This is a genomic window from Deltaproteobacteria bacterium, from assembly GCA_026388545.1.
In the GTDB taxonomy this organism is placed as follows: domain Bacteria; phylum Desulfobacterota; class Syntrophia; order Syntrophales; family UBA2185; genus JAPLJS01.
On sequence record JAPLJS010000075.1, the window covers coordinates 1 to 57,671 of the forward strand.

The following is a 57,671-nucleotide window of genomic DNA, read 5'->3' on the forward strand; positions in this document are numbered from 1 at the left end:
GGGTAATAGCCTTTTTCAAATACTTCAACTCTTCCTTGAAATAAATCGTGTATAAAACGGTAATGCCTTTATTATGCGATACTTCAGCCTCACGTTTGCTCTTGAATAAACGGACATGGACGCATCCTTCCCCGGCTTCGAGGCCCGGATACGCATAACCTTCAAAATATCCTCCACTCTCCAGGGTGATTGCATCCGGAAGCTCTCCGAAGTTCCAGGATGTAAGTCTCGTTTTTTCCCACAGCAGTCGCGCTTTGTTGAAGGCATTTGATTCCGCTTCAGCGATAATATCTTTCTGGAGAAGGCCGATATCCCTGCTTGATGCCAGTTCCTGTCCCTTGGAATCGATAACGGCAAAGCGGATCTTCAAATAATTGTCGAGACTATCTAAATGCCATAATGAGGCCGGTATATCCACACCGAACCTTTCATGGATAAAGTTCCCAAGGGCGGAGACGAGAGGTACGTTTCTATCATTCATTTCTGCCATGATGATGTCGCAGATTTGCGAAAAAGGCTGAAGCTTTTTCTTGTATTCCTTTGGCAGACCTTTCAAATGTGCAGTAATTTTCTCCCGGATGATACCGGGGATAAGCCAGTCTGCAGAGTTTGCAGGGATTGCGGAAATCATGTGAAGGGGAACCTTGAGGGTTACGCCATCTTCAGGGTGTCCCGGCTCATAATGATAACTGCAGGAAAAACGTTTCTCATCGAGGATGACCTCATCAGGATAAAGGGCGAGATCGTCGTGTTCCATGGTGTTAATCATTATATCCTCTTCCTTCATCCGAAGAAAGTCATCACTTCCCTTTTGCATGATCAGTTTTTGAAGGGTTCTTACGTCATAGATTCCCGGGAGTTTTTCATGGTAAAAACATGCGAGTTCGTGTTCACCTGCGAGGAGGTTGCGCCTTCTTATTTTATCCTCTATATTTTCAATCCGCTCAATTACATCCAGATTGTGAATCAGAAAGGGGAAGGGTTTCTTCACGTCTCCTTCCACGAGGGCGTTGCGGATGAATATTTCAGAGGCTTCATCAGGTTTGATCCGGCCGTACGAAACAGACCTCCTCTGAACAATTACCAGCCCGAAAAGACTAACCTGCTCGTAGGCTACCACTTCACCTCGATCCCGGCTCCAGTGCGGCTCGGAATATGTTGAACGGCACAGGTGCCCTCCCAGTTCCTCCAGCCATTCACTTTTGATAGTGGCCGCCATTCGGGCAAAAAGACGGGATGTCTCAATCATCTCAGCGGCCACAATCCAGTTTCCGCCTTTTTTAAAGAGACCGGAACCGGGAAAGATCATCACTTCTTTCCCTTTTGCGGCAGTATAAATGTTCTTTTCCTTTTTTATCGCTATGTTGGAAAGATACCCGGAGAGGACCGATTTGTGGATGCCTTCGTAGAGGGTTTTATCATCTATATCCTTGCTTATTTTTATATTCAACCCCTGCTCATCCAGAATCGATGTGAGCTGGTCATAAACGTCAATCCATTCCCTCATCCTTCTGAATGAAAGAAAATGATCCCTGCAGAATTTTTTCATCCGGTTCTTGCTTTTCGCGGTGCGCATCAAGCCGTGGTACTGGTTCCAGATGCGAAGAAGGGTCATGAAATCGGAAGAGGGGTCGGCAAAACCGGCGTGAATTTTATCGGCCTCGGCCGCATGTTCAGAAGGCCGTTCTCTCGGGTCCTGAGTGCTCAGTGCGGAGGCAATGATCAGAATTTCCCCCACACATCTTTCCTTTTCCGCCTCAATGATCATGCGTGAGATTCGGGGATCAATGGGAAGGCGCGCCATCATCCTTCCTTTTTCCGTCAGTGAATACTGCTGATCATCGCCCATGCCTGTGTCCTTATTCCGCGATTCAAGCGCCCCAAGCTCCTTGAGGATTTCAATACCGTCCCTGATGTTCTTTGGATTCGGAGGATCAATGAAAGGGAATGCTGATATCTCTCCCAGATTGAGGGAAAGCATTCTCAGGATGACATCAGCCAGGTTTGATCTGAGAATTTCAGGTTCGGTAAACAGGGGCCGGTCTTCATAGTCGGCTTTATCGAACAGACGGATACAAATCCCTTTCTGCACCCGGCCGCATCGTCCCTTCCTCTGGTCCGAGCTGCTCTTCGAAATGGTCCTGATGGGCAGGCTAGTCGTCCGGGAACGGGGATTATATTGGGAGATGCGTGCCAGACCTGTATCAATCACGTACCTGATACCGGGAATGGTGATGGATGTTTCCGCAACGTTTGTCGCTATCACAATCTTCCTATTGGGTGTTGGCTGAAAGACACGGCGCTGTTCCATCCAGGGAAGGCGGGCAAACAACGGAAGAACGGTAGCTTCATAATCAAGCTTTGCCTCAATGAGTTCGCACGTTTCCCGGATATCCTGTTCCGTGGGCATGAATATAAGAATATCCCCGCCATATCTTTCTGACATGAGCTTTTCCACGGCGATGACCGCCGCATCGACATAGCTGATCTCTCCTGATTCCTCCAGTTGATGATCGAGGGGCTTGTAGCGCACTTCCACGGGGTACATACGGCCGGAAACTTCAATGATCGGGGAGTGAAAGGCGCGGGAGAACTTTTCCGTGTCGATTGTTGCCGATGTGATGATGACTTTGAGATCCCTTCTTTTCCGAAGGAGAGTCCTTAGGATACCCAGGACAAAATCGATATTCAGACTTCTTTCATGGGCTTCATCAACGATGATGGTATCATACCTGCTGAGGTATGGGTCATTCTGAGCTTCGTTCAGGAGAATCCCGTCCGTCATTATCTTGATGTAGTTGTTTCGTCCAGACCTGTCTTCAAAGCGTATTTGATAACCCACGGAACGACCGATCTCTTCTCCAAGTTCATCGGCGATCCGATGGGCCACGGTTATGGCGGCAACCCTTCTTGGCTGTGTGCAGCCGATGAAACCGTAAATCCCCCTGCCGGCTTCGAGACACATCTTGGGTATCTGTGTCGTTTTTCCCGATCCCGTTTCACCGGTTATGACGACCACCCGGTGTCTCTTTATGGCCTGTATGATGTCATCTTTTTTTGCAGTAATCGGGAGAGCTTCCGGGTAGGTGATCCTGGGAAGATTGGCAAGCCGTGCGGCCTTTATTACATCACTATCTCTCAGTGTCTTCTGTTTTAAAATTCGCTTATCGATCATATGTAATGATTATTTCATGAATCTAATTATAATGTCAATAAGAGTGACATAGTGACTTCTCTAAACGGCGGCATGATAAAGAGCTAACGAAGCGGGCGTTTCCATACCAGGTATTCGCGGGGCAAGGGTTAGGAGAAGGGCAGGGCGTTACTTTTTTCTTCAGTCATTATACTCTACGTTTACATCCTTCACAAAAAGTTATATACTAAACCATAATCACGAAATGCCGCCTGAGCCTGCCCTCGAATGTATTTTTCGGAGTGGGAATGAAAGGGAGGTGCAGGAATGACAAGGGGTACGAAAAAGCGTCTGGGTTCCGCTCTCTGCCATTATGAGGATTTGCACCGCGGGTATGGCTTCACGCAATGCAAGCTTTGACGAATAACACCCGCCGAAATTGAAGAAAGGGGGTTCTTCAAATGCCGCTCGCCACATTTTATTTCCAGCTTCATCAGCCATTCAGGCTTCATCCTGATCGGAAAAAATTTCTCTGGGATGAAAGTAACATTCAGATATTTTTAAAAGTGGCGGAGAAATGCTACCTGCCTGCTTTACGTATGTTTACCGAACTTCTTTCAAACTACCGCGATTTTAAAGTCACCCTCAGTATGTCGGGCACATTTCTGGAACAGGCCGAGCTCTACCAGCCGGATGTGATCACAGCAATACAGGAAATGATCGATGCGGGGAGGGAAAACCAGCAGGTCGAGTTTCTCGATGAAACCTATTATCATTCTCTCACCAGTCTGTTTGCAGATCCCCAGAAACAGGAGTTTCGAGATCAGGTAACGCTGCACAGAGAAAAGATGCATAAGCTGTTTGGTATTCTGCCTATGTCATTTAGAAACACAGAACTTATGTATAACAACCAGATCGCGGAAGTTGTTGCCGATATGGGTTATGTATCAATTCTCTGTGAAAAAAGAGACGACATGTTTATGAAGCGAAACCGTCCCATTTCCCCGAATGCCGTATTTCGGTCTAAAGGGAGTAATCTGATTGTAATCCCTAGAAACAGGGAATTAAGTGATGATATCGCATTCAGATTTCCTCATGATCCTGTTTCCCCTGACAAATATGCATCACACATCGCAAAAATTGATGGTGAGGCTGTTTTGTTGGGCTATGACTTCGAGCACATAGGCGAACATATCTGGGAGGATAAGGGGATATTCGAGTTCTGGAAGGGATTACCGGAAGCGCTGTCAAAACATCCAAACATTGTAGTGGTAAATCCCTCAGAAATTGCTGAACGATTCAAAGATGCCGATTGCCCGGCTATAGATATTCACGATTTGTCGACATCTTCTTGGGCCGATAAAGAGAAAGATACTTACGGCTGGCTGGGAAATACAACCCAATATGATCTCTTTAAAGACATAGAAAACATGGAACGGGATGTAAAGAGAGCAGGAGGTGAACTCCTTATGAGATGGCGGCATTTGACCACATCGGATCATGTGTATTTCCTCCATGAGAGGATCGGTGAAGATCACGCCGTCCATTTCTATTTTAACCCGTATGGCGGCTCCATAGCGCGGCCGGCTCAAATACTGACCCGGAAGATCGATGACCTCCAATTGCTTATAAAACGATTCCACATCTTAAAGCATGGGGGCAAAACAGCTGTTTTAATGATCACACCGGAAACAGGAAGGTTGCCGGAGGACATGGGAGGCCTGTCAAAGTATATCACCGGAAAAAGCGGTGGGCAGGGAGAGGTAATTTCTGCCTTGTGTGAGGGGCTTTCGGAAAGGGGAATTGATGTTCACCTGGTGACGTTGAACCTGAAGAAGCGATTTCAGCGCGAACTGCAGTTGGATGATTATCAATGGAGGGAAATCAGGTACAAGATTGATCCGGAAAAGATTCACCTCGTAAGTTCAGCCGTTTTTGCAGATAACCTCAGTGCATATGCCGGTGATCCGCTCATGACCGCTGCGGAATTTCAAAAGGAAATCGTCAATAATATCATCAAAGAAGTGAGGGCAAAGCATGAGGGTAGGATAATCATCCACAGTCACGACTGGATGGCGGGAGGCGCGATAACCGCCTATGCAAAAGCAACGGGAATACCTGTTTTGCATACCGTCCATAATGTATTCACAGAACATCTGCCGGTTGATCTCCTGAGAGGAATCAATCTGATAAACATGGCTGAATTCATCTTTTTGTCCGAATATGAAGGGAAGCAGGCAATAGACTGTCAGGCCACAGCCATAAAGAATGCGACTATGATCAATTTTGTCGGGAAGAGGTTTTTAGAGGAGATTGTCGATGATTACTTCTTAGACAGACCTATTGTGCCCCCAAGTGTTCGCCAGGAAGTTAAGGCAAAATATTATCAGGATTCTGCAAGGGCAATAATCAATGCACCTTCTCATATGATGTATCCTGAAATGTGTGACTACTGTGTCAGGAAATTTGGTCCTGATGATCCGGTTCTTGAAGCGAAAAGAGATAATCTCCTTGAATTTCAGAAAAAGACGGGACTTCGGATTGATCCGGATGCGATACTGTTTTTCTGGCCTTCACGGCTTGACCCGGTACAAAAAGGAGTTGAACTTCTTGAACACATTGCCCATCATTTCGTAACGGTGCACAGTGATGCACAGATTGCAATCATCGGCGATGGTGTCGGGAATGATCGCAGGCATGTTGAGATTTTGGGGAGAATCGCCTGCGCATCAAAAGGCAGAATAACCTATCAGCCGTTTAGTGAAAGTCTTTCCATGCTGGGTTATGCCGCTGCACATGATGTCTTCGGTGCTTCACTGTATGAACCGTGTGGGCAGATCGACCAGATAGGAAACATATTCGGGGCGACGGCTACCAATCGCGACACGGGCGGGTATCATGACAAGATCAGGGAACTCTACCTCAAAAGAGACGGTTCACCCCAGGATGTCGGCAACGGTTTTCTCTTCAGAGATTATGATACAGGCGGTTTATGGTTCGGTTTGAATAAGAGTATTGCCTTTCACAGGAGATCCCCGAAAGTAAGAGAGAAACAAATTAAACGGATTATGAAGGAAGCGAGAGAAAAATATGATCTGGGGAATATGATTGCCGAGTATATCAGAATCTATGAAAGACTGAACGGGGGCAGACCGCTTATTTAGCAATAACATCAATGTCATTGACTTAAGAATATTATCTCTTTTAAGTCCCCCTTTGTAAAGGGGGATTCAGGGGGATTTTAATTGCATTCCATAAAATCTCCCCCAACCCCTCTTTAGAAAAGAGGGGGGTCAAAGTGCTTAAGTCAATGACATTGATCACGTTCCATAATACGAGTATTATGCTCGTATTTTACTATTAATAATTTAGCATTATTTTTTTAAAGAATATCCGGCCTCTAAAATACTCTTTTTGTAAAAAATCATGAAATCGTCGAAATTCTTTACAGATTTAATTGTATTTCTATAACAAATTAAAATTCTTATGGTATCAACAAAAAAACACAAGTTTACCGCTTCATTTAATACCGAAAACGTCGGAATTCTTTACAAGTACAATTCCCCCGGAGCCACCCCATACTGAAATACCTTATATATATCAGATACATGTAATATTGGTACATAATTTGCTTATTTTTAACCGCAAATAATTACGGTGAAGGGTGAATCTTAATATAACCTCAATTTCAATACACAGTAAGTCTATCAATGAAGAATACCTGGTTGAGAGAAAAATCTGAAGAAATTCGACACGTTTATCGGGGAATGGATATGACGCCAGCTGATAAAGGATTGGACTGCTTTGTCAAAAGAGTCCAGGAAGATATGACGAAAAATAAAATAAGCGAGGCTGAAGGAAACTGGCTTATCGTAATGACCACGGTCGTTATCAGCATGCTTACGTCACAATAAAAAAATAAGTATATCTTAACTCTTGAGAAGTAGTATTTTATTTAAGTGTACGTTGAAATAAGTCATATTAGTGGCATAGATGCCTTGGCCCTATCTCTTCTCATCTAATATTTTCCTTGCTGCTGCCCTTACTCCTGCCGGTAAGAAGATCCATTCATATTCTAAAACATGTTTCTGTAATTTCTCGGCAGCATCTTTCAGATTCAGTGTTCCCTTGTGCAGCTCTAGTATTATTTCATTGGGAATCTTCACCGGAGCCCTCATGACGATTGGACCTTGATCAATAGGAAAGCCAACTTCATGAATTGTGACGTATGTTTCAAAATCGTCTTCAGGCTTCTTCAACTGACGGTATATAATATCCATGGCATCTGACAAAACGCGTTCATGAACTTTAATGCCATACATGTGCCTTCCACCATATTTGCATGTGTCTGCCGGATGAACGTTGATGATAAAAACTCCTTCTATGGGATATATTTCCCAAACGCACCCCGCTAAAACAAGTAACTGAATATTGTGTTCTTTTGAATATTGATTCAGCCGCCAGTTAAAATCGGAAACTTCCTGCTTGCTCTTACATTCGATCACTTCACTCTTAATTTTCTGATTTACTGCTTTCCCAAGGCAGCCGGCGTCAACTTTGGTGCTTATCAGTCGAAGATCCGCAATTTCAGGCATAAAGCCTATAGTATAAGCAAACATAACGGCATTTGCGTCTGTGCCACTGCCGGAGGCTATGATTCCTCCGTTAATACCTCCAGTTTCCATAACGGTCACTCCTATCGTCTTTATCAGTGGTCATAACGCACACTGAATCATTAGCCGGTTCTGCGCAGGACTAACGCGGTCCGGGTCGGTAGATAGATAGTTGCTCGATGCCGTGTTCCCCCGTCGGGAGGCGTTTCAGGCCTGGTGAAATAAACCTGACCGGGTTGAATGCGTGAAGCCCCTCCGAATTCCTCCGCATCGCTATCAAGGATCAGGTGATATTCTCCGGGGGGCAGGTCGACAGGATAGTCTGAGAAAGAGTGTGTTGGATTGAAGCTGAAAATAAATACCAGACCGGCGCGCTCGAAGCCGAGTAGCTGGTTTTCCTGGTGTTCCAGAAGGAGCCGTGGTCCCGGTGCATCAAGAAGAGCAAATTCAATGCTGATGCGCATCATTGCCTTATCGAATTCGGCAAGAAATCGGTAGATCAGTTTCGTGTCATCGCGCAGGTTCCACTGGCGGCGTGCATATTGATATGACCAGTTATTCCCTTCACGAGGAAAATCGATCCAATCCGGGTGCCCGAACTCGTTTCCCATGAAATTAAGGTACCCGTTACCGGCAGTCGCCAGAGTAATAAGGCGGATAAGCTTATGCAGCGCAATGCCCCGTTCTACCTTCACATTGGATTCAAAAACATTCATGTAATAGTACATATCTGCATCAATAAGACGGAAGATCAAAGTCTTATCACCGACGAGGGCCTGGTCATGGGACTCCGCATAACCAATAGTTTTTTCGTCCGCCCTACGGTTGGTAAGTTCGTAATACAGGTACCCCAAGGGCCATTGCTCGTCGGGCTTTTCCTTGATAAGTTTGATCCAGTAGTCGGGTACACCCATGGCGAGCCGGTAATCGAAACCGTAGCCGCCTTCCTCTATCGGCAAAGCCAGCCCCGGCATGCCGCTTACATCTTCAGCAATGGTAATGGCGTCGGGCCGTATTGAGTGGATGACTTTATTGGCAAGCGCAAGGTAAGCGGCCGCATCTTCATCAACATTGTCTCCGAAGTAGTCATCGTATGAAGTGAATATCCTCTCCAGACCGTGGTCGAGGTAGAGCATGCTCGTGACGCCGTCGAAGCGGAAACCGTCAAAGTGATACTCATCAAGCCAATAACGGCAATTGGAAAGAAGAAAATGGAGAACCTCCGGCTTACTGTAATCAAAGCAGCGGGAGTCCCACGCCCAGTGAAAACCCCGGGAGCCGTCATGGAAGTACTGATAAAAAGTCCCGTCAAAACGGCTGATCCCTTCCTGTTCGTTTCGGGCCGCATGGGAGTGTACGATATCCATAATCACCGCAATACCTGCTTCGTGTGCGGCATCTATCAGCTCCTTAAGTTCTTCGGGCGTACCAAAGCGAGAGGAGGCGGCAAAGAAGCTGGAGACGTGGTATCCGAATGATCCGTAGTAAGGATGTTCCTGGATGGCCATGAACTGTAGAGTATTGTAACCTGCGTCAACCACGCGGGGAAGAATTTTTATCCTGAACTCGCTGAATGTCCCGATTTTTTCCTCGCACTGTGCCATTCCGACGTGCGCTTCATATATCCTTGCTGCTTCAGATAGTCTTTGATAGCATGGTTTTCGCCACTGGTAGGCGTTGCGCGGATTCCACACCTGGGCGGCGAAGAGTTTTGTATTGGGATCCTGTACTACACGGCGGGTGTAGGCGGGAATACGTTCCCCCCAACCGCCATGCCATTGAACAAAGAGTTTGTAAAGCTGGCCATGTTCAAGCCTGGCGAATGGCAGACGCAACTCCCAGTTTCCACTTTCACTGATTCGCTGGAGGGAGAACTCAGGCTCTTTACGCCATCCGTTATAATCTCCAATCAGAAAAATGGCTGTGGCATTCGGCGCCCATTCGCGAAACACATATTCATTGTCTTTGCGATGGAGACCGAAGTACTCGTGCCCGGAAGCAAAATCTGCAAGCGATATGCGGCCACCGGTAAGTCGCTGCTCCACATCCTGAAATTTCCTGTGCCTGCGCCGAATTACCGACGCATAGGGCTTAAGGAGAGGATCCCTAAAAAGTAGCGCAGGTTCTAAGGAACGAGACAATTTATCCTTTCCGTTTTTCGATTGGTGGTGATTTCTTTTTAGCGGCATTACCTAAAGCACCCTTTCCTCAATGAATGTTTCATTACATTCATCGCCTCCATCCGAGATCCAGATTCATATCCTTCGGTGCTTCTATTCTTACGGTCGTGAATAGAGACTTCTTTTGTCCTGCCATTATCTCAAGGTTCCAGATCAACGATGACGGGGTTTTTTCTGACGGATCGGGTTCGTGTTTTAACGACACTGTGATTCTTTCATCACGGGGCTGGGGATTTGGCTCTTCAAGAAGTACCCTGACGGGGGAGGTTCTGGAATTCTGAACATCAATGCGCCAATCCCATGAGTACGTTTGCTTGTCCTGTAAAAAGTTTTTTTCACCCGATTTCTTCGAGAGTAACTGCGTGCTTGATGTAATAAGGGGATCAGTACCAAAGAAGATGGACGCCTCCTGTCCGGCCAGCGCAAAATCCCGCTTTCCTAAAATTGCGCCGTCAATCATGAATAACGCGCTACCGGATGGGATTTCTTTCGGTTCTGTAAACTTGACGGAAGCCCTGACAAATACCTGGTTGCTCTGGCTCGGTCTTGCGAGAAAGATGAATTCAGAAGGCCATATCTCTTCATCAAGTTTTACCTTCTGTTTCGATCCCGCAGGAATATTTTTTTTGCCAATCTGCCAAAGTGAATACGTGCTCTGTCTGATCTGCCGTGGCACAGGGGGTGCTTCTTCAGCCGCTGCGAGAACTTCGGCACGGTCTTCGGCTGCTTCTGCTTTCATGGCCCTTTTGCGCACCCCTTCTAAGCGGTACACAGGTCGCGGCTTGATAATCCAAGGCGGTATATCAGCCGGAGCGGTAGATGTCGGCGGTTTCAGGGTAGCTAAATTGATACTCACATTATTCCAGTCCTGACCTGAACTCTGCCAGATTTCCGCTTCCCATGTAAAGAGTATCTGCTTATCTTGAGGCTTTGCTTCAAGACGATACAGGGGCTGCCATCCGCAACCGGCTAAGGAGTACGTATAGGTGAGCGTTTCTTCAGCGTACCGTGACCCCGAAAGAAGAAGGGTTACCTCCCAGGCGGTTTCCTTCTTTCCCGCAGCGCGATCGAGATCATCCTGTAAATTTGTAATCTGTTTGTCCAGCATTTCGAGTTCAGATTCCTGCGAAAGTTTATCCTGATAGGCTTTCTTGATATTTTTGCCGATAGCAGCGGCCATGTTGTGGGCATCCGGGATCGTCTTTACCTTCGCCTTGGTTTGTAACTGCCAGAACTGAATCTGCGCGTCAAGGGAACGAATCAACGCTTGCAGTTTTTTTCTTTCATTTTTGCGCTGTTCCAACTGTTTTCGAAGGTTCGATATTTTTATATCATCCTGGCGGATAACCTGCCGCCAGGCCTGATCATCGATTCTCATTTTCGAATCATGTGGTAAGCGGGTCACGAGAGAATTCGGATCAGCCTGTCCCGGAAGAATGAAGACAGCTTTCTTTATATCTTTTCCTTCAGTTTGAAGTTTTACTTTCGCTACTTCAAGAACCTGCGCGGATTCAGGAAAGAAAGTAACCTCGCGCGGAGCTGACCAGGAGTTTGCCGGAGTGAGGCAGATAAAGAATGCAAAGACTGACACCCATTTCTTTGTAAATATTTTCATGTCCGGCATCTGCTAACCTCCAGAAACAGTATTAATGATCTGCAATAGTTTGAGAAATCTTTTTTACTTCGTACATGATTGAAGGTAAATCGACATGCAAGAGTTCTCTTTCATGCATTATAATTCTACCTCCAATAATGCTCGTTTTGACATCAGAACCGGAAGCCGAATAGACAAGCTGTGAATAACAGTTATACATCGGCGTAAGATGCGGTTTCTTGATATCGACGATAATTATATCTGCAAACTTCCCTGGCTCAATGGAGCCGATCCTGTTTTCTAAACCCAAGACCTTCGCTCCGTTCACCGTGGCCATTTTTAAAACCGTTTTCGCATCCATCACTGTCGGATCCATCCGGATTACCTTGTGCAACTTGGCAGTGGTGCCCATCTCTCTAAACATGTCCAGGTCATTATTGCTCGCGCATCCATCGGTGCCAAGCCCCACGGTGATTCCTTTTTTTATCATAATCGGGATGGGTGCACACCCTGCCGCCAGTTTCATGCTGCTTTCGGGATTGTGAGATACTTTAACGTTGCAGTCACGCAGAATTTCTATTTCGTCATCTTCAAGCCAGTTGCAGTGGGCAGCTACGGTACGATCATCTAATACGTCGAGGTCTCTGAGGTATTTGACGGGCGTTTTCCCGAACCGTTTCCTGATAATAACCACTTCGTCTTTTGTTTCGGATACATGAATGTTGTACAAAACTTCTGCCTTACGTGCAACATTTTTTATAAACGAGAGGGTTTCGGGAGCACAGGTGTACGGTGAGTGGCAGGCGAGGGCAGGGATGATCAAAGGGCCTTCTTTCTGCCATTTGTTAATAAATCCCTCCGCTATATCAGCAATTTTTACAGGGTCATTTGGATTGGGAAGATCGATAAATCCCTGGCAGACGACGGCACGCATACCGGAATCAATTGCTGCACGGGCGACGCTGCTTTCATAAAAATATGCATCGCAAAAGGTTGTGGTACCGGAAAGAATCATCTCTGCAATTGCAAGCATGGCGCCTGCATACACCATGTCTCGGTTTACGAAACGTGCCTCGGCGGGAAAAATGTAGTTATTCAGCCAGTCCATGAGGGGAAGGTCATCGGCAAGTCCCCGGAAGCATACCATGGGCAAATGTGTGTGAGTGTTGATTAATCCAGGCATTACTATAGAGCCGGAAGCATTCAGAACTTTTTTTGCCGTGTATAAAGTTGCACCGTGCATATCTTTGTGCGTAACAAACTCGATCTTTCCATCTTTGATGCCGATTACCGGATGGTCGATGACCTCCAAGGCATCAGACATGGTAAGAAGGGTTCCGCCTTCGATTAAAATGTCAAGTTCATTATTTTCCATGAGCTTGTCCACGCTTAGTTTATGCCAAGACTATTTTTAATTTTTAAAGCAGTTACTTCAATCGTTGCCATTATATCATTTTCGTCTATTGTGAGAAGCTTTCGATTTTTCAGCACGACTTTCCCGTTGATTAAGACGGTGTCAACATCAGCTCCATTAAAAGCGTAGACAATATGGGAATATTCATTGTAGAGCGGGGTAAGATGGGGCTTGTTTAAATTGATGATAATTATATCCGCCTTCATGCCTACCTTGAGAGAACCGACAAGTTTGTCCATTCCTAAAACTCTTGCCGCATCACAGGTGGCCATGCGGACAACGGTCTTTGCGTCCATCACTGTCGGATCGAGCTGGACGACTTTATGGAGTTTAGCGGCAGTATCCATCTCCTGGAACATATCCAAATTGTTATTGCTTGCACAGCCGTCGGTGCCGAGACCAACTCTAACACCTGAGGTCATCATTTTTGTTATTGGTGCGACACCGGAGGCAAGTTTCATATTACTTTCCGGATTGTGAACCACCTTGCATCCGTGATCGGCAAACATATGTATATCTTCTTCATCCATCCAGACACAGTGAAAGGCAATGAATCGTTCATCAAGGTAGCCGATATCCTTCAGAAAGGATGTTGGGGTTTTTCCATACTTTTCTGTTAGTTGTTCCTTTTCGATTCTGGTTTCAAGATAGTGCGTGGCAATGCGAGCCCCGTATCTGTCGGCAATTTTCTTTGAACCTCTCAGAAGGCTTTCGGAACAGGTATAGAGGGAATGGGGTTCAACAACGATATTCACCAGCGGATCGTTTGCCCATTTTTGGATGAGCTTTTCTGTGTATTTCAGACCTTCCTCCGGTGTTTTTACACTGGGGGATGGGAAATCAAAGAGAACCTCGCCGACGAGACAACGCATGCCTGCAGATTTCGCTGCCCTTGCCACGTCATCTTCAAATATATACATATCGCAGAATGTCGTTGTTCCGGACTTGATCATCTCTGCGCACGCAAGCAGACTTCCCAGATAAGAAAAATCTTTGTTTACAAACCTGGCCTCCGCGGGAAATATATAGTTATTCAACCAGTCCGTAAGCTCAAGGTCGTCGGCTAATCCTCGGAAATATGTCATGGGGGCATGTGTATGACAATTAACAAGGCCGGGCATTACCAGGGAATTTTCTGCGTCGATGATTTCCCTGGAAGTATACTGGTTCTCAATTTCCTCATTTGTTCCGATTGCAATGATGTTCTCGCCTTCAATGGCAATTGCACCATTTTTAATCAAAGTACCCTTTTCATCCATAGCCAATATCCTGCCGCCGGAAATTAGCTTGTCAACTTCTTTCACCGCACGATACCCCCGCCTTAAAATTGATGAGGTGCTTTATATCATCCAATTAAACTCTTGACACGTATTTTTAAAAATAATAAGAAAATATCGCGTTATGCCTGGGTGGCGGAATTGGTAGACGCAAGGGACTTAAAATCCCTCGATACATAGTATCGTGCCGGTTCGACTCCGGCCCTAGGCACCAGTAATAACAAGGGGTTATGCTCTACTCAGGGCATAACCCCTTTTTTGCTTCAATTATGTTCATAAATAATTGAAATATTTACTCGTATAGTGTACAAACTTATTGATTTCTTTTCTTAAAAACGGAACTAAATGTAGGAGGGTATGCGCTATTTAAGGAGCTATCGGAGATGGAAGTCAAAGAGAAAACAAAAGGGCAGGCCATAAGAGAGTTGGAAGAATTGGATCAGCATGCTACTAAATTAAAAGAAGGAGAATCACATAACAAGCCGGCTGAGGAGTTACGGAAAGAGAATTCATCACGAATACTGGTTGTTGATGATGCCTCGGTAGACCTGGAGCTGCTGAAAAATATTCTTACGAATCATGGTTGTCAGGTAAGTACGGCCTCCAGCGGGAACATGGCACTGAGATCAGTGCCGGTTGAGATGCCGGATCTGATCCTGCTGGATGTGAAAATGCCGGGTATGGACGGCTACGAGGTTTGCCGTCTGCTGAAGTCCGACGGACAAAGCCCCCAAATTCCGATAATCTTCATCAGTTCACTTGACGAGACCGAAGATATAGTTAAGGGCTTCAATGCGGGAGGTATTGATTTCATCAGCAAACCGTTTCAACCAGCCGAGATTATAGCCCGTGTAGAAACACACTTGGCCTTACGGCACCTGCAAAAGAAATTAGAGGCGCAAAACATTCAACTACAACAAGAAATTAATGACCGCAAGCAGGTGGAGGAGGAGTTACAGCGATCACACGATAATTTAGAAAGACTGGTAGCAGAGAGAACTGACGAACTGCTCATAAAAAACCGGCAACTGGAAGCAGAGATCGAAGAGAGAAAAAAGGTTGAGGAATATTTAAGGGAATCAGAACAGCGCTTGTCTGATATTATTGATTTTTTACCCGATGCAACGTTTGCTATTGATAGTAAAGGTAAAGTAATTGCATGGAACAGGGCCATTGAAGAGATGACCGGTGCAAAGCCAGAGGACATTTTGGGGAAGGGGGATTATGAATATGCCCTGCCGTTTTACGGTATTCGGAGGCCGATACTGATTGATTTAGTGTTTAGCACCGATGAAAGGGTCAGGAAGGAATATTCTTTTTTTAAGAAAGAGGGAGACGTTCTTTTGGCCGAAGGTAATGCATCTGTCAAGAATGAAATTCGAGTACTTTGGACTAAAGCCAGTCCTTTATACGACTGCAGGGGTAATATTACGGGCGCCATAGAGTCTATCCGCGATATCACAGAGCGCAGACGGTCAGAGAACGCTTTGAAAAAAAGAGAAAAGGAATTGGATGTCAAAACCCGAAACCTCGAGGAACTCAATACCGCTTTGAAAGTCCTGCTGAAACAGAGAGAAGATGACAAAAATGAGATTGAAAAGAGAACAATGTCTAACGTCAAGGAACTCATTATACCCTATATCGACAAATTGAAAAAGGGAAGCTTGGATAGCAAAGATATGGCGTATCTAAGCATAGTTGAATCAAATCTCAACGGTATTTTATCCCCATTTTCACACAGACTTTCCACAAAATATATGAGTTTTACTCCTAAAGAGCTTCAGATAGCTCATCTTATCACTGAAGGTAAAACAACAAAGGAAATAGCCGAATTGTTGAACACATCTACCGGAACAATTGATTTTCATAGAAACAATATCAGGAATAAACTGAATCTGAAAAATAGAAGGGCCAATCTTAGATCATATCTTTTAACATTATCGTGAAAAAAGCATTCTTCCTTCCATTTTACCTATGATGCGGCACATATTTGGGCGAAGCGACCGACATTCTTATCTTCACCGAGAGCTATAAGTTTATCGCCTTTCGAAATGATATAATTTGCCATGGGGTTGAATATCATTTGGCCGGTATCTTTTTTAACCGCAATAATTATGAGACCGTAATGTTGTCTGATTTCTGATTCCTCTAATGATTTATCGATAATGGGTGATCCGTCGCAGATAGCGAGTTCTTCCATTCTCAGTCCAAGGCTCTGCCTCCTTGTTGTGATCTCAATGAAATCAAGCATTGCAGGCTTTGTAATTGCCATGGCCATTCTCATACCTCCCAGGGTGTAGGGAGAAATGACCCGATCGGCGCCCGCTTGCAGGAGTCTGTGTTCAGATTCCATTTCTTCGGAGCGAGAGAGTATATAGATATTCGGATTAAGTTCTTTCGCAGTCAGGATTACATAGAGATTTTGCGGATCGGTGGGGAGTGTACAAACAATACCCTTTGCCCTTTTTATACCGGTTTCAATAAGCGTCTTGTCCTGTGCGGCATCCCCCTTATAATATACGAATCCTTCTTCCTCGATTTTCTGAATGGCTTCCGGATTGTTATCGATCACGACAAAATCGACTTTTTCCGCTGATAACTCCTTGCATATGAGATATCCAATCCGGCCACACCCGCAGATAATGTAGTGATTGTTCAGTTTTTTCAGCATTTTTTCCAATTTACCCCTTCCTAAAATTAATCTGAAGCGTGACTCGACCATGGTTTCCGTGAAGAGAACAACGGTATACAGCATAGTGCCGACCCCAAAAATAACCAGAATAACAGTGAATATCCTTCCCTCTTCTGTTTGAGGATAATAATCACCATACCCCACAGTAGAAAGGGTTATTACTGTTGTATAAAGAGACTCGGACAAGCTCCATCCCTCAATAAGGTGATAACCTAATGTGCCGATTATAAAAAGTAAAAATAAACCTAACAGGGCTATTTTTAGATTGGTGGTCGGTATCAAGGAGACCTCCAAAATGATGTTTATGACTTTAAGATACAGAATAACTACATCGTTGTAAACAAAAGATGATGTGAATATTCAGAAATATTTACTCCTGTCTCTTTACGCATGAAGGCATGACGAGATGAGCCGTGCCTGTTATAACCGTGACGTTATCCTGATTTATGACCTCAGTGAGGAGCTTCACCAATCCTTTATCCGGATCCCAATCCGTTACTTTGGCACGGGCTTTTACCTGATCACCGGGCCTGACGGGAGCAAGAAAACGTAATTGCTGGCTTAAATAAATTGAACCAGGGCCTGGCAGAACGGTTCCCAACAATGATGATATTAAGCCGGCGACAAGCATACCTGGGGCAATTCGACCTCCGAACAAGGTACTCTTTGAGTATTCTTCGTTTAAGTGAACAGGATTTTCATCGCCGGATATACGAGCAAACGTTATAATATCTTCATCACTGATCAATTTTGTCAGTGTGGCTTCTTCTCCGATTGTAAAACTTCTCCGCTCTGTTATTTTTTCCATTCGTATCTCCGATCTGTCCACTCCTTTACCGATTTCATTGATTCTCCTTTATAGGTTACACTCCGCTGAATCGTAAGATCAAACATCCTGCTTACCTTGATCTTGCAAATTATCAGATGTTTTTATATGATTTATTGGATATCTTCCAAGCCTGAATCGTACCGTATAGTTGAAATAGTATCCAATAAAAAAATATTTTGTATCGATTGAGCAATTGCAAATGGCACAATATGTTGAGGATTGAGGAGGCATGCAATGGTGAAAGAATTGATTGTGAAGAACAGGAGCTGCAGGAGATTTTATGAGAACTACTCAATAGATATTGAAACGTTGAGAGAGCTTGTTGATTGTGCGAGACTCTCTGCGTCGGGGGCAAACCTGCAACCGTTAAAGTATATTCTTTCCTGCGATTCTCAAAAAAACTCTCTGATATTTTCAAATATTGCATGGGCAGGGTATTTAAAAGAATGGCCGGGTCCTGAGGAGGGGGAAAGACCATCTGCGTATGTTATCATCCTTGGCGATAGAACCATCAGCCCGACATTCGGGTGCGATCACGGCATCGCTGCTCAAAGTATTCTTCTTGGCGCTACGGAAAAGGGTCTGGGAGGGTGTATGATAAACTCTGTGAAGAGGACTGAGCTGCAAAGAGTTCTTACTATACCTGAACAATGTGAAATTCTCCTGGTCATAGCAATCGGAAAACCGAAAGAAAAAGTCGTCATCGAACCGGTTGGCGCCAAAGGTGATATACAATACTGGCGGGACAGTGAAGGAGTTCATCATGTGCCGAAGCGGTCTCTTGATGAAATAATAATTGGCTGAACCTTACCGAAAAAAATCAAATATCGCTTGAATATAAAAAAATATTGTATATTATAAACGATTGTTCGACGGAGCATGTCCGTTATCCGTGGGTAGAGTAGGGAAGCGGGTTTAAAAAAAACAGGAATTACCTGTCAAAAATGCCGAATCTGTAAAGGAGGGATGTGATATTTCGATAAATTTGACGGTGGTGAGTAGGCACACGGAAAATTGGAGATTTAGCGATAAGGTTTGGTTAAATGAGTAATATAAGGAGAACGATATGAATGCAGCATTACTTCCTATAATAGCAGCTGTTTTATTCTATTTAGGTTACCGGTTTTACGGAAGGTATATTGCAAAAATATTTAAAGAAAATGATGCCAACCCCACGCCGGCGGTTACAATGAAGGATGATATAGACTATGTGCCAACGAAACCGATTGTCTTGTTCGGGCATCATTTCGCGAGTATTGCCGGCGGCGGACCCATCATCGGCCCCACGGTCGCGATGATGTTCGGATTTATCCCCGTATGGCTGTGGGCTGTGTTGGGGAGCATCTTTATCGGTGCGGTACATGACATGACGGCGCTCTTTGCGAGCGTTAGGGAAAAGGGCAAGTCCGTTGCGGAGATAGCAAAATCGACCTTGGGAAACACAGGATTTTTTCTCTTTATAAGTTTTACCATCCTCGTGCTCTTGCTTGTCACCTCGGCATTTCTTGGCTTGACGGCAACGGCGCTGACTTCGTTGCTGTCATTGGACGTACTGAAGTTGGATCCCTCCCAGACGGTGGTGAGGACAATAATGGTAGGGGGGGTAGAGAAGGCCGTGATAGGCGGTATCGCCTCCACGTCCGTCATCGTTATCACCTGTTGTGCCCCTTTCATCGGCTACCTGGTGTATAAAAAGGGGATCAATGTGTATCTCGCCTCCGGTATCGCCATCGTTGTGTGCTTCGTATCAGTTGTCATCGGCATGGAGTATCCGGTTCAGTTTAGCCCCAATACGTGGATGATCATCCTCTGTTTCTATACATTCCTTGCCGCGGGAATCCCCGTCTGGATTATCCTGCAGCCGCGGGATTTCACAAATTCCTTTTTGCTCTATAGCGGTATTCTTGCATTGTTTATTGCCGCCATCGTGGCCGGCTTTAAAGGTGTTACCTTTTCAGCCCCGGCGTTCAATGTCGCCGGAGGAACAGCCAAGATGGGTCCCATCTGGCCGTTTTTATTTATCACCGTCGCGTGCGGCGCCATTTCAGGGTTCCATTGTCTGGTTGCCGGCGGGACGTCTTCAAAACAGGTTTCAAAAGAATCGGATATTAAAAAGATTGCCTACGGCGGGATGCTGTTAGAGGGTTTGCTTGCCATCGGCGTCCTCGTCGCGGTAGGATGCGGTATCGCGTTTTCTGACTACGCGAATATTGTATTTCCGACCGTCGCAGGGGCAAGATCAAACCCCATTCTGGCATTTGCCGCCGGAGCAGGCGGCTTGTTTGATAAGGCATTCGGGGTACCGCCTGTGTACGGGACGGTGTTCGGAATCCTCCTTGTGGAGGGTTTTGTGGTGACAACACTCGATACGGCAGTCAGGCTCAACAGATATTTATTCGAAGAGCTCTGGCAGGTGATATTCAAGGATGTTCCGAAGGTAATGAAAAGCTATCTCTTTAACGCTGCGCTCTGTGTGGTCTTTATGTACCTTCTGGCTTACAACAATGCGTTCTTGGTCATTTGGCCAGCCTTTGGTTCCGCGAATCAATTGCTTGCCTCCCTGGCACTGATTGCCGTGTCCGTATGGCTCGTAAACAGAGGAGTCAATGCGTTGTTCACCGTAGTGCCGGCGATATTTATGATGGTGACAACCATATATTCTCTGTTTATTCTGCTCATTGAAAAATATCTTCCCAAGCAAAACTACGCGCTGGCTGCATTTGCCGCATTGATGATCATTCTGTCCATCGGAGTGATATGGGTAGCGTTTAGAAAATGGCAGGAATTGAAGAAGAGCGGTAAAATAGCAGAAAGTGCAGCATAAGAGTAATGGTATAAAAAAACAGGTTTTAATAACAGGATTTAGAGATTTCAAGAAGGGACAGATCACACTGTCCCTTCTTTTTTCATTGTGCCATCATCTATAAACGTCTTTTCGGCAGCACCTCGGGATTGACGAGGTTTGGAGGCACATGACCGCTCAGCCCGGCGATGAGATTTTCAGATGCCATAGTGGCCATTCGTATACGGGTTTCCAGTGTGCCGCTTCCTACATGCGGGAGCAGAATAACATTATCAAGTTCCGTTAAGCCGGGAGTCAGGGCAGGTTCATTTTCGTAGACATCCAGACCGGCGCCGCCTATTTTTCTGTTTCGGAGAGCCTCAAGCAAAGCCTGTTCATCGACCACGGGACCACGCGACGTATTAATCAGGTAAGCTGTAGGCTTCATACGGGAAAGTTCATCCGCACCGATAAGATGTTTTGTGTGTTCCGTAAGTGGAACGTGAAGGGATACAAAGTCCGCTTCCATAAGTAATGTCTTCAGACTGACATATTCCGCATTGAGTTCTTTTTCTTCCGATATATCGATTCTGCTGCGGTTGTGATAAATGATCCGCATGTCAAATCCTTTCGCCCTTCGCGCAACGGCCTTTCCGATTTCTCCGAGGCCGATAATCCCCAGGGTTTTCCCCGTAACGTCACGACCCAGAAAGAGCATGGGCGCCCAATACCGGAAGCGCCCCTCTCTTGTAATCTTATCACATTCCACTAATCTCCTGGAAATGGACAAGATCAACGCAAATGCCAGTTCCGCGGTGGCGTCCGTCAGTACGCCGGGCGTATTGGAAACAAGTATCCCGCGGGCGGTGGCGGCTTTAACGTCGATATTATTGTAACCAACGCCGAAGTGGGCAATCATTTTTAAAGAAGCTGCCTTGTCAAGGACTTCCTCATTGATAGTGTCCGTTATCATTGAAATAAGACCATCACTATTTTTGATACCCTGGAGAAGCTTTTGTCTTTGAAAGGGCTTGTCTTCGGCATTTGCTTCCACCTGATAGTTATTTGCAAGGATAGTCATAACTTCTTCGGGGATACGTCCCGTGACGATTATACGTTTCTTCATCGCTATCACAATTATCCGGATGTTTATTTTTAATTCACAACATAGAGAGAGATATATACATCATTTCTTAATCTCGCGAAAGTCTGATTTGTCGCGAAGTGATTATAGCCTAACGCAGGGAGCTTGATTTAAGACGGAAAGTATGAGATTGTAAATCAAAATAATAATGAAAGAACAGGTGGGATTTTAAACACATGGACTACAATGTAATCATCATAGGGTGTGGACCGGCGGGGATATTTACGGCACTGACCCTTGCGGAAAACGGCATCGAAGGGGTAATCCTCTTCGATCAGGGCAATGAACTTGAGAAACGTTCAAGACGCGACGCAAGAGACGTCCTCTGCGGGTGGGGAGGCGCCGGAGCTTACAGTGACGGAAAGCTCAATATTTCAAATGAAGTAGGCGGCTATCTTTCAGAATTTCTCGATAAAAACGACCTCACACATCTCCTGAAGAGCACAGATGAAATCTTCGTCAAATACGGAGCGCCGGACCGCATATTCGGAGACTCAGCAGCGTCGGTTGAAGAAATTGCCGATCAGGCCAGTCTTGCAGGGCTCGCATTTATTCCGACAGTTATTCGCCATATTGGTACAGAAAACTGTCAGCGAGTTTTAAGTAACATGAGAAAGGCTCTTGACGGTAAAGTTGAAGTCAAAACATGCTGCCAGGTTCAATCATTGATTGAAGAAAATGGGCAAATCAACGGTGTGAAGCTTGCGGACGGTCAGATCATAAAGAGCAAATACGTTGTTGCCGCGCCGGGAAGGGTAGGGGCCAATTGGATGAAGGGGGAAGCGGAATCGCTCGAACTGAGAACAACGTCGAGCCCGGTAGACATCGGCGTCCGCGTGGAATTGCCTGCAACTATCCTCAAAAAAATAACGGATATTACCTACGAACCAAAGCTAATTTATTATTCAAAAACATTTGATGATAAGGTTCGCACCTTTTGCATGAATCCTTACGGAGAAGTAGTCATTGAAGAAAGTGAAGGCATAACCACAGTAAATGGCCATAGTTATGCCAAACGAAAAAGTGATAACACCAACTTTGCAATTCTCGTAAGCAATACATTTACCGAACCTTTCCGCGATCCCATCGCATACGGTCGCTACATAGCGAGACTTGCCAACCTTTTGGGTGGCGGTGCGATTGTTCAGAGATTAGGGGATTTACTTGCCGGCAGGAGATCCACGAAAGATCGCATTGACCATTGCCTGACAAGACCGACACTCTTGAAAGCTACACCGGGCGATCTCAGTTTTGTGTTTCCGTATCGTCACTTGCAGAGTATAATCGAGATGCTTCAGGCTCTGGATAAACTTGCGCCCGGAGTTTATTCCCGGCACACCCTCCTTTATGGAGTCGAAGTTAAATTTTATTCGAACCGCATAGAAGTATCACGGGAAATGGAAACAAAAGTGAAGAATCTTTTTGCCATCGGTGATGGAGCCGGCATTACAAGAGGCTTATTGCAGGCATCTGCATGTGGCGTATTAGCCGCACGGGCCATTGCTTCCCGTATAATGGGAACTCACACAAATACATAATCAATGTCGTTGACTTAAGCACTTTGACCCCCCTCTTTTCTAAAGAGGGGTTGGGGGAGATTTTACGGAAGGCAATTAAAATCCCCCTGAATCCCCCTTTACAAAGGGGGACTTGAAAGAGATAATATTCTTAAGTCAACGACATTGAATACATACGATTAAATCAACACTCTTCCCATTGAGAAAATCTCACTATGAGTGAGTCATATTGCATAATCAGGAGGTAAAATGAAAATTCTTGTTAAGAAAGGGAACATTACGAAGTTCAAATCTGAGGCCGTCGTTGTGCCACTCTATGAAGACGCAAAGGAGCTTCAGGGAACGTCAGCACTTCTTGATAAACAGAGCGGTGGGCTCATAAAAGAAATAATAGACAGGAATGATTTTGAAGGTAAGCACCTCCAGGTATCGGTAGTATATACAAAAGGAGACATACCGGCAAAACGGATTGTTTTAGTGGGTATGGGGAAAAAAGCGGATTTCACAATGGACAAAATGAGATGCGCCTGTGCGACAGCGGCACGACACGTAAGATCATTGAAATTGAAAGAATTTTCGACATCTCTGGATTTCATTTATACCGATAAGCCTCTCGATCAGATCATACAGGCCGTTGTGGAGGGTGTGTTTCTCGGCCTTTATCAATTTACGCCTTTCAAGACTGTGGACAGGGATAAAATCACGGAAATAAAAGAATTCATACTCGTAGAAGAGAAAGATGAGACATATAAAAGTATACTATCCGTGGCAAAAGAAGCGGAAATTATCTCAAACGCCGTGTATTTTACGAGAGATATGGTTTCACATCCGGGAAACATGATGACCCCGACAGATATGGCAAACGAAGCACGTAAAGTTTCGTTGAGAAAGAACGTGAAATTAACAATCTTTGACGAGGCAAAGATAAAGAAAATCGGCATGAATGCCCTTGCTGGTGTTGCGAAAGGAAGCGATGAACCTGCCAGGTTTATTATCCTGGAATACCTTGGTGGAAAAAAGACAGCCCCGGTTATCGCTTTAGTCGGTAAGGGGCTGACATTCGACAGCGGCGGTATTTGCATAAAACCGCCCGACAAGATGGATGAGATGAAATCCGACATGGCCGGCGGTGCTGCGGTGATGGGAGCAATTATGGCGGCATCCGATCTGAAGTTGAAGGTGAATGTTATTGGCCTGATACCGGCAACAGAAAATCTTTCGGGCGGAAAGGCATGCAAGCCTGGCGATATCCTGAAATCGCTTTCCGGTCAAACCATTGAGGTCGTAAATACGGATGCGGAAGGCCGGTTAATTATGGCTGATGCACTTACCTATGCCGGGAGGTATAAACCGGCAGTTATTGTCGACCTGGCTACATTGACGGGTGCATGTATCGTTGCCCTTGGCAATCATGTAACAGGAATGATGGGAACAGACGACAAACTGAAACAGAAAATAAAAGATGCGGCAGATGTGACTGGTGAGAAAGTCTGGGAACTCCCTCTATGGGAAGAGTATCATGAGTTGATAAAGAGTGATGTTGCGGACTATAAAAATACCGGTGGAAGGCCGGGCGGCGCTATCACAGCTGCCGCGTTCCTCAGCAAATTCGTAGGCAATTACCCCTGGGTGCATTTAGATATTGCCGGTCCCGCATGGCTGACAGAGAATAAACCCTATATCCCCAAAGGGGCATCGGGTGTAGGTGTCCGCTTGCTGGTTCAGTTCCTCAAAGATTGGCAGAAAGAGGCCAATAATTAAAGCCGTATGGGGATACTTCTCAAAATTAACAATCTCAGCACCCATTTCGAAACAGAGTACGGCATCATAAAGGCTGTCGATGATGTGGACCTTGCTGTCGATAAAGGAGATACACTTGGTGTTGTAGGTGAGTCCGGTTGCGGTAAAACGGTGCTTGCTCTTTCGATTATGCGATTGATACCAAGTCCGCCAGGGAGGATCGTTTCCGGTAATGTCTTTTTTGAAGGAATTGATCTCCTCAATCTTGATACCGAAAAGATGCGCAGTATACGGGGCAAGGATATATCCATGGTCTTTCAGGAGCCCATGACTTCATTGAACCCTGTTTTGCGGATTGGCGATCAGATTACCGAAAGTATCAGATTGCATCAGGGGCTTGGCAGGAAAGAAGCCATGAACCGCGCCATAGAAGCGCTGCGGCTTGTAGGAATGCCCTCGCCGGAAAGAATTGTCAGGAATTATCCCCACCAGATGAGCGGCGGAATGCGCCAGAGGATAATGATTGCAATGGCCCTGTGCTGCAGCCCAAGGCTTATGCTTGCAGATGAGCCGACAACTGCCCTTGATGTAACAATACAGGCGCAGATTATTGACCTAATAAATAGATTGAAAGAAAATGTCGGTACGTCGGTTATTTTGATTACCCATGATCTCGGTGTGATTGCTGAAGCAGCCCAGTTTGTGGCCGTTATGTATACCGGTAAGATTGTTGAATATACTTCAGCAAGCAACCTCTTCTCCACACCTCTGCATCCCTATACGGTCGGCCTCATGGAATCAATCCCAAAGATAGACGGCATTTCCGGGCAGGGTGAATACCTGAAAGTAATACCTGGTGTCGTTCCGAGTTTGTACGATCTACCCAAAGGATGCAGTTTTCAGGATAGGTGTTCCCATACAATGGAAATTTGCAGGGAAGCGGAACCGCAATTAAAAGAAAAATCATTCGGGCATAAAGTACGCTGCTGGCTTTATGAGTGAACGTTTATATTTAGGGTTCATCCGGTTCATGCGCACTTCCGTAGTCGTTAGATCTACCTTTATCGCAGCCTTGCAGGCTTCAAATGCCTATACGTAACAAAATGATGATCGGGTCAGTTTATTGAATACCATTGGAAACATTCGATTCCTTAATGTTTATTTTTTCATCCAAGGGGAAAGTGGATGTCTTCCTGTTATCCACAAATCATCAACCTCGGTAAAAATGCAGGACTTCGAAAGGCAATCAATGATGTTCTTTTCATCCGTAATTGTGATATGGATGATGTAAATATCAACGGAGAAAACAAACCTCAACCTGTAGTATCGGGAGAAACCGGTCTATACGACTCAGAAAAAGGAGATATCTTCATGGAAAGGATTTTGAATAAGGATTATGTAAAAAAGTTAGTTTTTATTCTCACGATAGTTGTGACAACGGCCTTCATTTCTGGAGTCCTCATGGCGGCAGATCTGAAGGACGTAAAAAAGAAGGGTGTCCTCCGCCATTTAGGCATTCCCTATGCTAACTTCGTTACCGGGGCCGGCGATGGCATGGACATTGAGCTTATGACCCTTTTTGCAAAATATCTGGGGGTCCGGTATGAGTATGTCAAGACGGACTGGGGCGATATCTTTGGTGACTTGACCGGGAAAAAAGTAAAACCAAAGGGCGACGACATCGAAATGGTTGCTCAGGTACCGATCAAGGGCGACGTGGCCGCGAACGGTCTTACCGTTCTTCCTTGGAGAAAAAAGGCTGTAGATTTCTCCGTCCCAACCTTCCCCAACCTTGTATGGTTAGTAGCCCGAGCTGACTCCTCGGTACAGCCCATTAAGTCTAGCGGAAATATAGAAAAGGACATCGAAGCGGTAAAAAAAATCATCGCCGGTCAGCCCCTGCTCGGCAAAGCAGGGACCTGCCTTGAACCCTCCCTCTATGGCCTCGAAAAAATTACGGACAAGATCAAGCTTTTCCCTGGTTCTCTGAATGACATTGCCCCAGCCGTGATCAAAGGCGAGGCGGATCTGACGCTCCTTGATCTCCCTGACGCCCTGGTTGCCCTCCAAAAATGGCCCGGGAAAATCAAAGTCATCGGCCCGGTGAGTGAGAAACAAGACATGGCAGCGGCCTTTTCCAAGGATTCGCCGAAGCTTCGGGAGGCATTTAACAGATTCATACGAAAGATAAAAAAGGATGGAACCTATGAACGCATCGTGAAGAAATATTATCCCTACGTATTTGACTATGATTCAGAATTTTTTAGAAGAAATAAATGAGAGTTACCGGAATGAAAAAAACAACGTCAAACCTGATTCCAGCATTTTACCGTAATCTGTTGATTCTTTGTGTAATTGTGGCGGCTGTTGCCTTTGTCTTCTTTCTTTTATTCATGAACTACCGTTTTGCCGTCGATCTCCGCGGAACTAACCTCAAAAACATGAAGGTGGAAACAGAAAAAAGGGTTGCCTCGGTCGGCTTTTTCTTTGCCGACCGAAAGGATGACCTCATCAATCTGGCCCTCAGCCGCGAGATATCCGTGTTCTTCGAAAATAAAGCCCTTGGCATGAGTATGGAATATGGGCTCAAATATAGTCTGCTTCCCATTCGGGAGCGCTTCCAGTATCTCGTGAATCGAAAGAAACTCGGTAGCGATGCCGTCTATTCGAGGATTATGCTGATCGAAAGGAACGGCACGATACTTGTGGATACATTAACCACGACTGGTCATAAAGTGATGCGCGAGGGATTGAAGGAACTTCTTGTCCCGAAGTACCGGGACGGGGCGATCCTCTCCATTGATGGTGGGAGAGAAATTGTAGCTTCTCTTTCTTACTTCTTTAAAAACCACTATACCGGTCAAATCATTGCCTGGATTCAACCGCAAACCCTCTATAAAAACATCCTCGGTGAAGGAGGATCTCCAAGCGATATCAGCAGTCTCATCACCAATGAGGGAAAGACCTTCCAATCTGTAGGAGTTTCTTTTCCCTCGCAAATTTCCAGCTTGCCCAATATGGCCGCGCTCACGCTTGGTGAACCTTTCGAATTTCAGGATCTGAATGGAGAGAAGCAATCATGGATAGGGGTAAAAACGCCTATTAGCGGTACACCGTTTCACATGCTGCGTTTAATTACCGCGTCGAACGTCGTGGGTAAATTGACTCCCCAATATCTCCTCACGACAATGGGCGTTATCGCTTTCGTGCTGCTCGGCGGTGCGGCCTTCACCATCATACTCAATGTGAGGGCGAAGGAAACGGTACGGGAAAGCGAAGAAAAGTTTCGTGCTTTTTTTGAGACATCAAGAGATTGCGTTTTTATTACTTCCAAAGATGGCAGATTTATAGATTTTAATGATGCTGCTGTGTGGCTTTTGGGTTATGAAAGCAGAGACGAATTACAACAAGTAAGGATACCAGATTTATATCAAGATGAACAGGATAGACACAGGCATACACAGATTATTGAGCAGCAAGGATTTTGTCAGGACTTTCCCGTAAATTTACGAAAAAAAGATGGCAGTATCATCAATACTCTTGTTACATCAGTTCTCAAAAAGGATAAAAATGGGGAGGTAATCGGTTATCAGGGAACAATCAAAGATGTTACGGATCAAAAGCGGGCGGAGGAAGCCCTCCGGGAATCGGAACGACGGCTGTCTGAGATCATTGATTTTTTGCCTGATGCAACCTTTGCTATCGATCGAGAGGGGAAAGTCATCACATGGAACCGGGCCATTGAAGAGATGACCGGTGTCAAAACCGAATATATGTTAGGAAAAGGGAACTATGAATATTCCTTACCGTTTTATGGGACTCGGAGGCCGATCCTGATTGACCTAGTATTTGAAACGAATGAAGAGATTGTGAAGAAATATCGGTTTATCGAGAAAAAAGGAGATATTCTTTTTACTGAGGCTGATGTGCCTCTAAACAATCAAAATCGTGTCCTCTCGGGGAAAGCCAGACCTTTATATGACAACATGGGTAATGTCATCGGTGCCATAGAGTCCATCCGCGACATCACCGAGCGCAAGCAGGCGGAAGAGGAAAAGCGAAGCCTGCAAGAGCGTCTGCAGCGTGCGGAGAAGATGGAAGCCCTGGGGACCCTGGCGGGCGGCGTCGCTCATGATCTCAACAATGTCTTGGGCGTTGTCGTTGGATATGCGGAACTGATCCTTAACAGTGTGGATGAGTCAAGCCCGATAAGACCCCGTCTCGTGAACATTATGAAAGGAGGCGAGAGGGCTGCCGCGATTGTGCAGGACCTGCTGACCCTTGCCAGAAGGGGAGTGCCTAGCAAAAACGTACTTAATCTGAATAGCATCATCTCTGATTTTCAGCAGTTACCGGAGTTTGAGAATCTGTCTTCCTATCATTCTTCCGTTCGGATCAAGACCGATCTTGAGCCGGACCTGTTGAACATCTCCGGTTCTTCTGTACATCTTGCTAAGACATTATTCAATCTGGTTTCCAATGCGAGCGAGTCTATGACGAAGGGCGGCGTCCTGACCATCAAAACGGCCAATCAATATCTGGACAAGCCACTTCAGGGATATGACGAGGTAAGGGATGGGGACTATGTTGTCCTTTCCGTGTCTGATACGGGTGAAGGCATACCCGCAGCCGATCTGAAACGCATCTTTGAGCCGTTTTACACGAAGAAGGTGATGGGGAGAAGCGGAACGGGATTGGGATTGGCGGTGGTCTGGGGTACGGTGAAGGATCATCATGGATACATTAACGTTCAGAGTGAAGAGGGAAAAGGAAGCACCTTTACCCTTTATTTTCCGGTGACAAGGGAAGACATCTCCTCTGAAGCTGTTGCTGTAGCCATTTCTGAATACATGGGACATGGCGAATCCGTTCTCATTGTGGATGATGTCAAGGGTCAGTGCGATCTGGCTGCCGAAATGCTTCAGACGCTCAATTACAACGTCACAACTGTCTCCAGCGGTGAAGAGGCAGTAGCGTACTTAAAGGAGCACCAAGCTGACTTGATGGTTCTTGACATGATTATGGACCCCGGCATGGACGGACTGGACACCCACCGGAGTGTCCTTGAGATTCACCCGAAACAAAAGGCGATTATCGTCAGCGGTTTTTCGGAGTCGGATCGGGTGCATGCCGCGCAGGCCCTCGGTGCGGGGGCATACGTGAGAAAGCCCTATGTCATCGAGAAACTGGGACTGGCCGTGAGGGAAGAGTTGGATAGAAAATAGATGAAATCATATTCACCAGTACAAACGGTATTCATTGATTCTCAGTGATACAGCCAGGTGTAGATAAGTAGGTGAACAAAAGTCCAGCCTTATACGACTTTCGCCAAGATCAGCCTCAAGAATTGCCATTCGAAGTGTTGTATATTTCTTCAAAAAACCGACTCATTTCTTTCAATAAACTATACGATGCCCACGGTCTTAGACCTTTGATAAATTACATAAAATCATCAGTCTTTGTATTCATGGCAAAGCAGCAATTCTTTCATTTAACAGGTTTTCGGATTCCCGATGGGACTCTCTCCCATGGATGCCGTCAAACGATCACAGCGCATAACGGAAAATGAATTATCTTGACACATAAGAACATAATCCCCTATTCTATAAGTTAGGCACTCCCCGTAGAAAGTATCTGTCAATCACCATTAATTCATGTCGAAAGGAGAAACCCATGATCATAACATTGTCCAACGGTCGGCAAGTCCCCGTTGAGATGCACAAGATCAAGATTGTGCAGAGGATGAATTTGCTCCCCTCAGAGGAAAGGCTGAAGTGTATCCGTGAGGTCGGCTACAACACATTCCTGCTGCCGTCACGAGAAGTTTTCCTTGACTGGCTGACCGACAGCGGCACCAATGCGATGAGCGATAACCAGCTCGCCGCGATGATGGTCGCTGACGATGCCTACGCAGGCTCCGAGAGTTTCTTCAAACTGGCTCGAGCAGTGAAGAATGTTTTTGGATACGAATACACTCTGCCCGTCCATCAGGGCCGCGCCGCCGAGCATTTGCTTGTTAAGGTTTTACTCAAGCCCGGCCAGGAGGTGTTGAACAACTACCACTTTCCTTCAACCCGTGTTCATGTGGAACTCGTAGGTTCCAGAATACATGACCTCGTGCCGGACGATTCATTCGTGCCCAAAGGGGACGCGCAATTTAAGGGGAACATTGATATCAAAAAGATCAAGAAAGTCTTTAAGCAGCTCGGCGCCGGTAAAGTAGCATTTGTTCGAATGGAGGCGACGACAAACCTCATTGGCGGTCAGCCCTTTTCGATGCAGAACCTCAGGGAAGTGAAGAAAATTGCATCGGAAAACAACGTACCGCTCATCATCGACGGCAGCCTCGTGGGTGAGAATGCTTATTTCATCAAGAAGCGTGAGAAGGGTTATGCCGACAAGTCGCTACGCGAGATTCTCAAGGAAATGATGGGCTACGCGGACATTCTCTATATGTCGGGACGCAAAAGCGGCAGCGCACGAGGCGGGCTCATCGCGACGAACAACAAGCAATGGTTTGACCAGTTGATGGTCTGGCTTCCTGTATATGAAGGTTTTTCAACATATGGCGGCATGTCCACGAAGGAAATTGAGGCATTGGCCGTAGGTCTGGAGGAGATGACCGATCCGGAGGTGGCAGGGAGCAGTCCGGAGTTCATTCGTTATTTCGCCGAGCGCCTACAGGAATATGGCGTTCCTGTAGTCACCCCGCCGGGCGGGTTGGCCTGTCACGTCGATGCGCGCGAATTTCTTCCGGATATCCCGCCGCTCCAATATCCGGCGGAATGCTTGAATGCGGCCATGTATCTCGTCTCAGGTGCGCGAGGAGTTGAGCGCGGGACGATGTCCGAGGATCGCGATCCCAAAACCGGAAAGGAAGTCACGGCCAGAATGGAGCTGGTGCGTATCGCAATTCCGCGCCGGGCGGTAACATTGGGGCAGATCGAGTACGTCGCGGATCGTGTGGCCTGGCTGCACCGGCACAAGGACCTCATCGGAGGGCTCCGTTTTGTCGAAGAGCCGCCGGTTATGCGGTTCTTCTTCGGCCGGCTTGAACCGGTCGGAGCCGACTGGGGAGCGAAGCTCGTGAAGGCATTTCAGGCTGATTTCGGTAAAGAATTATGATTGATTAAGCGATGAGGCAGGAGGGATCATGGCTTCTGCCTCGGTAGACCATTACATCCCTATACAGTGGGTCTCATGGAATCAATCCCAAAGATAGACGGCATTTCCGGGCAGGGTGAATACCTGAAAGTAATACCTGGTGTCGTTCCGAGTTTGTACGATCTACCCAAGGGGTGCAGTTTTCAGGATAGGTGTTTTCGGGATGAAAAGTGCTGCGGATTGAAAGTTTATTCCCTTTCAAGAGGAATGCTGTAGTCATCCCTAAGTCAATGTTGACTGATTATGAGAAGTATGCAACATTGCAAACCGCAATTGTTAAGATATTTTGCTGTTGCAAGAAAACCCTACGATAAACGGAGAAAACGTACCTCAACCTACAGCATACAGAAAAACCGGTCAAATAGAGTCAAACAATCCGGTTCTGTCTTTCATGTGAATAGAACTGCACTGGAGAATTGAGTTTTGCCCACGGAAAAAATCACCCTCTCCCAGCTCGAATCCTTCCTTTTCAAGTCTGCCGATATTCTGCGTGGCAAGATGGACGCCTCGGAATTCAAGGAATTCATCTTCGGCATGCTCTTCCTCAAACGTCTCTCCGACGAGTTCGACCGCAAGCGTGAGCAACTGCGGAAGAAAGACTTCGCCCATCTGAAGGATCAGCCCGACCTCATCAACGAACTGTTGGAAGAGAAGACCGCCTACGGCGAGACCTTTTTCGTTCCGGTGCGCGCCCGCTGGCATGAAGCCTGGATCGACCAGAATGGTGAGTTGGTTCCGGCCCTGAAAGACCTGAAGCACGACATCGGCAACATGCTCAACAAGGCAATTGCCGCCGTCGAAGAGGAAAATGACGCTCTTGCCGGGGTTCTCAAAAACAACATCGATTTCAACGCTGTCAAAGGCAAAACCAAGATCCCCGACCAGAAGTGGAAGGATCTGCTGGACCACTTCAACCAGCCCCGGTTCGTCCTGATTAATGACAACTTCGAGTTTCCCGACCTGCTGGGCGCGGCCTACGAATACCTGATCAAGTTCTTTGCCGACAGCGCGGGTAAGAAAGGCGGCGAGTTCTACACACCCGCCGAAGTGGTGCGCCTGCTGGTGCAGATTACCAAGCCCGAGGCGGGCAACGAGATCTACGACCCTACGGCCGGGTCCGGCGGCTTTCTGATTCAATCACACCAATATGTGGAGGAGCAGGGGCAAGATCCCAACGATCTGGCTCTGTACGGCCAAGACTCCAACGGCACCGTCTGGTCGATCTGCAACATGAACATGATTCTTCACAATATCACCCGCTTTACCATCGAAAACGGCGACACCCTGGAGGACCCGCTGATCCTGGAAAACGGTCAGGTGCGAAAGTTCGACCGCGTGCTGGCCAATCCGCCCTTCTCGCAGAATTACAGCCGCGCCACCTTGAAATTCCCCACCCGTTTCCGTGAATGGTGCCCCGAGACCGGCAAAAAAGCCGATTTGATGTTCGTGCAACACATGCTGGCCAGCCTCAAGCCGCGCGGCCACATGGCCACCATCATGCCCCACGGTGTGCTCTTTCGCGGCGGTAAGGAAAAGCTGATTCGCGAGATCTTTATCAATGACGACGTGATCGAGGCCATCATCAGCCTGCCGCCCGGCTTGTTTTACGGCACCGGCATCCCCGCCTGCATCATCGTGGCCAACAAGAACAAGCCCGAAGCCCTCAAGGACAAGGTGCTGTTTATCAATGCCGACCGCGAATACGCCGAGGGCAAGGCCCAGAACAAACTGCGCCCCGAAGACATCGAAAAAATCGACTTCGTCTTCACCCATAAGCGGGAAATTCCCCAATACAGCCGCCTGGTGGACAAGGCCGAGATCGTCGAAACTCATGACTACAACCTCAACATCCGCCGCTATGTGGACAATACCCCCAATCCGGAACCGGAGGATGTGCAGGCCCACCTAATCGGCGGCATTCCCGAGGCCGAGGTCGCTGCCCGCGCGGCCGACTTTGCCCGCTTCGGGATAAAACCGGATACCCTCTTCCAGCCCGACAAGGTGAAGTCCGCCTCAGGCGGAAGAGAGGGTGCCCTGGGGCAGCGCCCCGGCTACCTCGATTTCCGCTCAGGGATTGAAACAAAACCCGCCATCAAGACCACGCTCGAAGCCGACCCCGCACTCTTGCAGGTCATCACCGCTCACCACGAAGCCCTGGAAGCCTGGTGGGCAGTGGCCCGCGAAGACTTTGCCGGGTTGCAGGACGGCAAAAAAATGCCCGAAGTCCGCCACGAACTGCTGACCACTCTGAAAGACAAGCTCATACCCTTGAACGTGCTCGATGAGTTCAAGAGCGCCGGGGTGTTTGTGAACTGGTGGCAGCAAATCCGTTATGACTTAAAAACCATCATCTCCACCGGCTGGCACCATAGCTTGATTCCGGATAACTACCTGCTCGCCGCCTTCTTCCAGGTGGAGGCTGATGAGATTGAAACATTGGAGGCACAGATCAGCGAGGCCCAGAGCGAACTGGCCGAGGCAGTGGAAACGGCGCAGGAAGTGGCCGCCTATGAGCCGGAAGAAGATGAAACCGTCACCGCTGCCGTCATAAAAAAAGCCCTCAAGGACCTGATCGACGACCTTCAAGGCAGTTCCAGCGACTCTGCCCGTAAGGAGCTTGCAACCCTGCAAGGACAGGAAAAAATCATCACAGCCATTGAAAAGCGCATCAGAGACAGCAAGGCAGTGCTGAAAGCCAGAACCGACGAACTGGAACTTAAACTCCAACTCAAGCGCTTGGGCGGCGACGAGTTCAAGGCCGAGAGCCAGGAGTTGATCCGGCAGGTGGACGCCCAACTGACGAGCCTCGATAATAACAACAAAAACGATAAGAAGAAAATTACCGCCCTGAACAAGGACAAAGCCGCCCTCGAAGCACGTCTTGCCAGAACCGGCGCGATCCTTACCGCCATCGGCGGACAACTCATCGAGGAGGAAGCCCGCAGTCTGATCCTGAAAAAGCTCTACGACCTCGCCCACAACGAGCTGAACCGCTATCTGAATGCCGAAAAGCGCGGGTTGTTTGCTGTGGTGGAAAACCTCTGGGACAAGTACGCCGTCTCCAGCCGTGAACTGGAAGAAGAACGAGCACAAACCCTGAAGGAACTTGATGGGTTTCTGAAAAGGCTGGGCTATCTGGAAGCCAAGACATCTTAGGCAAAGACAAAAACAGCGATTCCGGCATCCTTTTGCTGGAGAGGCGCCCTGGTAAGTAAACCGTGCTTGACATCACGTAATTTTGTGAGTAAAATCACTCAGCGTATTGAGTAAATTGTAAATCACGCTTTATCCGTGACGCTCATTCAGGAGGTTCGCAGGGATGTATCATCGCTCCATGTATCATATGCTGGTGAAGAGGCTGCAGGAACCGCGCCGGTTCATCCAGGTCCTCGCCGGGCCGAGGCAAACGGGGAAGACCACGATCGTGCGCCAGGTTGTAGACGAGAACCTAATCCCGGTCCACTACGCCTCCGCGGACGAGCCCACCCTCCAGAGCCGGGCATGGATCGAGCAGCAGTGGGAAACGGGGAGGCTCCTGGTTGCCGAGACGGGGGGCAAGGGCGGGGCTCTCCTGGTTCTGGATGAGGTCCAGAAGGTCACCGGCTGGTCCGAGGTTGTAAAAAGGCTTTGGGACAGCGACACCCACAATCGTATATCCCTCAAGGTCGTCCTCCTGGGTTCGGCGCCGCTCCTGATTCAGCGGGGGCTGACCGAAAGCCTCGCCGGCCGGTTTGAGATCATTCCCGTGATTCACTGGTCATACGCCGAAATGCGGGAGGCTTTCGGGTGGGATCTTGACCGCTTCATCTATTTCGGCGGCTATCCCGGAGCGGCCGACCTGATCGCCGACCGACAACGCTGGTCGCGTTACATCATCGATGCACTCATCGAGACGACCCTTTCCCGAGACATCCTGCTCCTGACGCGGGTCGACAAACCCGCCCTGCTCAGGCGCCTTTTTCAACTCGGTTGCTCCTTCTCCGGACAGATACTTTCCTACCAGAAAATGATCGGGCAGCTCCAGGATGCGGGCAATACGACGACCCTGTCCCATTACCTGGAACTGCTGGCCGGCGCCGGCATGCTGACCGGCCTGCAAAAGTTTGCCGCGCATCAGGTCCGCGAGCGGGCATCGAGCCCCAAGCTTCAGGTATTGAACACGGCGCTCATCACTGCGCAATCTCGGCTTACCTTCGATGAGGCGCGAAAGGATCGGGAGTTTTGGGGCAGACTGGTGGAATCGGCGGTTGGGGCGCATCTGATCAACAGCGCCACGGGAACGGGCATCGAATTGTTCTACTGGCGCGAGCGTGGCAGGGAGGTCGATTTTATCCTGCGTTCCGGCAAGACCGTGGTCGCCATCGAGGTCAAGAGCGGCTTACGTAAAGTAGGACTTCCGGGCATGGTCGCCTTTGACAAGACCTTCAAACCGCAGCGGAAACTGCTGGCCGGCGGCGACGGCATTCCTCTGGAAAAGTTCATGCTCACCCCGGCGGCGGCGTGGATCGCAGGATGAATGTCTTGACCCACAACGAGATAAACCGCTATCTGAATGCCGAAAAGCGTGGGTTGTTTGCTATGGTGGAAAATCTCTGGGCAAGTACGCCGTCTCCAGCCGTGAACTGGAGCGGGAGCGTTCCGAAACCCTGCGGAAACTCGATGGCTTCCTCGAAGCCCTCGGTTATTATGGAGAAAAAGTGAAGAGTGAAGCTTAAGATATTCGTTAGCAGTGTTCAAAAGGAGTTTCAGCAAGTTCGTCTAGACTTGAAGGCGTTCCTCACAGGTGACGCTGTTCTCCATCGGTTCATCTCTGAGGTTTTCCTTTTTGAGGAACTTCCGGCGAAAGACCGCCGTGCCGACCAGGTTTACCTGGAAGAAGTGAAACGGTGTGACATCTATCTGGGAATCTTTGGTTACGACTACGGCAACGAGGATAAGGATGGCGTCTCTCCTACCGAACACGAATACAACTATGCCGGCAAACATCGGAAAACCCGGCTTATCTATGTCTGGGGATCGGACGAAAAGAAGCGTGCGCCAAAAATGCGGCAACTGGTCAGTAACGCAAGCTCCGAGCTGATAAGACGCCGTATCGAAAACTTAAGTGCCCTAACGTCCGAAGTCTATGCCAGTCTTGTGGATTACCTCGACGGGTTGGGTGCCCTGCGTGTTCCACCCTTTGATACCTCCGTCTGTGCTGGCGCTACCTTTCATCACCTTTCCCGTAAGCGTATCGAGTGGTTTCTGGAAACTGCTCGCCGGGAACGCAATTTCCCCCTCAAGCAAAGCACGACGACGCAGGCCCTGCTCACCCATCTGAACCTGTCGGAAAAGGGAAAACCGACAAATGCGGCTCTGCTTCTCTTCGGAGCTGCCCCCCAGCGTTTTCACCGCACGGCTGAAACCAAATGCGTGCACTGCCACGGCGACGAATATCGCCGCCCCTTCGCCTCCCAGCAGATCTATACCGGAGATGTCTTTGAGCAGGCCGATCAGGCGCGCGACTTTGTCCTTGCCAAGATCAATCGGGCGGTAGGTATCCGTGCAGAGAGCAATGTCGCGCCTGCCACCTACGAGCTTCCACCAGACGCTATCGGTGAGGCAATTGTTAACGCTGTTGCCCACAGGGATTATCACAGCAACGCATCTGTTGAAGTTCGTCTCTTTTCCAACCGTCTTGAAGTCTGGAACCCGGGTAGGCTGCCCGGCACGTTGACATTCGACGATTTGCGCCATGACCACCCTTCGGTGCCTCACAACCCTCTTATTGCCGAATCGCTTTACCTGACGCGATATATCGAAAAGCGGGCTCAGGCACTCAGCGTATGATCGAACTTTGCAGGGAAGCAGGTTTGCCGGAGCCACAATTCGAGCAACGCAGTGGTTCATTCGTTATTACTCTCTGGCGGGACTGGTTGACTCCGGATGTGCTGGCCAAATTCAATCTGAATGAACGGCAAATCATGGGACTTGCCCTTCTTCGGTCGGAAGGGCGTATCACAAGTGGAACTTATCAGGAACAGACCGGTGTAAGCCGGCAAACGGCGACTCGCGATTTGGAAGATATGGTATTAAAGGGCATTCTTGATCGTCATGGAACTCGCCGTGGAGCTTTTTATGTGAAGGCTAAGGGTATGCCTCAAGTATGACTCATATGCCCCTTGGCGAGCAGCATTCTTAATGCCTCAGATATGCCCTAAATGCCTCAAGAAATCTTTGGGGGCGAAATCTGGTTTGGCGGATTGAAATGCCCTTCATGACCCGTCTTAAGAAAGGGGCCAAAGGGGCCATTTTCAAGTGTTGCAGGAATGTGCCACTCATCGGAAAGGGCTCACAAAGGGCTCAAAGGGCTCATGGTGTATGGAAGCCCAATGTAAACAGGATAGATATAATATGAATGCTTCTCAACTGGAAAGTGGACATAAACTGGACAAACGGGACATTCTAACGGCGACTTCTAAAGGGGACACAAAGGGGACAAAGGGGACATTTTCAAGCAATGTCGGCCTTGACGAGCCTGAGTTTGCCTTTACGGACTGCTTTGTCGTTACTATCCGAAGAAAGCCTGAATTGGCCTTTAAGGCCGTAGGCGGGATAACCGGGGAAGTCACTGGGGAAGTTACCGGGGAAGTAAAGAAACTCCTGACGGTACTGGTTGGAGAGATGAAACGTACAGACATCCAGAAGGCTCTGGCCATGCGGCATGAAGACTACTTCAGGGAGGCTTATCTCATTCCGGCGCTAACTGCCGATGTTATCGAAATGACAATCCCCGGCAAACCCACAAGCAGCAAACAGAAATACCGGCTTACCCAGAAAGGGCGCGACCTCATCGCGAAGCTGGCTGAAGGGGGAAAAGTGAAATGAGCGCTGTGGAAGGGTGGAAAACAGGTCGGCTCGGCGAATTATGCTCGATTGAGATTGGTGGAACTCCATCCCGTAGTAATCCAGACTTCTGGGATGCATCGAAGGATACGTCGAATCACTGGGTATCTATCAGAGACCTTAATCAAACTGTAATTACTGATACTGCTGAACATATCTCAGATTCTGGGGTTAAGCATTCTAATGTGAAATTGCAGAATCCGGGAACCGTCCTTCTCAGTTTCAAGTTAAGCATTGGCCGAGTTGCTTTTGCTGGTGTGCCTCTCTATACGAATGAGGCAATTGCAGGCTTAAACTCAGATCAGATTAACACAAATTATTTATTCCATGGTCTTCATCATTGGGACCTTTTGCAGGGTGTGGATCAGGCAATCAAGGGGGCGACTTTAAACAAGGAAAAGCTGAAAAAGATAACATTTAAGTATCCAGGCTCACTATCCGAACAAACCAAAATCGCCGATATTCTCTCGACGGTGGATCGGGCGATTGAACAAACCGAGGCGTTGATTGCCAAACATCAGCGCATCAAGACCGGCCTGATGCAGGACCTCCTCACCCGCGGCATCGACGAACACGGCAACCTCCGCTCCGAAAAAACCCACCAATTTAAAAACTCCCCGCTGGGGCGGATTCCGGTGGAGTGGGAGATAAAATCATTCGGGGAGATTACAGGAAAATACGGAGGGATCCTCCAGACAGGGCCGTTTGGAAGTCAGCTCCATTCTTATGAGTATGTAGCTGACGGTGTTCCTGTGGTAATGCCCCAGGACATTGCTTCAAACGGCATTTCAACCGCTAATATTGCACAGATAACTGAGAAAAAAGCCCAATTTCTTACAAGACACCGCATGATTCTGGGTGATTTGGTATTTGCCAGACGTGGCGATTTATCAAGGTGCGCTGTCATAGGCGAAAAAGAACGAGGATGGCTGTGCGGTACTGGATGCCTGCTTATGAGACCACCCGTCAAGGTGCTTTCACCAAGATGGACAGCAAATACATACAGATTTCATTCAAGCCAATTGCAGGTTGCTGTAAGCGCCGTAGGTTCAACAATGCCCAATCTAAATACAGGCATTCTATCGGATATCAAGGTCGCTCTGCCATCAATTGAGGAACAGACCCGCATTGAGAGCCAATTACAAGCTGTTGACTATGGCGAAGTAGCAGTTAGGAATCGACTGCATAAACTCCGCTCCCTTAAAGCCGCTCTCATGCAAGACTTGTTAACGGGGGAAAAGCGTGTCACCGCACTTTTGGATAATTAATAGGAGATCTTCTATGACTGTAAAAGACATTGCCATCTGGGACATTCACGCCTGCAAGGTCGGCAGGCAGGGAGAACCATCATGAAAGTTGAAGGGCAAGACTGGCATTGGCAAAATGGAAATGGCCTTTCCGTGCAGATCGGGAAAGTAAACGATCATGGCCAAAGATGTGGTGGCCATCGCGGTGTCTTGGGTTCGGACTTCAACCAGTATGCCTATAAGGTTGAGTGTACTTATTGCGGCCACGTTTATGGGGCAAATGGGAGCGACATGCACGAACGCCTATGCCCCGCCTGCCAAGGTGGAGCCATGGGAATCCGTTTCTGGCAGGTCCAAGAAGGCTAACTGCCTGAAAAGAAATAATAGATATATCAATATGATTAATGTAGATTTCATGTTCCAAGGAGCGACATCATGGGACCGGAAATAGTCGTCGGAATTCTCGGGGGATGGTTGTGGAAAAAGCTTACTGATGCCACCGAGTCTACAGATGAGAATATTGCGATCAAAAAGGCCTTCGACGCTGCTGTAGGAAAAGGTTATGAGCTTTTTTCAAAAAAGTACAGTAACTTTGCTGCCTCATTATTCGATCAGGCTTTCTTGGAAAACTACGCAGGTCCTGAGTTAAGCAAATATCTGACGCGTCATGAATATCCTAATCCCGCAAGCATTGCTGCAGCATATAGTTCTCAGTTCCATGTATCGTTACCAGATGGGGTTGAAGAAGCAGTCGCCGATTTCCTTGATTTCATCTTACAGGCACTGAAGGAACAACCGGCGCTTCAAGATATTCTCGATCGGAGAGAGATCGAAGATACTAACCGGTTAGTTGGTGAAGTCCACAAGGCCATAATATCGACTGAAGAAGACTGGCAAACTCTTGAGGATGCAAGTTGTGATGCAATTGCCCGCATTAGGGACGATATTGCAAACACAGTGTGTTTGACTCTCGGTCCTGACAAGAAAATGCTTAATGTAGTCTTTCAGGAAAAAGGCGCAGCCATTTTCATAGGCCCTTCCGGTTGCGGCAAATCAGCACTGGCTAAACGAATCGCCATGAATTCAGGTTTGTTTTCACGTTTCATATGGTTGACTGCCGAAATCTTAAATAAACCGACGTTAGTTGAAACCGAGAGGTCGCTTGGCCTGCGCCATACCTTTCACGCTGTTTTTGCTAATGCCAAAGGACTGCGAATCCTTTTGGTTGTGGATGCAATGGAATCCCTCACCAATGAGGGCATCGCCAATATGGCCCACGTGATGCGCGCCACAAAAGAAGCCGGTCACCGGACCGGCTGGAGTTATCTTCTCATTTCACAACCAGAAGGCTGGGATCAGGTCGCCTTTAACCTTCGCCGCTCCGGGGTGTCATTGGATGATTTTCAAGTAATACAAGCATCAGGACCTTCAAAAAAGGATGTTCAATGCGTGCTCTCCTGTATGCCTGGCCTTCTGCCCATAGCCTATAGCCCCACACTTCCCGATATTCTGACCAATCTCAAGCTTCTGGATCACGTGGCGAGTCAGGCAAGAATTAAGCCGCCTGAAGCAGGAGCAGCATGGACAAGTGCGGCACAGGTCGTTGATTGGGTTTGGGAAGGCTGGCTTGGAACAGGCAAGGGCCGATACGCACGTGGCGGAGTACTAAAGCTCCTCGCTGAGATAGAAGCCGATTCCTTCGGGAGGGGAATTGCACTCTCTCGACTGTCCGCAGAGCAACATGCTATTCTCGCACCCCTTGAAGACGATGAAAAGCTAATCAACGTCCGTAACGAGCGAGTCTTTTTTCGCCACGATTCGACTGCCGATTGGGCCAGATACCTCAGTTTAGCGGGTGAGGTTCCACTATCTCCTCGCCTGCGAGAATTATCTTCATACCCGAAATGGAATACGGCAATCCGCTTGGTGGGACAGCGAGTCTTGGACAAGGGTGATTCAACCGGAACGGAGTGGGCGGCACTGCTTGAGGAGGTTGCCGATGGATCGCCGCGAGGAGAAGCAGCACAGGACCTGCTTCTTGATGCCGTGATTCTGTCCACAAACTCAACAACACATCTGGACAAGATTTGGCCGATCATCGTGAAAGAAAATGGCAAGCTCCTCCAACGTCTATTGAACCGGTTCCTCCATGTGGCGACAATTCCTGACCGACAGATTCTTCTCATAGCGCCGGAAGATGAAAAAATGCGACGCTATCTCGCCAGTACTATGAGGGAGCCGATATTTATCTATTGGTGGGCTTTTGTGGACTGGGTTTACCGGAATTTGGAGAATGTCATTAATTTGGCTCCAATCCCCTTGGCCAAGATATGCACCATATGGTTAAGCAATATGTCCATCGCCAAGGGTAAGCAAAAACCTTGGACACGGAGGAAGCAAGTGGCGGAAATGGCGCGCGCACTGGCCAGGGAATTACAGGCGAAAGATATGGAACATTCCCCTGTAAGAGAAGCGGGAAAAGTAGCATATAAAGCAGCATTTCTGGCTGCTTCCGAAATCCCCGATGAGATAGGCCAATGGGCGCTGGAAATGGCCAAGCGTCGTCCTCCGTCGCCAGACATTTTGGCACGTCAAGAAGCTTACTTGAATAAGGAAGCAGAACGACAGAAACAGCTCGCAGATCCCGCATATCAAGAAAGAATGAATGAAATGGCTTATCTTACGACGCCTATATTAGCACTGGGACCATTGAGAGATCCATGGCCAGACGGACCTCTGGCGATGGTTGACCATACCTTCCAGAAGGGTGCACTTGATATGTGGACACTGTTGCCTCTTATGGCGGCAAAACCGGCACTTGCTCAAGAACTTATTCTATCCCTTTCCATCGAGCATCCTTCCCATGAAAGAGAGGGCTCTATATCATCGTATGAGTGGTGTGGACTTCAATTCGGCAACGACGGCACGCCAGCGATGTATTTTCGCGGCCCTTTTCTTGTCTTCCTGCAAATCAATCCGAAAGTCGCCTTGGATACAATTATCCGGCTTGTGAATTTTGCTACAGACAGATTTTGTGAACGGATGTCAAAGCATCGAGGATACGGAGGAAAGGCTCAGGCCTGGAGCGTGCAAATTCCTCTCGCCGATGGAGAAGCGGTCTGGTGTGGTGACCACCGGGTCTTCGGATTCTTCCGAGGCGAAACATTTAACACTGCTCTATTATCTTCTGCACTAATGGCTGTGGAGAAATGGCTATACGATAAGATTGAAAAGGGCGAAGAAGCAGACGAATGGATCGGACAAATTCTTGAAGGTAGCCGGTCAGTGGCTTTCGCCGGGCTGCTTCTAACTGTAGGGAAGAAGTCTCCCGCCCTACTGGAGGGGATTCTTTTGCCCTTGCTCGGCGCCTGGCAATTCTATCAATGGGACCAAAGTCTCATCATGAATGGTGACGTTTGGAGAATCTCTATGATGAATTGGGTGTCTCACGGCGAGAAGATCTACGACCAGGTCATCGCATGGCATACCCTTTCGCATCGTAAGGCTGATCTTTCCAACGAAGCTTTACGGCTCTTCTTTAGCAGTCAACCTGTTAGGGACTTTTTTAATGAGATGTATGTACGATGGACGTCTGACGAAGAGACGCGGGAGGCGACAAAATACATCGCTGAACGCTTCAATCCCAAGAACTATGCGCTGAAAAAGGGAAGCGACGAGAAGCACGTGGAAATCCATTTTCAGTGGCCTGAGCACATGCAGGAGGAAACCTCTGCAAATTTAAAAAAATCCGAAGATGGAATGCTCTTACTCTCTTTCCCTGTGAAGTGCCGTCGTATACTGGATGGAGAAATAAGCCTATCCAGCACTGAATTGGAAGAGTTCTGGTCCCAAATCCAGCATATCTCTACCATGGCTGAGCAAGATATTGAAATCGAGAGGGCAAGCCAGCGTGTGGATGCGCTTTGCGGAGGCATTGCCGTCTTATTCCTCCACCACAGGGAGTGGTTGACAGAATTCCCGGAAAAGGAAGAATGGTGCATCAAATATATTTTCGATACTCTCGCTGACCCACCCCGACCATCTCAGTTTGATTGCGAGGATTCAATAAGCGGGCTGCATTGGGATGCATTTGTCGGAGAAGCGGGAGTTCTTCTTCTTACAGAAGAACCAGACAATGAGCATGCAAGATTTGTTGCAGCTCATGGGGTAATGGCCTATCATGAGGAAGCAACCGGCAGTACACTTACCCGCGCATTCCGTCTGCGTGAGAAACTCGGAGAAGAATTCACCCGCCTCCTCAACTTAAGTCTCCTCTGGACAACCCTGAAATATTTGCGGCCGATGGAACATCATGAAAGTGCAGAAATAGAAAAGTGGGGAAGGTGGGTGGATAGACTTTTTAGATATTTTGTTGCCGGCAAGGTACCTTCTGCCCCCATTTCCGTCGGGCGTTTGGCTAAGGCTGGATCGCGCATTTACGAAAGACGGTATCACCGAAGGCAATGCAAGCGTTATCCGGGATATGTGCCGAAGCGACTACTTTGGAACGGCGGGATGCACCCCTCTTTGCTTAGAAAATCGCTGTCATGGCTCAGCGCTGCAAAGATGAACGACCCTCATCTGCCGCTAGGACTCATCGATGATATTTCTTTGGCTCTTTTGGAATTCAGCATATCAGCTGCCTCCCTAGAGGATGATAATGAATACTACGACCATCACAATATTCCTAATGAATTTGACCTATGGGTATTTGAGGTTCTCTCCTCGCATATTTTGAAGAGAGCAATTCCCGATGAGTCCTCTAAATTCTGGAAGCCCCTTTTCGATGTCGGCCCACCTCTGCATAATTGGCCGAAGTTTTTCCTTATGTCATGGTTTAGAACCTGTTTGCAGTCAGCGGAGTGTCTAGAAGATTTCACTAGGCATTGGGCCACAATGATCGCTTATGTCTTGGATCATCCGAAATGGAAAGAAACGAATTCACAACAATACTATGATAGCGAGGAAGTGATTTGCCAACTTATGGGAATGGATTCTGAGGCCCGAATTGTTGGGGAGGGCCGCTTTGAAAAAGCGCTGGAATCTCTTCAACCTTATTACGATAGTTGGAGAAAACGGTGGCTGCAGGGGCAGCATAGCCTTATGAATTTCTGCAGGCTTTTGACATACCCCGCTGCAAGGCCGCTCCGAACCAAGGGTGTCTTATGGGTACGCGAAGTCTTGACGGGCGAGACCCATTTTGGCTCAAGAGAAAAGTATCTTGAGGAAGCGCTACTAAACATGCTTCACATTTTCTGGGCTGAACATCGAAAAATCTTGCATGATGATCCCTCGCTTAAAGAAGCCTTTTTGGATATCCTCACATGGCTTGTCCAGCGGCTAAATCCGGGAGCATTAGAGCTTCAGGATGAGTTTATCAGAAGCGGATAAGTTAAGAGAAAAAGGGACGCTTTCCGTATAAATTATTGTTCATTCTTTTGGGAGCGGCCTGTCTCAGAGGAATAAAGGACAGGTTCTAATTATCTTTGAGACAATGTGTAACAATAGAATTGCCCCCTTTTGTCATAGTGCGAGGGTCCCATTAACAAAAAAAACACCCCATTACATCAAGCACAACGAGCGCAACCACTCTCCAAGAACCCTCTGTGGAGGGAGGATATATAATGACTGACCGCTACACTCCGACATGCTACATAAGCCCCGGCATTCTGCATAGTATCGAGCAGATTGGGGAGGCTTTGAGTAATCTCCGGGAGGGGTCTGACAATGCTATTGTTCCCGTTCTGCGGCGCGGCAACCGCATCAAAACCACTCAGGCATCGCTGGCAATCGAAGGCAACTCGCTGAGGCTGGAACAGGTCACGGCGGTACTGTCCGGCAAACGGGTGTTGGCGCAACCCCGTGAAATTCAGGAGGTGCGAAACGCGAGCGATCAAGAAAGCGACCATCAAAGCGACCAAGTAATATGTCTGATTTGCGCCCGCAATCAGAAATACCGCCTGACAGCGCACGGCTTACAATTGCTGAACAAAGGGGAAATCTAATGCAGGACAAAACGCCACAGTACATCAAGATCGACGAGCGCAATCACGTCGAGAAGCCCCTACTCGATCAGCTTGACGGGCTGGGCTGGGAGGTCATCGATTTTGACGGCAAGCAGCACCCCGGTGACAGCTACCGCCAGAGCTTCACAGAGGTGGTGATGCTGCCGGTTCTGCGGGCGCAACTCAAGGTCATCAACGACTGGCTGGAAGACGATCAGGTGGAGGAGGTGATCAAACAGCTCACGGCGAACTTTCCCGGTGCGGGATTAATTCAAAACAACCGCCACGCCTTTACCCTGCTGCTGGAGAACACCAGTGTCAGCGAGAACCGCCGAACGGGAGAGAAAAGCCCGACCGTATGTTTTGTAGACTTTGACCATCAGGAGAACAACCGCTTTATCGCCGTCTGCCAGCTCAAGGTGCGCATCCTGGGCACCGAGTACCACATCGTTCCGGACATCGTCCTGTTCCTGAACGGTCTGCCGGTGGCGGTGATCGAGTGCAAGTCGCCCAAGGTCAAAGACGCCATCCCCGAAGCCATCGACCAGTTACTGCGCTATGGCGAGCAGCGCGGAGCGAAGGGAGAGGGCAGTGCGCCGCTTTTCTATTACAACCAGATCGTGATCGCCACCTGCAGAAATGAGGCCAAGTTCGGCACCATCACCACCCATAGCGAGAAGCACTTCTACCGCTGGGCCGATCCCTATCCCCGCACAGTGGATGATCTGGAGCACGGCGGCAGCGGCCCCAACGATCAGCAGCGCCTGGTCGCCGGGATGCTGGACCGCGACAATCTGCTGGATATCATCCGGACCTTCACCCTCTTTTCGAGCAACGACAAGGGCGAGACGATCAAGATCGTGGGGCGCTACCAGCAGTTCCGCACCGTCAAGCTGGCGGTGAAGCGCCTGCTTACGGGCCAAACCCCGCGCGAGCGCAGCGGCATCATCTGGCACACCCAGGGCTCGGGCAAATCGCTGACCATGATGTTCATGGTGCGGGAGATGTATCGTCATGCCCGGCTCTCTCGCTGGAAAGTGGTCTTTGTGACCGATCGCACCCAGTTGGAAGGCCAGCTAACTGAGACCAGCAGGAGCATCGACTTTACGGTCAAGGTGGCGGACAGCATCAGGAAGCTCAAGGAACTGCTGGGCTCGGATTCCTCGGATCTGGTCATGGCCATGATCCATAAGTTCCGTGAAGCCGATCTGACCGAGACCTTCCCGGAGCTGAATGCCAGCCCGAACATTCTGGTGATGACCGACGAAGCCCACCGCTCCCAATACGCCATGCTCGGGGCCAATCTCGACAAGGGCATCCCCAACGCCGCCCGCATCGGCTACACCGGCACGCCCATCGACAAGACCGAACGGGTTTTCGGCGACTACATCGATAAATACACCATGCGCCAGTCCATCGATGACGGCGTGACGCTGGAGATTGTTTACGAAGGCCGCACCCACAACGCCGAAGTGGCCGATCAGACCGGCATGGACACGGCTTTCGCAGATGTCTTCAGCGACTACAACCTCCAAGAGCGCCTGAAGATTCTCGGTTACGGCTCCCGCGACGCTTATCTGGAAGCCGAGCCCACCATCGAGGCCAAGGCCAAAGACATGGTGACCCACTACCTGACCCATATATTTCCCAATGGCTACAAGGCGCAAGTAGTGGCCACCTCCCGCGAGGCGGCAGTGCGTTACAAGAAGCACATAGACAACGCCCTGGCGGCTGCCCTCGCCGACCTTAAACAGACCAATCCACGGAGGCTCGACCTCGACCAGCTGAGTAAGCTGAAGACGGATTTCATCATCTCCGGCAGTCACAACGACCTGCCTCATCTCAAGGCCTATTCGGACAGTTCCAGGCACGAGGCGAGCATCAAAAGCTTCAAGATGGCCTTCGGGGGCGAGGAGGAAGGTGTCACCGGGGACATGGGGATCTTGATTGTGATGAATATGCTCATTACCGGCTTTGATGCCCCGGTGGAGCAGGTGATGTATCTGGACAAGGTCATTGTGGCCCACAATCTTCTTCAGGCCATCGCCCGCGTCAATCGTGTGGCCGGTGAGATGAAGGACAAGGGCTTCGTGGTTGATTATGTGGGCATCGGCCACCACCTGAAGAAGGCCATCGACACCTACGATGAGCGCGAACAAAAGGAAGTGCTCGACACCTTGAGCTTTCCCGAGGAGGAACTGCGTGAACTACGAGCCAGCCATGCCGCCGTCATGGATCTGCTTAAAAACCACGGTCTGACGGACCTGACCGATCACGATGCGTTCTTTGATCTCTTTTATGACGAAGATCTGCGTTTCGATTACATGCTGGCATTCAAGAATCTGACTCAGTGCCTGAACGTGGTCTTTCCCGCCCGGCAGGCCCTTGACTATATGGCCGACTACCAGGCCCTTGCCGCGATCAATGTGATGGCTGCCAAACACTTCCGCGATGAGCGACTGAGCATGAAAGGCATCCTGCCCAAGCTGCGCGGCATCACCGATGCCTATCTGGAGTCAAAGGGGATTGAGGTAAAGGTCGAGCCGATCTCCATTCTCGATGCGGATTTTCAGAAACAGGTCGGCAATCGGAGCCGCACCAAGACCAAGGCGGCGGAGGTGGAGCACGCCATTCGCCACCACCTCGATGTCGAGCTGGACGACGACCCCGATCTGCAAGCCTCCTTTGCGGAGGCGCTGGCGGTGATTTTCAAGGAGTTCCGCGACAACTGGAACAAGATCTACGAGGAACTGGAGAAACTGCGGGCGCGCATTATCGATGTCGGCAAGGAACCGACCTATGGGTTGCACCGCAAGAAGCAGATGCCGCTCTTCCGGATGTTCAAGCGAGAAATCTTCGGGGAATTCTTTGGGCAAGACGGCGTTCAACTGCCGGAAGGGGCGCTTGGGATAGCGGAAAGGATGAGTGCGGAAGATAAAATCAGCCACCTGGTTGATTTGACGCAGCAGTCCTTCCTCGTGGTGGAGCGGGAACTGAAACTCACGGGCTTCTGGGAGAGCATCCCCGCCCGCCAAAAGCTGAGGGCGGACCTTCAGATGATCCTGCTTGCTCCGGAATTCTCCAAGCTTCCCGGTATTGTAAGGAACCGCGCCCATATCATCTCCCGGATTATGGAATTCGCCGAAAATAAAAACGACGTCATTCTTTACGCGGAATAGTGACAATGGACATGGCTTACACGATTCAAAGATCTGCCAAACGGCACAAGCTGACCATCACCGTTGAGCGTAATCGAAGCATCTTAGTGCATGCGCCACAGGGAATATCCGACGAAAAGATCCGGCAGGTGGTGGCCTCCAAGCGCCAATGGATTTACGAGAAGACGGGCCACCCTCAGAAATACCGGGATCTGCCCCATCCACCGGGGAAGGAACTGGTCAGCGGCGAATCGGCACTCTATCTGGGGCGGCAATACCGCATTGAAGTGATCAATATAGGAATGGCCGAAGTTCATTTCGCCCAGCGCTTTTTTATTCCGGCGACACAGGGGGAGAAACGGGCGGAGGCGTTGCGTGAATGGTATGTCGGCAAGGCCAAAGAAAAGATCGTCCCGCGGGTGAAGGGTCACGCCCGCGAACTCGGCGTCGATGTTGCCGGGGTCAAGATCGTGGACAATCGCTACCGCTGGGGTTCCTGCACCGTCAAGAACAACGTCAGTTACAACTGGCGGCTGATCAAGGCGCCCATGTTTGTCATCGACTACGTCATCATCCATGAACTCGCCCACCTGATCGAAGCAAACCACACGTCCAGGTTCTGGAACATCGTCCGCGCACAAGCTCCGACGATGGAAAAAGCAAAGGCTTGGTTGAAGGAGAATGGGCAGTTACTTGAACAAGATATATAAGCGGTCTAGTATCAAAATGAATGCCCAGTAGATAAGGAGAGAATGAAAGCTGTCTTAGTTGATATACAGGGAATAAAAAAATACTTTACCGTACAGTCCGCATTGTTATCAGGGCACCAATCTGTCGTTAAGGCTGTTGACGGTATTTTTCTCAAAATATACCGGGGGGAGACTCTCGGGCTCGTCGGTGAGAGTGGCTGCGGAAAGTCAACCCTCGGGCGTCTCATTATGAGACTTGAAGAACCCACGGGGGGCCAGATATTTTTTGAAGGCGAGGATATATTTAAATTTTCAGGCAAGAATCTAAAAGATTATCGTAGAAAGGTTCAGATTATTTTTCAGGATCCTTATGCATCGCTGAACCCCCGCAGAACAGCGGGGGACACTATAGGAGAACCGCTGTTGATTAATACGACCAGTGATATTAAAGAAAGGGAGGGTGAAGTCGTCCGGATCATGGATTATGTCGGACTTACCGCTGAACAGATAGGTCGGTATCCTCATGAATTCAGTGGTGGTCAGAGGCAGCGTATCGGCATCGCAAGGGCCATTATCCTCAAGCCGAAATTAATCATTGCTGATGAGCCTGTTTCAGCCCTGGATGTTTCTATCCAGGCGCAGATATTGAACCTTCTGAAAGATCTCCAGAAAGAATTTAATTTAACGTACCTTTTCATAACCCATGATCTCAGTGTCGTAAGACACATGAGCGACAGGATTGCCGTAATTTATTACGGTAAGATTGTGGAGCTTGCAGAAAACCGTGAACTCTACGAACACCCCCTTCATCCTTATACGTTAGCACTCCTTTCCGCAGTGCCGATGCCTGATCCGGGGAGAAAAAAACAGCGAGTGATTCTGGGGGGGGAGATTCCCAGCCCAACGAACCCTCCGGGTGGATGTGCATTTCATCCCCGGTGTCCCTACAAAATGGATATCTGTGATAAAGTTGAGCCGGATTTCAATGACAGAGGGAATGGACATTTTGTAGCGTGTCATATGGAAGGAACTTGATATTATATCTTCTTTACGATCATACTGAATTCTCTTTTCTTCCAGAAATAAATTATAACGAAAGCAAATACATTAGAAAGAGGTTGTGCCATCCAAACGCCATTTAAGCCAAAAAATGATGGAAGCAAGAGGAGCATAGGTATCAACAATACCGCATCTCGTATGAGCAACAAAACCATGGATGTTAATCCTTTGCCAAGTCCAATGAACATATTGATCCACATAATATTTGGACCGATCAGCAAGAGCATGGAAACGAAGATTCTCAATGCGGGCACGGCTATTTCTAAAAGCTCGGTGTCATTGGTGAAGAGTGCAAGAATAGAGTGAGCAAATATTTCGAATAGTAAAAAAACTGTTATAGAAAAAATAACAGATATTTTAACCGCGACATTAACTGTTTCCATCAGTCGTCCATAGAGTTTGGCGCCTTCATTGAAACCGACCATTGGCATTAATCCTTGTCCCATGCCAAACAAAACCATAACAACAAGTCCATTGATGCGAAAACAGAGGCCGAGGGTCGCTATGGCAAGTGAGCCGAAGTTAGCGAGGATATGATTATAGACTATCAATACGAGACTAAAGACAAGATTCATTACAACAGAAGGAAATCCGGTCTGATAGATAGAAGCTATTATCGATACATTGGGCATCAGATCGCGCCGGTTTAATGCATAACGGGACGACTTTAGATGAAGGTAATAAAGAGATAAGAGACCCGCAATAAAATAAGCTAAGACGGCAGAAATTGCTGCACCACGAATACCCATTTGGGGAAATGGCCCCAATCCGAAGATAAGAAAGGGATCCAAGATCGCGCCGATTATTGACATGGTCAGGATGATATACATGGATGCGCTTGGGTTGCCTTCGGCACGCAAAAGGTTGTTCGCTATCATCAGGAACAATAAAAAAGGGGAGCCGAAAACAATTGTAACAAGATATTGCCTTGCTAAAGGAAGTATATCTCCGGTAGCGCCAAAGAGAATCAGGATTTTATCGTGATACGCAAGGGTAATGACGATTATCAGTAATCCCAGTAAAGAGGAGAGGAGAATCGCCTGACCTGCAGTTTGCTTAGCTCTCAGGTGCTGTCCGGCGCCGAACATGCGGGCTGCAAAGGAGCCGGCGCCGACACCGGTTCCTATACCGATAGCAGCGAACACCATCTGGATAGGAAAACAGATGGTCAATGCTGCCATAGCCTGCGGACTGAGTCTGGTCAACCAGAAGGTATCGATGAGATTGTACAGAGCCATTGCAAACATGGCAGAAATGGAGGGCCAGCTCATTTTCAGGAGCAGGGGGAAGATACGCCCTTTTCCGAGATCAAGGCTTTTGTTTTTCATACAGTGCTTATTTTTATTTGATACTGATTTGTGCTAAAATCAACAAATGATGTAACGCCAAATGTAGGGCGGTATTTGGTATAAATATGTGCCAATCTTACTTTGCATTTATTGTTCGTTAGTCAATGTCATTGACTTAAACACTTTGACCCCCCTCTTTTCTAAAGAGGGGTTGGGGGAGATTTTACGGAATACAATTTAAAATCCCCCTGAATCCCCCTTTACAAAGGGGGAGTTGGTATTACATTAACCCCCTTTACAAAGGGGGACTTGAAAGAGATAATATTCTTAAGTCAATGACATTGGTTCGTTAGTTAAAAATATTAGCTCTGCTTACATCGATTATATATCTATTTCAAGAAAATTCATGTATTTGAGACATGATTTTAATCGAGCATATATTACCTTTAACAACAACATCAGGTCACACATTCAATGACATATAATTTGATAGTAATTCTGGGAGCAACTGCATCGGGAAAAACTAAACTTGCAGTTCGCCTGGCAAGAGATATGGGATCTGAGATTATATCGGCAGATTCTCGTCAGGTCTACCGGGGGATGGATATAGGAACCGGCAAGGATTTGAGTGAATATCTGGTTGATGGAGCAGCCATACAGTATCATCTCATAAATATTGTCGATCCGGACTATGAATTCAATGTTTTTGAGTACCAGCGGATTTTTTCCCGTTGCTTCAACGATATTTCCTCACGGGGTTTAATGCCTATTATGGTGGGTGGAACCGGTCTATACATTGAATCAATAATAAAGGGATACAGGATGCTCGAAGTTCCAGAAAATCCGACACTCAGAAAGGAGCTTGAAAATGAGGATATGCAGAAAATGGTGGAGCGATTTCGAAAGCTCAATCCTGCTGTTCACAACACCACGGATTTATTGGATAGGAAACGACTTATACGCGCAATAGAAATACTGGAGTATACAAAATATAAAGGAAGTGAACGCAAACCGACCATTCCAATGATACTTCCACTGGTGATCGGTATCCGATGGGAGCGTTCAATATTACGTCAGAGAATTACGAACCGTCTAAAAGAGAGATTAAGCTCAGGCATGGTTGACGAGGTAAAAAAACTTTATGCCTCCGGAATTGGGTGGGATAAACTTAATTATTTTGGTCTCGAGTATCGTTATGTCAGCCTCTATCTCCAGGGTGAGATGAGCTATAATGACATGTTTCATAAACTGAACACTCGTATACACCAATTTGCAAAGAAGCAGGAAACATGGTTCAGGCGTATGGAAAAAAACGGGGTTGAAATTCATTGGATAAACGGCGATGATTATGACTCAGTTAAAAAAATAGCTGAATGTATGATGAAATAAATCGTGCATTTATTTTATTAAAGAGATAACATATCAAGTTAATGTTATCTCTTTTTCATACAGTTCGCTCCTTTTAGCTAATATATTCAAGTCAGTATGGTACTAGTGGTTAAAAAGGGAAAGTCTAAGTTCGATACTATGAAAATAAGATAATGTTATAATATTATAGAGGAGACCAATCATGGTATACCAAAAATATATACGTAACTTCTTTATCGCTGCCTGCCTCATTATGCTTGCATTAGGCGGTTGCGGATCAAAAGAAGAGAAGTCGGGAAGTGAAAAAGCTGAATTACAGAAACCGGAGGTTCAGCAGTCAGAACAGTCTTCTTCTGAGTCAACGGTTTCATCATCGATAACGCAATCAGCAGGATCTGGGATCGTCATTGATGTTGACGGCGCGAAATTGACAAAGGAACAATTGGAATCGGAAGTTAAGAAAAAAATGTCAATAATAAAAAAGCAGGTGCCTGCTGATCGTCAACAGCAAGTCAAAGAGAATGTTCGGAAGCAGGTTATTAATGACTTTACAGTAAGGACTCTTCTCGCAAATGAGGTTAACAGACTTAACCTCAGCGTAATCGACAGTGAGGTTACAGAAGCTGTTGATCGACTTAAGAGCAGCCTTCCTAAAGGTATGACAATTGATGATCTCATGAAGAAGAACAAGATAACTAAGGAAAAAATGCAAGAGGAGATCCGTTTCGGAATTAAAATCAACAAGCTGGTTCTGTCGCAGATGTCAGGCAAAACTAAACCTACGGAGAAGGAAATAAACAAATTTTATCAAAAGAATAAGGAAAAGTTTAAGATGCCTGAGTCCGTTCACGTTCGACATATACTCGTGGCAAAGGCAGCCGGAGATGATGATAAGGTAAAAACGGAAAAAAAGACAAAGGCTGAGGATTTACGAAAACAACTGGTTGCAGGCGCCGACTTTGCCGTTATTGCCAAGAATAATTCTGATTGTCCAAGCAAGCAAACTGGTGGTGATTTAGGTGTGTTTTCACACGGTGAAATGGTCAAGCAATTTGAAGATGCTGCCTTTTCACAAAAAGTAAATGCCATAGGGCCAGTTGTTGAAACTGAGTTCGGTTACCATATAATCCAGGTCTTAGAGCGGCACGACTCGAAAACACTTAGTCTTGATGACAAGATGAAAGCAAATATTTCTGCCTTTCTCGAACAACAGAAGCAGCAAGAAGGCTTTGATGCCATGTTGAAAAAATTGAGGTCTAAGGCTAACATCGTCGTTTATCAGAATTAATTTCGTATGAAATACTCCGGCATCAGAACGAGTGTTTCTTCTCTGGAAAGATGCCATTTCTTACTTCGTCAATATATTGAGTGACGGCCTCCTTCATTTGTACATTTAGATTTGCATAGGACTTGACAAATTTTGGTATAAATTTTTCAAACATCCCCAGCATATCATGGAGAACAAGCACCTGGCCGTCGCAATCAACACCGGCGCCTATGCCAATTGTAGGTATCGTAAGGGATTGTGTAACTTCTTTTGCCAGTGTCGACGGCACACATTCTAAAACAACCGAAAAGGCACCAGCTTCTTCAAGTATCTTGGCATCTTCTATAATTCTTTTCGCAGCTCTTTCTTCTTTTCCCTGAACTTTGTATCCACCAAACTGGTGAACAGATTGAGGTGTGAGTCCAAGATGTGCCATTACAGGAATCCCCGCCGAGGTGATTCTTCTCGTGATTTCGGCCACATCTCTGCCTCCTTCGAGTTTTACGCCCTGCGCGCCGGCTTCCTGGAGAAAGCGACCGGCGTTATATAGTGCATCCTCGACAGAAACCTGATAAGACATAAAGGGCATATCACCGACAACCATAGCGTGTTTTGCTGCACGGGACACTGCCTTTGTATGATGAATCATTTCTTCCATGGTAACGGGTAGGGTACTTTCATATCCTAAGACAACCATCCCCAGCGAATCTCCAATGAGTATAATATCGACACCTGCCTCATCGACAATCTGAGCAGTTGGATAATCGTAGGCTGTCAACATTGAGATTTTTTCGCCCTTTCTTTTCATGTCGCGAATTACGGCGGTTGTGATCTTATTCATGCTGGCCTGTTTGCTCATTTTCTATACCTCCTTCGAGTATTTTTTTAATAAGCTCTGCGTTGCGGGGTGATAAGGTCTTCTTTTCTAGTCCAAGGTCTGCAGTCAGAATGCCAAGTATGCTGTACGCCTCTAAAAAAGACGGCATTTTGTTACGCAAGGCATGCATATGCTTTTTTATAGTGCCAATGTCTCCACGCGAGACCGGTCCTGTGAGAGCTTGTATCGTTCCCTTTGTCTCGATATTACTCATTGTACCCTTAACAAGCGGCCAGAAAGCGCGAACGGCATCCTCATGGTTCAAACCGAGTAACCGGTAAATCTCTTTAACCATATACATAAGGGTCGTCAAGTAGTTAGACGCAATACATGCTGCAACATGGTAAAGGGGTTTGTCGACGTCGGAAACGAAAAAGGGAATACCACCCAAGTGCCTCACCATTTGAACTGACCATTCCTTAATTTTCTCTTCGGCAGTAATTCCGAAAGTGCTTCCGGGAATATTTTTAATGGCGCCTTCTACGTCGGCAAATGACTGAAGGGGATGTATGCAGGCTATGTTGGCGCCGGCATTATGCGCAGATTCAAGAAGATTAAGCCCTCCCGCACCGCTCATGTGAATGACCTTTTTGCCGGGATTTATACTTCCTTTACTTGATATTTTCTCACAAACAGAGGCAATAGCATCGTCTGAGGTTGTAATGAGAATACATTCAGCCTGAGCGGCTGCATCAGAAAAGTTCTTATAGGGTTTGCCACCCGTATAGGTTATGCCCCGATTTAGGGAAGAAGCAGATCTGCTAGCGACTGACACTATTCTATAACCGGATGATTTGAGGAGAAATCCGATTGCCGTACCTACTTTACCGAGCCCCAGGATGGCTACAGTATCTTTTCTCATTGCTTGAATACTCATATAAAGTAACGTGTATGCAATTTAAAAAGGCCTTCCAGATAAACCCCGGAAGGCCTTAAGATAAAGACGCTCTTATATGACCATTCCGTCTCGGTCCATCTGTTCGTGGATCCAAGCGGATTGATACACACTATCATATAAGATTATGGGCAGTCAATAGAACAATGCTTGAAACAAACTAAAAACATCAAAATCCAGTGATATTTTCCCCAATGTAACCTTGTAATTGGTTTATCTGTCATATATAACAATTACAAAAGAATCATTATCTTTTATGGAGCCTGAAAAAATGAAACACATTGATCTTATGATTTTTGACTTAGATGGAACCCTTGTCAATTCAGGAGAAGACATCGTCACGTCAGTAAATCACACCCTTAAAGCCTTAGATATTAGTACGAAAATATCAGAGGAGATTCTCGGTTTCGTAGGGGATGGTGTTCAAAAATTGATCGAAAGATCCCTTGGCAAGGATTTTCAACATCTATTTAATGATGCCATCGGAATATTTTCTGCATACTATGCAGAGCACATGCTCGATACGACATCATTGTGCGACTCTGTTATCGAAATTATGGAGCATTTCCATGATAAAAAAAAGGTTATTATCACAAATAAACGTAAATATTTTACGCTCGAGATAACAAAAGCTTTGGGAATCTCAAAATACTTCGATGAAATTATCGGGTCGGATAGCACAGAGTATAAAAAACCCGATCAACGTTTGTTACTTCCGCTTCTTGAAAAATTTAGTGCGAAGTATAGTGATACAGTGGTAATCGGCGACGGCGTCAATGACATAATGCTTGCCGGAAATGCGGGAGTTTTGAGTTGTGCCCTTTTAAATGGATTAACAGGAAGAGATATCCTG

At 47.5% G+C, this 57,671-nt stretch carries 36 protein-coding genes, 1 tRNA gene and 3 pseudogenes (1 of these 40 running past the window's edge); 28 read left to right on the plus strand and 12 right to left on the minus strand.

The window, feature by feature from the left end; translation table 11 throughout:
- Positions 1-3,175, minus strand: a 3,175-nt coding sequence (gene hrpA / locus NTW12_08960) for an ATP-dependent RNA helicase HrpA (GenBank protein MCX5846471.1), incomplete at its 3' end; no start/stop codon positions are given.
- Positions 3,176-3,594: 419 nt separating this feature from the next.
- Here hrpA and NTW12_08965 point away from each other — a divergent pair.
- Together NTW12_08965 and NTW12_08970 are read left to right on the plus strand one after the other, a co-directional pair.
- A complete protein-coding gene (locus NTW12_08965; protein ID MCX5846472.1) occupies positions 3,595-6,297 on the plus strand; it encodes a glycogen/starch synthase in 2,703 nt (900 codons plus the stop codon).
- A 609-nt stretch (positions 6,298-6,906) separates the two neighbouring features.
- Positions 6,907-7,047 (plus strand): hypothetical protein, encoded by a 141-nt coding sequence (locus NTW12_08970; GenBank protein ID MCX5846473.1) that lies wholly within the window; start codon positions 6,907-6,909, stop codon positions 7,045-7,047.
- Positions 7,048-7,137: 90 nt separating this feature from the next.
- Here NTW12_08970 and NTW12_08975 read toward each other — a convergent pair whose 3' ends face one another.
- The 5 genes from NTW12_08975 to NTW12_08995 are packed head-to-tail and all read right to left on the minus strand — an operon-like array spanning position 7,138 to position 14,238.
- Complete coding sequence (locus NTW12_08975; GenBank protein ID MCX5846474.1) at positions 7,138-7,818, minus strand: formyltransferase family protein; 681 nt, start codon at positions 7,816-7,818, stop codon at positions 7,138-7,140.
- Between the two features lie 50 nt (positions 7,819-7,868).
- Positions 7,869-9,935, minus strand: coding sequence for an alpha amylase C-terminal domain-containing protein (locus tag NTW12_08980; GenBank protein MCX5846475.1), 2,067 nt, complete (start codon positions 9,933-9,935; stop codon positions 7,869-7,871).
- Between the two features lie 40 nt (positions 9,936-9,975).
- On the minus strand, positions 9,976-11,550 hold the full coding sequence (locus NTW12_08985) for a DUF4139 domain-containing protein (GenBank protein MCX5846476.1): 1,575 nt from the start codon (positions 11,548-11,550) through the stop codon (positions 9,976-9,978).
- Between the two features lie 22 nt (positions 11,551-11,572).
- A complete protein-coding gene (locus tag NTW12_08990) occupies positions 11,573-12,895 on the minus strand; it encodes an amidohydrolase (GenBank protein ID MCX5846477.1) in 1,323 nt (440 codons plus the stop codon).
- 14 nt (positions 12,896-12,909) lie between these two features.
- Entirely contained in the window at positions 12,910-14,238 is a 1,329-nt protein-coding gene (locus NTW12_08995) for an amidohydrolase (GenBank protein ID MCX5846478.1), read from the minus strand.
- 99 nt (positions 14,239-14,337) lie between these two features.
- Between NTW12_08995 and NTW12_09000 the strand changes: the two genes are divergently transcribed.
- Positions 14,338-14,425 (plus strand) — tRNA-Leu (locus NTW12_09000).
- 169 nt (positions 14,426-14,594) lie between these two features.
- Positions 14,595-16,157, plus strand: coding sequence for a response regulator (locus NTW12_09005; GenBank protein MCX5846479.1), 1,563 nt, complete (start codon positions 14,595-14,597; stop codon positions 16,155-16,157).
- 26 nt (positions 16,158-16,183) lie between these two features.
- Here the strand turns inward: NTW12_09005 and NTW12_09010 are convergent, their stop codons facing one another.
- Positions 16,184-17,185, minus strand: a complete 1,002-nt coding sequence (locus tag NTW12_09010; GenBank protein ID MCX5846480.1) for a potassium channel protein — start codon at positions 17,183-17,185, stop codon at positions 16,184-16,186.
- An 88-nt stretch (positions 17,186-17,273) separates the two neighbouring features.
- Positions 17,274-17,711, minus strand: a complete 438-nt coding sequence (locus NTW12_09015; GenBank protein ID MCX5846481.1) for a MaoC family dehydratase — start codon at positions 17,709-17,711, stop codon at positions 17,274-17,276.
- Between the two features lie 255 nt (positions 17,712-17,966).
- On the opposite strand from NTW12_09015, the gene NTW12_09020 reads away from it, so the two are divergent.
- The gene (locus NTW12_09020) at positions 17,967-18,536 is read left to right on the plus strand and encodes a nitroreductase family protein (GenBank protein MCX5846482.1); all 570 of its coding nucleotides are present in this window, start codon (positions 17,967-17,969) and stop codon (positions 18,534-18,536) included.
- A 262-nt stretch (positions 18,537-18,798) separates the two neighbouring features.
- A complete protein-coding gene (locus NTW12_09025) occupies positions 18,799-20,556 on the plus strand; it encodes a carbon starvation protein A (protein MCX5846483.1) in 1,758 nt (585 codons plus the stop codon).
- A 97-nt stretch (positions 20,557-20,653) separates the two neighbouring features.
- Here the strand turns inward: NTW12_09025 and NTW12_09030 are convergent, their stop codons facing one another.
- Complete coding sequence (locus NTW12_09030; GenBank protein ID MCX5846484.1) at positions 20,654-21,640, minus strand: D-glycerate dehydrogenase; 987 nt, start codon at positions 21,638-21,640, stop codon at positions 20,654-20,656.
- Between the two features lie 194 nt (positions 21,641-21,834).
- On the opposite strand from NTW12_09030, the gene NTW12_09035 reads away from it, so the two are divergent.
- From NTW12_09035 to NTW12_09125, 19 genes and pseudogenes are all read left to right on the plus strand, one after another.
- Positions 21,835-23,196: an FAD-dependent oxidoreductase gene (locus NTW12_09035; protein MCX5846485.1), complete on the plus strand. Its 1,362-nt coding sequence runs from the start codon at positions 21,835-21,837 to the stop codon at positions 23,194-23,196.
- 228 nt (positions 23,197-23,424) lie between these two features.
- Positions 23,425-24,936 carry a leucyl aminopeptidase gene (locus NTW12_09040; GenBank protein ID MCX5846486.1) on the plus strand — a complete coding sequence of 504 codons (1,512 nt, stop codon included), beginning with the start codon at positions 23,425-23,427 and terminating at the stop codon, positions 24,934-24,936.
- Positions 24,937-24,942: 6 nt separating this feature from the next.
- Complete coding sequence (locus NTW12_09045; protein ID MCX5846487.1) at positions 24,943-25,917, plus strand: ABC transporter ATP-binding protein; 975 nt, start codon at positions 24,943-24,945, stop codon at positions 25,915-25,917.
- 183 nt (positions 25,918-26,100) lie between these two features.
- Positions 26,101-27,195 carry a transporter substrate-binding domain-containing protein gene (locus tag NTW12_09050; GenBank protein ID MCX5846488.1) on the plus strand — a complete coding sequence of 365 codons (1,095 nt, stop codon included), beginning with the start codon at positions 26,101-26,103 and terminating at the stop codon, positions 27,193-27,195.
- 11 nt (positions 27,196-27,206) lie between these two features.
- Positions 27,207-30,140 carry a PAS domain S-box protein gene (locus tag NTW12_09055; protein ID MCX5846489.1) on the plus strand — a complete coding sequence of 978 codons (2,934 nt, stop codon included), beginning with the start codon at positions 27,207-27,209 and terminating at the stop codon, positions 30,138-30,140.
- Between the two features lie 448 nt (positions 30,141-30,588).
- Positions 30,589-32,040 carry a tryptophanase gene (locus NTW12_09060; GenBank protein ID MCX5846490.1) on the plus strand — a complete coding sequence of 484 codons (1,452 nt, stop codon included), beginning with the start codon at positions 30,589-30,591 and terminating at the stop codon, positions 32,038-32,040.
- Positions 32,041-32,088: 48 nt separating this feature from the next.
- A pseudogene (locus tag NTW12_09065) lies at positions 32,089-32,253 on the plus strand (peptide ABC transporter ATP-binding protein).
- Between the two features lie 249 nt (positions 32,254-32,502).
- A complete protein-coding gene (locus tag NTW12_09070; GenBank protein ID MCX5846491.1) occupies positions 32,503-35,235 on the plus strand; it encodes a type I restriction-modification system subunit M in 2,733 nt (910 codons plus the stop codon).
- 163 nt (positions 35,236-35,398) lie between these two features.
- On the plus strand, positions 35,399-36,595 hold the full coding sequence (locus NTW12_09075) for an ATP-binding protein (protein MCX5846492.1): 1,197 nt from the start codon (positions 35,399-35,401) through the stop codon (positions 36,593-36,595).
- A complete protein-coding gene (locus tag NTW12_09080; GenBank protein MCX5846493.1) occupies positions 36,592-36,780 on the plus strand; it encodes a hypothetical protein in 189 nt (62 codons plus the stop codon). The genes NTW12_09075 and NTW12_09080 overlap by 4 nt, the downstream gene beginning before the upstream one ends.
- Before the next feature lie 3 nt (positions 36,781-36,783).
- Positions 36,784-38,228 (plus strand): annotated as a pseudogene (locus tag NTW12_09085) (DUF4062 domain-containing protein).
- Positions 38,229-38,472: 244 nt separating this feature from the next.
- A complete protein-coding gene (locus NTW12_09090) occupies positions 38,473-38,946 on the plus strand; it encodes a hypothetical protein (protein MCX5846494.1) in 474 nt (157 codons plus the stop codon).
- Complete coding sequence (locus NTW12_09095; GenBank protein MCX5846495.1) at positions 38,943-40,232, plus strand: restriction endonuclease subunit S; 1,290 nt, start codon at positions 38,943-38,945, stop codon at positions 40,230-40,232. The genes NTW12_09090 and NTW12_09095 overlap by 4 nt, the downstream gene beginning before the upstream one ends.
- Positions 40,233-40,389: 157 nt before the next feature.
- Positions 40,390-40,662, plus strand: coding sequence for a hypothetical protein (locus NTW12_09100; protein MCX5846496.1), 273 nt, complete (start codon positions 40,390-40,392; stop codon positions 40,660-40,662).
- Complete coding sequence (locus NTW12_09105; GenBank protein ID MCX5846497.1) at positions 40,647-45,602, plus strand: ATP-binding protein; 4,956 nt, start codon at positions 40,647-40,649, stop codon at positions 45,600-45,602. The genes NTW12_09100 and NTW12_09105 overlap by 16 nt, the downstream gene beginning before the upstream one ends.
- A 233-nt stretch (positions 45,603-45,835) precedes the next feature.
- Positions 45,836-46,099 (plus strand): annotated as a pseudogene (locus tag NTW12_09110) (Fic family protein).
- Between the two features lie 116 nt (positions 46,100-46,215).
- Positions 46,216-49,395 (plus strand): HsdR family type I site-specific deoxyribonuclease, encoded by a 3,180-nt coding sequence (locus tag NTW12_09115; protein MCX5846498.1) that lies wholly within the window; start codon positions 46,216-46,218, stop codon positions 49,393-49,395.
- A 5-nt stretch (positions 49,396-49,400) separates the two neighbouring features.
- Positions 49,401-50,084: a SprT family zinc-dependent metalloprotease gene (locus NTW12_09120; GenBank protein ID MCX5846499.1), complete on the plus strand. Its 684-nt coding sequence runs from the start codon at positions 49,401-49,403 to the stop codon at positions 50,082-50,084.
- 42 nt (positions 50,085-50,126) lie between these two features.
- Entirely contained in the window at positions 50,127-51,098 is a 972-nt protein-coding gene (locus NTW12_09125; GenBank protein ID MCX5846500.1) for a dipeptide ABC transporter ATP-binding protein, read from the plus strand.
- Between the two features lie 2 nt (positions 51,099-51,100).
- Here NTW12_09125 and NTW12_09130 read toward each other — a convergent pair whose 3' ends face one another.
- Positions 51,101-52,450, minus strand: a complete 1,350-nt coding sequence (locus tag NTW12_09130; protein ID MCX5846501.1) for an MATE family efflux transporter — start codon at positions 52,448-52,450, stop codon at positions 51,101-51,103.
- A gap of 435 nt (positions 52,451-52,885) precedes the next feature.
- Between NTW12_09130 and miaA the strand changes: the two genes are divergently transcribed.
- Together miaA and NTW12_09140 are read left to right on the plus strand one after the other, a co-directional pair.
- Positions 52,886-53,800 (plus strand): tRNA (adenosine(37)-N6)-dimethylallyltransferase MiaA, encoded by a 915-nt coding sequence (gene miaA, locus NTW12_09135; GenBank protein MCX5846502.1) that lies wholly within the window; start codon positions 52,886-52,888, stop codon positions 53,798-53,800.
- A gap of 181 nt (positions 53,801-53,981) precedes the next feature.
- Positions 53,982-55,067, plus strand: coding sequence for a peptidylprolyl isomerase (locus NTW12_09140; GenBank protein ID MCX5846503.1), 1,086 nt, complete (start codon positions 53,982-53,984; stop codon positions 55,065-55,067).
- 22 nt (positions 55,068-55,089) lie between these two features.
- On the opposite strand, the gene panB is transcribed toward NTW12_09140, so the two are convergent.
- Both panB and NTW12_09150 read right to left on the minus strand, forming a co-directional pair.
- Positions 55,090-55,905, minus strand: coding sequence for a 3-methyl-2-oxobutanoate hydroxymethyltransferase (gene panB / locus NTW12_09145; protein MCX5846504.1), 816 nt, complete (start codon positions 55,903-55,905; stop codon positions 55,090-55,092).
- Positions 55,880-56,785 carry a DUF2520 domain-containing protein gene (locus NTW12_09150; GenBank protein MCX5846505.1) on the minus strand — a complete coding sequence of 302 codons (906 nt, stop codon included), beginning with the start codon at positions 56,783-56,785 and terminating at the stop codon, positions 55,880-55,882. Before NTW12_09150 ends, panB begins: the two co-directional genes overlap by 26 nt.
- A 304-nt stretch (positions 56,786-57,089) precedes the next feature.
- Between NTW12_09150 and NTW12_09155 the strand changes: the two genes are divergently transcribed.
- On the plus strand, positions 57,090-57,671 hold the 5' portion of the coding sequence (locus tag NTW12_09155) for an HAD-IA family hydrolase (protein ID MCX5846506.1). It continues 63 nt past the right edge of the window; the window shows 582 of its 645 coding nt (coding positions 1-582); its start codon is at positions 57,090-57,092; the stop codon falls past the right edge of the window.

Coding starts and splice junctions, on each gene's coding strand:
- NTW12_09080 (MCX5846493.1), top strand. CDS start 36,592: ATGAATGTCTTGACCCACAACGAGATAAACCGCTATCTGAATGCCGAA.
- NTW12_09025 (MCX5846483.1), top strand. CDS start 18,799: ATGAATGCAGCATTACTTCCTATAATAGCAGCTGTTTTATTCTATTTA.
- NTW12_09150 (MCX5846505.1), bottom strand. CDS start 56,785: ATGAGAAAAGATACTGTAGCCATCCTGGGGCTCGGTAAAGTAGGTACG.
- NTW12_09055 (MCX5846489.1), top strand. CDS start 27,207: ATGAAAAAAACAACGTCAAACCTGATTCCAGCATTTTACCGTAATCTG.
- NTW12_09140 (MCX5846503.1), top strand. CDS start 53,982: ATGGTATACCAAAAATATATACGTAACTTCTTTATCGCTGCCTGCCTC.
- NTW12_09095 (MCX5846495.1), top strand. CDS start 38,943: ATGAGCGCTGTGGAAGGGTGGAAAACAGGTCGGCTCGGCGAATTATGC.
- NTW12_09100 (MCX5846496.1), top strand. CDS start 40,390: ATGGCCAAAGATGTGGTGGCCATCGCGGTGTCTTGGGTTCGGACTTCA.
- NTW12_09115 (MCX5846498.1), top strand. CDS start 46,216: ATGCAGGACAAAACGCCACAGTACATCAAGATCGACGAGCGCAATCAC.
- NTW12_09005 (MCX5846479.1), top strand. CDS start 14,595: ATGGAAGTCAAAGAGAAAACAAAAGGGCAGGCCATAAGAGAGTTGGAA.
- NTW12_08985 (MCX5846476.1), bottom strand. CDS start 11,550: ATGCCGGACATGAAAATATTTACAAAGAAATGGGTGTCAGTCTTTGCA.
- NTW12_08965 (MCX5846472.1), top strand. CDS start 3,595: ATGCCGCTCGCCACATTTTATTTCCAGCTTCATCAGCCATTCAGGCTT.
- NTW12_09120 (MCX5846499.1), top strand. CDS start 49,401: ATGGACATGGCTTACACGATTCAAAGATCTGCCAAACGGCACAAGCTG.
- NTW12_09130 (MCX5846501.1), bottom strand. CDS start 52,450: ATGAAAAACAAAAGCCTTGATCTCGGAAAAGGGCGTATCTTCCCCCTG.
- NTW12_09060 (MCX5846490.1), top strand. CDS start 30,589: ATGATCATAACATTGTCCAACGGTCGGCAAGTCCCCGTTGAGATGCAC.
- miaA (MCX5846502.1), top strand. CDS start 52,886: ATGACATATAATTTGATAGTAATTCTGGGAGCAACTGCATCGGGAAAA.
- NTW12_09020 (MCX5846482.1), top strand. CDS start 17,967: ATGGTGAAAGAATTGATTGTGAAGAACAGGAGCTGCAGGAGATTTTAT.
- NTW12_09050 (MCX5846488.1), top strand. CDS start 26,101: ATGTCTTCCTGTTATCCACAAATCATCAACCTCGGTAAAAATGCAGGA.
- NTW12_09125 (MCX5846500.1), top strand. CDS start 50,127: ATGAAAGCTGTCTTAGTTGATATACAGGGAATAAAAAAATACTTTACC.
- NTW12_09045 (MCX5846487.1), top strand. CDS start 24,943: ATGGGGATACTTCTCAAAATTAACAATCTCAGCACCCATTTCGAAACA.
- NTW12_08970 (MCX5846473.1), top strand. CDS start 6,907: ATGACGCCAGCTGATAAAGGATTGGACTGCTTTGTCAAAAGAGTCCAG.
- NTW12_09105 (MCX5846497.1), top strand. CDS start 40,647: ATGGGACCGGAAATAGTCGTCGGAATTCTCGGGGGATGGTTGTGGAAA.
- panB (MCX5846504.1), bottom strand. CDS start 55,905: ATGAGCAAACAGGCCAGCATGAATAAGATCACAACCGCCGTAATTCGC.
- NTW12_08980 (MCX5846475.1), bottom strand. CDS start 9,935: ATGCCGCTAAAAAGAAATCACCACCAATCGAAAAACGGAAAGGATAAA.
- NTW12_09035 (MCX5846485.1), top strand. CDS start 21,835: ATGGACTACAATGTAATCATCATAGGGTGTGGACCGGCGGGGATATTT.
- NTW12_09090 (MCX5846494.1), top strand. CDS start 38,473: ATGAATGCTTCTCAACTGGAAAGTGGACATAAACTGGACAAACGGGAC.
- NTW12_09015 (MCX5846481.1), bottom strand. CDS start 17,711: ATGGAAAAAATAACAGAGCGGAGAAGTTTTACAATCGGAGAAGAAGCC.
- NTW12_08990 (MCX5846477.1), bottom strand. CDS start 12,895: ATGGAAAATAATGAACTTGACATTTTAATCGAAGGCGGAACCCTTCTT.
- NTW12_09075 (MCX5846492.1), top strand. CDS start 35,399: ATGTATCATCGCTCCATGTATCATATGCTGGTGAAGAGGCTGCAGGAA.
- NTW12_08975 (MCX5846474.1), bottom strand. CDS start 7,818: ATGGAAACTGGAGGTATTAACGGAGGAATCATAGCCTCCGGCAGTGGC.
- NTW12_09040 (MCX5846486.1), top strand. CDS start 23,425: ATGAAAATTCTTGTTAAGAAAGGGAACATTACGAAGTTCAAATCTGAG.
- NTW12_09030 (MCX5846484.1), bottom strand. CDS start 21,640: ATGAAGAAACGTATAATCGTCACGGGACGTATCCCCGAAGAAGTTATG.